Annotated in this window: 50 protein-coding genes (2 of these 50 cut by a window edge); 22 read left to right on the forward strand and 28 right to left on the reverse strand. The window is 66.8% G+C overall.

Features of this window, described 5'->3' with window-relative positions; all coding sequences use genetic code 11:
- A protein-coding gene (locus AC1DN2_RS03670) for a DUF3043 domain-containing protein (RefSeq protein ID WP_223917351.1) crosses the window boundary here: on the forward strand, positions 1–262 show its 3' portion. The gene continues 338 nt to the left of window position 1, outside the view; only the last 262 of its 600 coding nucleotides appear in the window; the start codon falls outside the window, past its left edge; its stop codon occupies positions 260–262.
- Between the two features lie 101 nt (positions 263–363).
- On the opposite strand, the gene AC1DN2_RS03675 is transcribed toward AC1DN2_RS03670, so the two are convergent.
- Positions 364–1437 carry a quinone-dependent dihydroorotate dehydrogenase gene (locus tag AC1DN2_RS03675; RefSeq protein WP_476849258.1) on the reverse strand — a complete coding sequence of 358 codons (1074 nt, stop codon included), beginning with the start codon at positions 1435–1437 and terminating at the stop codon, positions 364–366.
- Positions 1438–1600: 163 nt separating this feature from the next.
- On the opposite strand from AC1DN2_RS03675, the gene AC1DN2_RS03680 reads away from it, so the two are divergent.
- A complete protein-coding gene (locus AC1DN2_RS03680) occupies positions 1601–3295 on the forward strand; it encodes an FAD-binding dehydrogenase (protein WP_476849259.1) in 1695 nt (564 codons plus the stop codon).
- 36 nt (positions 3296–3331) lie between these two features.
- Complete coding sequence (locus AC1DN2_RS03685; protein WP_476849260.1) at positions 3332–4303, forward strand: alpha/beta hydrolase; 972 nt, start codon at positions 3332–3334, stop codon at positions 4301–4303.
- A 6-nt stretch (positions 4304–4309) separates the two neighbouring features.
- Here AC1DN2_RS03685 and AC1DN2_RS03690 read toward each other — a convergent pair whose 3' ends face one another.
- The 3 genes from AC1DN2_RS03690 to leuA form a co-directional block, all read right to left on the reverse strand.
- Entirely contained in the window at positions 4310–5161 is an 852-nt protein-coding gene (locus tag AC1DN2_RS03690) for an isoprenyl transferase (RefSeq protein WP_476849340.1), read from the reverse strand.
- A 20-nt stretch (positions 5162–5181) separates the two neighbouring features.
- On the reverse strand, positions 5182–5934 hold the full coding sequence (gene recO / locus AC1DN2_RS03695) for a DNA repair protein RecO (RefSeq protein WP_079554635.1): 753 nt from the start codon (positions 5932–5934) through the stop codon (positions 5182–5184).
- Between the two features lie 211 nt (positions 5935–6145).
- Complete coding sequence (gene leuA / locus AC1DN2_RS03700) at positions 6146–7885, reverse strand: 2-isopropylmalate synthase (protein WP_028276716.1); 1740 nt, start codon at positions 7883–7885, stop codon at positions 6146–6148.
- A gap of 252 nt (positions 7886–8137) precedes the next feature.
- Here leuA and AC1DN2_RS03705 point away from each other — a divergent pair, with 252 nt between their 5' ends.
- From AC1DN2_RS03705 to AC1DN2_RS03720, 4 genes are all read left to right on the forward strand, one after another.
- On the forward strand, positions 8138–10090 hold the full coding sequence (locus tag AC1DN2_RS03705) for a M13 family metallopeptidase (protein WP_476849261.1): 1953 nt from the start codon (positions 8138–8140) through the stop codon (positions 10088–10090).
- A gap of 89 nt (positions 10091–10179) precedes the next feature.
- Entirely contained in the window at positions 10180–10506 is a 327-nt protein-coding gene (locus tag AC1DN2_RS03710; RefSeq protein ID WP_028276714.1) for an ArsR/SmtB family transcription factor, read from the forward strand.
- Positions 10506–11273 carry a cation diffusion facilitator family transporter gene (locus tag AC1DN2_RS03715; RefSeq protein WP_230008759.1) on the forward strand — a complete coding sequence of 256 codons (768 nt, stop codon included), beginning with the start codon at positions 10506–10508 and terminating at the stop codon, positions 11271–11273. The genes AC1DN2_RS03710 and AC1DN2_RS03715 overlap by 1 nt, the downstream gene beginning before the upstream one ends.
- Positions 11274–11432: 159 nt before the next feature.
- Positions 11433–12014 (forward strand): dihydrofolate reductase family protein, encoded by a 582-nt coding sequence (locus tag AC1DN2_RS03720; RefSeq protein ID WP_476849341.1) that lies wholly within the window; start codon positions 11433–11435, stop codon positions 12012–12014.
- Positions 12015–12141: 127 nt separating this feature from the next.
- Here the strand turns inward: AC1DN2_RS03720 and AC1DN2_RS03725 are convergent, their stop codons facing one another.
- The 6 genes from AC1DN2_RS03725 to AC1DN2_RS03750 form a co-directional block, all read right to left on the reverse strand.
- Positions 12142–13707, reverse strand: a complete 1566-nt coding sequence (locus AC1DN2_RS03725) for an LCP family protein (protein ID WP_476849262.1) — start codon at positions 13705–13707, stop codon at positions 12142–12144.
- A gap of 132 nt (positions 13708–13839) precedes the next feature.
- A complete protein-coding gene (gene era, locus AC1DN2_RS03730; RefSeq protein WP_476849263.1) occupies positions 13840–14799 on the reverse strand; it encodes a GTPase Era in 960 nt (319 codons plus the stop codon).
- Positions 14783–16114 (reverse strand): hemolysin family protein, encoded by a 1332-nt coding sequence (locus AC1DN2_RS03735; RefSeq protein WP_223917363.1) that lies wholly within the window; start codon positions 16112–16114, stop codon positions 14783–14785. The genes era and AC1DN2_RS03735 overlap by 17 nt, the downstream gene beginning before the upstream one ends.
- The gene (gene ybeY / locus AC1DN2_RS03740; RefSeq protein WP_028276709.1) at positions 16111–16584 is read right to left on the reverse strand and encodes an rRNA maturation RNase YbeY; all 474 of its coding nucleotides are present in this window, start codon (positions 16582–16584) and stop codon (positions 16111–16113) included. Before ybeY ends, AC1DN2_RS03735 begins: the two co-directional genes overlap by 4 nt.
- Positions 16581–17669 carry a PhoH family protein gene (locus AC1DN2_RS03745; protein WP_028276708.1) on the reverse strand — a complete coding sequence of 363 codons (1089 nt, stop codon included), beginning with the start codon at positions 17667–17669 and terminating at the stop codon, positions 16581–16583. The genes ybeY and AC1DN2_RS03745 overlap by 4 nt, the downstream gene beginning before the upstream one ends.
- Positions 17670–17974: 305 nt before the next feature.
- Complete coding sequence (locus AC1DN2_RS03750) at positions 17975–18490, reverse strand: flavin reductase family protein (RefSeq protein ID WP_476849264.1); 516 nt, start codon at positions 18488–18490, stop codon at positions 17975–17977.
- A gap of 168 nt (positions 18491–18658) precedes the next feature.
- Between AC1DN2_RS03750 and AC1DN2_RS03755 the strand changes: the two genes are divergently transcribed.
- Positions 18659–19330 carry a class I SAM-dependent DNA methyltransferase gene (locus tag AC1DN2_RS03755; protein WP_476849265.1) on the forward strand — a complete coding sequence of 224 codons (672 nt, stop codon included), beginning with the start codon at positions 18659–18661 and terminating at the stop codon, positions 19328–19330.
- On the opposite strand, the gene AC1DN2_RS03760 is transcribed toward AC1DN2_RS03755, so the two are convergent.
- Complete coding sequence (locus AC1DN2_RS03760; RefSeq protein WP_476849266.1) at positions 19325–20371, reverse strand: NAD-dependent epimerase/dehydratase family protein; 1047 nt, start codon at positions 20369–20371, stop codon at positions 19325–19327. The two genes, AC1DN2_RS03755 and AC1DN2_RS03760, sit on opposite strands and share 6 nt — an antisense overlap.
- 26 nt (positions 20372–20397) lie before the next feature.
- On the reverse strand, positions 20398–20592 hold the full coding sequence (locus AC1DN2_RS03765) for a hypothetical protein (RefSeq protein WP_476849267.1): 195 nt from the start codon (positions 20590–20592) through the stop codon (positions 20398–20400).
- A gap of 111 nt (positions 20593–20703) precedes the next feature.
- Here AC1DN2_RS03765 and AC1DN2_RS03770 point away from each other — a divergent pair, with 111 nt between their 5' ends.
- Together AC1DN2_RS03770 and AC1DN2_RS03775 are read left to right on the forward strand one after the other, a co-directional pair.
- Positions 20704–21147, forward strand: a complete 444-nt coding sequence (locus tag AC1DN2_RS03770; RefSeq protein WP_476849268.1) for a GNAT family N-acetyltransferase — start codon at positions 20704–20706, stop codon at positions 21145–21147.
- Positions 21148–21193: 46 nt separating this feature from the next.
- Positions 21194–21709 (forward strand): GNAT family N-acetyltransferase, encoded by a 516-nt coding sequence (locus AC1DN2_RS03775; protein ID WP_476849269.1) that lies wholly within the window; start codon positions 21194–21196, stop codon positions 21707–21709.
- Positions 21710–21763: 54 nt separating this feature from the next.
- On the opposite strand, the gene AC1DN2_RS03780 is transcribed toward AC1DN2_RS03775, so the two are convergent.
- Both AC1DN2_RS03780 and AC1DN2_RS03785 read right to left on the reverse strand, forming a co-directional pair.
- A complete protein-coding gene (locus tag AC1DN2_RS03780; protein WP_230009229.1) occupies positions 21764–22261 on the reverse strand; it encodes a GNAT family N-acetyltransferase in 498 nt (165 codons plus the stop codon).
- A gap of 88 nt (positions 22262–22349) precedes the next feature.
- Positions 22350–23423 (reverse strand): DNA polymerase IV, encoded by a 1074-nt coding sequence (locus AC1DN2_RS03785; protein WP_476849270.1) that lies wholly within the window; start codon positions 23421–23423, stop codon positions 22350–22352.
- 213 nt (positions 23424–23636) lie between these two features.
- On the opposite strand from AC1DN2_RS03785, the gene AC1DN2_RS03790 reads away from it, so the two are divergent.
- The 3 genes from AC1DN2_RS03790 (at position 23637) to AC1DN2_RS03800 (ending at position 26748) form a co-directional block, all read left to right on the forward strand.
- Positions 23637–24035 (forward strand): NUDIX domain-containing protein, encoded by a 399-nt coding sequence (locus tag AC1DN2_RS03790; protein WP_476849271.1) that lies wholly within the window; start codon positions 23637–23639, stop codon positions 24033–24035.
- Between the two features lie 313 nt (positions 24036–24348).
- Positions 24349–25467, forward strand: coding sequence for a PheS-related mystery ligase SrmL (gene srmL / locus AC1DN2_RS03795; RefSeq protein WP_476849272.1), 1119 nt, complete (start codon positions 24349–24351; stop codon positions 25465–25467).
- Between the two features lie 399 nt (positions 25468–25866).
- Positions 25867–26748: a GerMN domain-containing protein gene (locus AC1DN2_RS03800; protein ID WP_253906772.1), complete on the forward strand. Its 882-nt coding sequence runs from the start codon at positions 25867–25869 to the stop codon at positions 26746–26748.
- A 50-nt stretch (positions 26749–26798) separates the two neighbouring features.
- On the opposite strand, the gene AC1DN2_RS03805 is transcribed toward AC1DN2_RS03800, so the two are convergent.
- The 3 genes from AC1DN2_RS03805 to hrcA form a co-directional block, all read right to left on the reverse strand.
- A complete protein-coding gene (locus tag AC1DN2_RS03805; RefSeq protein ID WP_476849273.1) occupies positions 26799–27587 on the reverse strand; it encodes a 16S rRNA (uracil(1498)-N(3))-methyltransferase in 789 nt (262 codons plus the stop codon).
- Between the two features lie 2 nt (positions 27588–27589).
- Positions 27590–28720: a molecular chaperone DnaJ gene (gene dnaJ, locus AC1DN2_RS03810; RefSeq protein WP_028276700.1), complete on the reverse strand. Its 1131-nt coding sequence runs from the start codon at positions 28718–28720 to the stop codon at positions 27590–27592.
- 78 nt (positions 28721–28798) lie between these two features.
- Positions 28799–29812, reverse strand: a complete 1014-nt coding sequence (hrcA, locus tag AC1DN2_RS03815; RefSeq protein WP_476849274.1) for a heat-inducible transcriptional repressor HrcA — start codon at positions 29810–29812, stop codon at positions 28799–28801.
- A gap of 317 nt (positions 29813–30129) precedes the next feature.
- On the opposite strand from hrcA, the gene AC1DN2_RS03820 reads away from it, so the two are divergent.
- Together AC1DN2_RS03820 and AC1DN2_RS03825 are read left to right on the forward strand one after the other, a co-directional pair.
- Positions 30130–30981, forward strand: coding sequence for a DUF3097 domain-containing protein (locus tag AC1DN2_RS03820; protein WP_476849275.1), 852 nt, complete (start codon positions 30130–30132; stop codon positions 30979–30981).
- Between the two features lie 143 nt (positions 30982–31124).
- Positions 31125–31544: a DUF4870 domain-containing protein gene (locus tag AC1DN2_RS03825; protein ID WP_026537291.1), complete on the forward strand. Its 420-nt coding sequence runs from the start codon at positions 31125–31127 to the stop codon at positions 31542–31544.
- Positions 31545–31669: 125 nt separating this feature from the next.
- On the opposite strand, the gene hemW is transcribed toward AC1DN2_RS03825, so the two are convergent.
- Both hemW and lepA read right to left on the reverse strand, forming a co-directional pair.
- Positions 31670–32908, reverse strand: a complete 1239-nt coding sequence (hemW, locus tag AC1DN2_RS03830; protein WP_476849276.1) for a radical SAM family heme chaperone HemW — start codon at positions 32906–32908, stop codon at positions 31670–31672.
- 45 nt (positions 32909–32953) lie between these two features.
- Entirely contained in the window at positions 32954–34807 is a 1854-nt protein-coding gene (gene lepA, locus AC1DN2_RS03835; RefSeq protein WP_026266375.1) for a translation elongation factor 4, read from the reverse strand.
- 360 nt (positions 34808–35167) lie between these two features.
- On the opposite strand from lepA, the gene AC1DN2_RS03840 reads away from it, so the two are divergent.
- Together AC1DN2_RS03840 and rpsT are read left to right on the forward strand one after the other, a co-directional pair.
- Positions 35168–35773: a type II toxin-antitoxin system PemK/MazF family toxin gene (locus AC1DN2_RS03840; RefSeq protein WP_476849277.1), complete on the forward strand. Its 606-nt coding sequence runs from the start codon at positions 35168–35170 to the stop codon at positions 35771–35773.
- Positions 35774–35976: 203 nt separating this feature from the next.
- Positions 35977–36237 carry a 30S ribosomal protein S20 gene (gene rpsT / locus AC1DN2_RS03845; protein ID WP_018773112.1) on the forward strand — a complete coding sequence of 87 codons (261 nt, stop codon included), beginning with the start codon at positions 35977–35979 and terminating at the stop codon, positions 36235–36237.
- 269 nt (positions 36238–36506) lie between these two features.
- Here rpsT and holA read toward each other — a convergent pair whose 3' ends face one another.
- From holA to AC1DN2_RS03860, 3 genes are read right to left on the reverse strand one after another with little or no spacing between them, the layout of a single operon-like run.
- The gene (gene holA, locus AC1DN2_RS03850; RefSeq protein ID WP_028276695.1) at positions 36507–37523 is read right to left on the reverse strand and encodes a DNA polymerase III subunit delta; all 1017 of its coding nucleotides are present in this window, start codon (positions 37521–37523) and stop codon (positions 36507–36509) included.
- Positions 37457–39505, reverse strand: a complete 2049-nt coding sequence (locus tag AC1DN2_RS03855) for a ComEC/Rec2 family competence protein (RefSeq protein WP_476849278.1) — start codon at positions 39503–39505, stop codon at positions 37457–37459. Before AC1DN2_RS03855 ends, holA begins: the two co-directional genes overlap by 67 nt.
- A gap of 1 nt (position 39506) precedes the next feature.
- Positions 39507–40178, reverse strand: a complete 672-nt coding sequence (locus tag AC1DN2_RS03860) for a ComEA family DNA-binding protein (protein WP_476849279.1) — start codon at positions 40176–40178, stop codon at positions 39507–39509.
- A gap of 886 nt (positions 40179–41064) precedes the next feature.
- On the opposite strand from AC1DN2_RS03860, the gene AC1DN2_RS03865 reads away from it, so the two are divergent.
- On the forward strand, positions 41065–41592 hold the full coding sequence (locus AC1DN2_RS03865) for a hypothetical protein (RefSeq protein ID WP_476849280.1): 528 nt from the start codon (positions 41065–41067) through the stop codon (positions 41590–41592).
- Here AC1DN2_RS03865 and AC1DN2_RS03870 read toward each other — a convergent pair.
- The 3 genes from AC1DN2_RS03870 to leuS all read right to left on the reverse strand — a co-directional run bounded on the left by AC1DN2_RS03870 (position 41576) and on the right by leuS (position 45610).
- On the reverse strand, positions 41576–41755 hold the full coding sequence (locus AC1DN2_RS03870; RefSeq protein ID WP_476849342.1) for a hypothetical protein: 180 nt from the start codon (positions 41753–41755) through the stop codon (positions 41576–41578). The two genes, AC1DN2_RS03865 and AC1DN2_RS03870, sit on opposite strands and share 17 nt — an antisense overlap.
- A gap of 110 nt (positions 41756–41865) precedes the next feature.
- Positions 41866–42942, reverse strand: a complete 1077-nt coding sequence (locus tag AC1DN2_RS03875; RefSeq protein ID WP_476849281.1) for a DegV family protein — start codon at positions 42940–42942, stop codon at positions 41866–41868.
- Positions 42943–43078: 136 nt separating this feature from the next.
- On the reverse strand, positions 43079–45610 hold the full coding sequence (gene leuS / locus AC1DN2_RS03880) for a leucine--tRNA ligase (RefSeq protein ID WP_476849282.1): 2532 nt from the start codon (positions 45608–45610) through the stop codon (positions 43079–43081).
- A gap of 876 nt (positions 45611–46486) precedes the next feature.
- On the opposite strand from leuS, the gene AC1DN2_RS03885 reads away from it, so the two are divergent.
- The 4 genes from AC1DN2_RS03885 to AC1DN2_RS03900 are packed head-to-tail and all read left to right on the forward strand — an operon-like array spanning position 46487 to position 54206.
- Entirely contained in the window at positions 46487–49636 is a 3150-nt protein-coding gene (locus AC1DN2_RS03885) for an efflux RND transporter permease subunit (RefSeq protein WP_476849283.1), read from the forward strand.
- Positions 49633–50091, forward strand: coding sequence for a hypothetical protein (locus tag AC1DN2_RS03890; protein WP_230008548.1), 459 nt, complete (start codon positions 49633–49635; stop codon positions 50089–50091). The genes AC1DN2_RS03885 and AC1DN2_RS03890 overlap by 4 nt, the downstream gene beginning before the upstream one ends.
- A gap of 1 nt (position 50092) precedes the next feature.
- A complete protein-coding gene (locus AC1DN2_RS03895) occupies positions 50093–53239 on the forward strand; it encodes an efflux RND transporter permease subunit (protein WP_476849284.1) in 3147 nt (1048 codons plus the stop codon).
- 31 nt (positions 53240–53270) lie between these two features.
- A complete protein-coding gene (locus AC1DN2_RS03900) occupies positions 53271–54206 on the forward strand; it encodes a hypothetical protein (protein WP_476849285.1) in 936 nt (311 codons plus the stop codon).
- Between the two features lie 120 nt (positions 54207–54326).
- Here the strand turns inward: AC1DN2_RS03900 and glpK are convergent, their stop codons facing one another.
- The 3 genes from glpK to AC1DN2_RS03915 all read right to left on the reverse strand — a co-directional run.
- Entirely contained in the window at positions 54327–55841 is a 1515-nt protein-coding gene (gene glpK, locus AC1DN2_RS03905; protein ID WP_476849286.1) for a glycerol kinase GlpK, read from the reverse strand.
- A 54-nt stretch (positions 55842–55895) separates the two neighbouring features.
- A complete protein-coding gene (locus AC1DN2_RS03910; RefSeq protein WP_476849287.1) occupies positions 55896–56648 on the reverse strand; it encodes an MIP/aquaporin family protein in 753 nt (250 codons plus the stop codon).
- 156 nt (positions 56649–56804) lie between these two features.
- A protein-coding gene (locus tag AC1DN2_RS03915) for a glycerol-3-phosphate dehydrogenase/oxidase (RefSeq protein WP_476849288.1) crosses the window boundary here: on the reverse strand, positions 56805–57671 show its 3' end. Its footprint extends 906 nt past the window's final position; 867 of the gene's 1773 nt are visible here — the last part of the coding sequence; the start codon falls outside the window, past its right edge; it ends in the stop codon at positions 56805–56807.

Raw genomic sequence — 57671 nt, forward strand, 5'->3', positions numbered from 1 at the left:
CGCCCTGCTGTTTGTCATCATCTCCTTGCTCGTGCCGGCCTCCAGCGCACAGATGGTCTACGTCCTGGGCGCCTTCTGGGTCATGTTCCTCGCGGTCTTCGTGGACGTCTTCATCCTCTCCCGCAAGCTCAAGAAACGGCTCGGCGAAAAGTTCGGCGACGTCGAGCGCGGCACGGTCTGGTACGGCTCCATGCGCTCCCTGCAGTTCCGCCGCCTGCGCCTGCCCAAGCCCCAGGTCCGGCGCGGCGAGTTCCCCGCCTGACCTTCCCTTCCACGATTCTTCAACCAAGAAGCCCCCGGCAGTCACCTGCCGGGGGCTTCTTGGTTGCGGCGACCGGTCCGGGCCCGATCGCAGCGTAAGGTCTAGCGCCGGCTCGGGTGGGTGGCCAGCAGCCGGTTGATGCGGGCGGCCCAGAAAGGCCCCTCGTAAAGGAACGCCGTGTAGCCCTGGACGAGGGTGGCGCCGGCGTCCAGCCGTTCCTGCACATCCTGTGCCGTTTCGACGCCGCCCACCGAGACCAGGGTCAGCGCCCCGCCGGTGACGGACTTGAGCCGGGCCAGGACCTCCAGGGACCGTTTCTTCAGGGGCGCCCCGGAAAGACCTCCTGCTCCGCACGCCTCGACGTTGTCGGGGCTGGAGGCGAGCCCGGTGCGGGCGATCGTGGTGTTGGTGGCGATGATGCCGTCCAGCTTCAGGTCAAGCGCCAGGCGCGCGACGTCGTCGATGTCCTCATCACTGAGGTCGGGCGCGATCTTGACCAGGAGCGGAATGTGGCGGCCGGCGGCCTTGTCCGCCTCCTCCCCCACTGCGGCCAGCAGCGGACGCAGGGTCTCCACGTCCTGCAGCAGCCGAAGCCCGGGGGTGTTGGGCGAGCTGACGTTCACCACGAGATAATCCGCTGCGGGGGCCAGGCTGCGCGCGCTGATCAGGTAATCGGACACCGCATCCTCGAGCCCGACCACCTTGCTCTTGCCGATGTTCACCCCGATCACCGGCCGGACGCCGGGGTGCTGGCGCTGCAGGGCGGCGCGGGCGGACTTCAGGCGCGGGGCCACCGCCGCGGCGCCGTCGTTGTTGAACCCCATGCGGTTGATGACGGCCCTGTCCTCCACGAGGCGGAACAGCCGCGGCGCCGGGTTGCCGGGCTGGGCCTGGCCGGTGATGGTGCCGACCTCCACATGGCCGAAGCCGAGCTCCGCCAGCGCCTCGATGCCGTGGCCTTCCTTGTCGAAGCCGGCCGCAAGGCCGAACGGGGACGGAAAGGTCAGGCCGAACGCCTGGGTCTGCAGCGACGCTGCGGGGGCGGTGAACTTCTGCAGCAACCGCCCGGCACCGCAGCTGTGGGCGAGGCGGATGGCCTTGAACCCGATCTTATGGGCGCGTTCGGCGTCCATCCATGAGAAGGCCAGCCGGAAAAATGTGGGATATACGCGCATGCCTCTAGTTTTCCGGTTCGGGCCGCGCAGACCAAACCAGCGCGCGCGCCGGCACGCTTGTGACTGCCGATGTGACTGCCCGTTGTGACTGCGGTTGTGACTGCGGCGCCCCGCGCCCCGGGCCCGGCGGCGGAAGTGCTCCGACGCGAGTTAGCATGAAGCCATGACCAGCAATGAGGGTGTCGGAACGGGCGGCCGTGGGGCTTCGGGTCGCGGGATCGAGGCCGACGTTGTGGTGGTCGGCGCCGGCCTGGCAGGGCTCGTGGCCGCGGCCCAGGCCTATGCCGCCGGCCGCCGGGTGGCGGTGCTCGATCAGGAACCCGAGGCCTCCGTCGGCGGCCAGGCGCACTGGTCCTTCGGCGGCCTCTTCATGGTCAACACTCCGGAACAGCGGCGGCTCGGGGTGCGGGACAGCGAAGAGCTGGCCCTCGCCGACTGGCATGCGTCCGCGGGATTCGACCAGCCGCAGGACGCCCTGGCGAAGGAGTGGGCGGCAGCGTACGTGAACTTCGCCGCCGGTGAGAAGCGAGCCTGGCTCGCCTCGCTGGGCGTCGGGTTGTTTCCCCTGGTGCAGTGGGCCGAACGCGGCGGCTACGGCCCGGACGGCCACGGCAACACTGTCCCGCGCTTCCATGTCGCGTGGGGCACGGGACCTGCGCTGGTGGCCCCCTTCCTTGCCAAACTGCGCGAAGGCGAAGCCGCCGGCCGCGTGTCCTTCCATTTCCGCCACCGCGCCACCGGGCTCGTGAAAACTGCGGGCCGGGTGAGCGGCGTGCGCGGCGAACTGCTCGAAGCCAGTGGCGCAGGCCGGGGTGAAAGCTCTTCCCGACGCCCTGACGGTACTTTCGAGGCTGCGGCCGCGGCCGTGGTGGTGACAAGCGGCGGCATCGGCGGCAACCACGATGTGGTCCGCAAGCAATGGCCGGGCGGCGCGGCGCCGGAGCGGATGTTGAGTGGCGTTCCGGCATCCGTGGACGGGGACTTCCTCCCGGCCGTGGGCCGCGCCGGCGGACACCTCATCAACGGGGACCGGATGTGGCATTACCCGGAGGGTATCCACAACCATGCCCCGGTCTGGCCGCGGCACGGCATCCGGATCCTGCCCGGACCGTCGGCCCTATGGCTGGACGCGACGGGGCGGATGCTCCCGCCTCCCCTGTTTCCGGGTTTCGATTCGCTCGGCGCCCTGCGCCACATCCTGGCCACGGGACATGCCCATTCATGGTTCGTCTTGAACCGCAGCATCGCGCTGAAGGAGTTCGCGCTGTCAGGATCCGAGCAGAACCCGGATCTCACGGGCAAGGACGTCCGTCGGCTGGTCTCACGGCTGAAGCCCGGCAGCGATACACCGCTGCAGCGGTTCCTGGACCGCGGGGTCGACTTCCTGCAGGCAGCGGACCCCGCCGGGCTCGCCGGGCAGATGAACGATCTGACGGGCGGGCAGCTCATCGACCCCGCTGCCCTGGAGCAGCTGATCCGCGACCGGGACCGGCAGTTTGCCAGCGGGATGGGCAAGGATCCGCAGCTGGCGGCGATCCGGGCAGCGCGGCGTTTCGCCACCGACAAGATCATGAGGGTCGCCCCGCCGCACCGGCTTCTGGATCCGCGGCACGGTCCCCTGCTCGCCGTCCGGCTCTCGGTCCTGACGCGCAAGAGCCTTGGCGGGGTGCAGACCGACCTGCAGTCGCGGGTCCTGGATGCCGCCGGGCAGCCCGTGCCCGGGCTGTTCGCGGCCGGTGAAGCCGCAGGGTTTGGCGGCGGCGGAATCCACGGCTATCGGTCCCTCGAGGGAACGTTCCTGGGCGGATGCCTCTTCTCCGGACGTTCCGCGGGCCGGGCCGCTGCGTCCGCGGCCTAGTCCGAGCAGGCACTCAGCAACACAGGAGGAAAGTCGATGCAGTGGCGGACCGACATTCTCGGGGATGATTTCCAGGCGTGCACCTTTGAGGCCGTCAGCCCTGACGGTGTGCTGCGCACTGCCACCCTGGTCCGCCATACCCCGCTCCCGCCGGCACCATCGGCGCTGCCGGCCCGGGCGGTGCTGTTCCTGCACGGCTGGAGTGACTACTTCTTCAATGAGGAGCTCGCGGAATTCTGGGCGGGGCAGGGGTTTGAGTTTTTCGCCCTCGACATGCACAACCATGGCCGCAGCCTGCGTCCGGGCACCCACGGCGGCTACGTCGCGGACCTGGACAACTACGACGCCGAGATCACTGCAGCGCTCGGGATCATCGGCTCGCTCAGGCCGGACGGTGCGGCGCCGCAGGTGACGCTGATGGGACACTCCACCGGCGGCCTGATCGCGGCGCTGTGGGCCGACAGGCATCCGGGGATGGTGTCACAACTGGTCCTGGACAGCCCATGGCTGGAAGTCCACGGCAGCCCCGCCCTGCGCCGCGCCGCGCGGACCATGGTGGAGCCGTTCGCCCGGTTCTGGCCGGAGTCTGTGATCCGGCTGCCCGAGCGGGCCTTCTACTGGCGCAGCATCAGCAGCGCCGCGGAAGGCGAATGGGCCCTGGACGATGCCTACCGTCCGCCGCACGCCTTTCCGGTCCGCGCCGGCTGGCTCAGCGCCGTGCTCGCCGGGCAGTCCAAGGTGGCGCGTGGCCTGAACATCGACGTGCCCATCCTGGTGCTCATCTCGGGCGCCAGCGCCAACGGGATGTTCTGGAAGGAGTCCATGCGCCGCACGGACGCGGTCCTGGACGTGAACACAATCGCCCTCCGCGCGCTCAGCCTGGGCCGCACCGTGACGCTGGAGCGGATTGACGGCGCCCTGCATGACGTCTTCCTCTCCGCCCCGCGGGTCCGCGCGGACGCCTATGCCCGGCTGTCCCGGTGGATCAGGGCGTACGTCTACGACTGACGCGGATCAGCTGACCTGGCCGCCCGCGGCGGGAGCGGCGTCGATGGCCCCACCGTACCGGCGGTCCCGCTGTGCATAGATCTCGACGGCGTCCCACAGCGTCCGCCGGTCCACGTCCGGCCACAGGGTGTCCATGAACACGAACTCGGCATAGGCCGACTGCCAGAGCATGAAGTTGGAGAGCCGCTGTTCCCCGGAACTGCGCAGGAACAGGTCCACGTCCGGCAGGTCCGGCTCGTCGAGGAACTTCTGGATGGTCCGCTCGGTGATGGCCCCCGGCTTCAGCCGGCCCTGGGCCACTTCCTCCGCGATCGCGGAGACGGCGTCGGCGATCTCGGCCCGTCCGCCGTAGTTGACGCACATGTTCAGGGTGCACGTGCTGTTGCCTCGGGTGTAGTCCTCGGCCTCTTCGAGTTCGCGGATCACCGAGCCCCACAGCTTCGGGCGCCGCCCGGACCAGCGGATCCGTACCCCCCATTCATCGAGCTGGTTCCGCTGCCGGCGCAGGACGTCCTTGTTGAAGCCCATCAGGAAGCGCACCTCCTCAGGGGACCGCCGCCAGTTCTCGGTGGAGAAGGCGTACACACTGACGTATTCGATCCCCAGCTCGATCGCGCCGGCCATGACGTCCAGCAGGGCAGGCTCCCCTGCTTTGTGGCCCTCGATCCGGGGCAGGCCGCGCTGGTTCGCCCAGCGCCCGTTGCCGTCCATGACGATCGCCACATGCCGCGGGATGAACTCCGCGGGAATCGCGGGCGGAACAGCGCCGGACGGGTGCGGGTAGGGAGCCACCACCGGGGTGGTGCGCCGCGGACCGTTGGACTGTTTCGTCTGGCTTTTCTCCAGGTTCTTTCCCAGGCTTCTTCCCAATGCCACTTTTACGTTCGCTCCACATGTTTGAGGGATTTCAGGACTCGTTCCAGGTGCCACTGGAGGTAGCTGGCTACCAGGCCTGCCGCTTCCCGGCGGTGGACGGACGCGGAGGCATCCGCCGTCGTCCAGTTTCCGGTGAGCAGGGCACCCATGAGGAGCACTGTCTCCGGGGCTGGCGCGGGCGATCCCGGCGGCCGGCACCCGTGGCAGACCATGCCGCCGAGCGGCGCGGAAAAGGCGGTGTGCGGCCCGGGCGCACCGCACCGGGCGCAGTCGGTGAAGCTGGGCGCCCAGCCGCCGGTCGCGAGGGCGCGGAGCAGGTAGGAATCCAGGATGAGTTCGGGGGCGTGGTCGCCCCGGCTCAGGGAGGCGAGGGCCCCCACCAGCAGGTTGTACTGGGCGGTGCCGGCTTCGCCGTCGACGTCGGTGAGCTTCTCCGCCGTTTCGGTCATGGCGGCCGCCACCGTGTACCGGCCATAGTCCGCGGCGATGTTCCCGCCGTAGGCGCCCTTGGCCACGGCCTGCGTGACGACGTCCAGGGTCCGCCCGGAAATCAGCTGGAGATCGGCCACCATGAACGGTTCCAGCCTGGCGCCGAACCGGCTGCTGGTGCGCCGGACCCCCTTGGCCACCGCCCGCACCTGGCCGTGGTGCTTGGTCAACAGGGTGATGATCCGGTCGGCTTCGCCCAGCTTATGGGTGCGCAGCACGACGGCGTCATCACGGTAGGCACGCGCTGCAAAGGATTGTTGGACCACAGTTAATCTTCGCACTGTCTTTACGGAATCACGGCATGGGCAGCGCCGCCGAGGCAGAACGGTAAAAGACTGAGATAAAAGACTGAGGCAAAATACTGCGCCGCCGGAGTGTTCCGGCGGCGCAGTCATGCATTGGTTCGCCAGTGCCTGCCCGTCCGGGGACGGATCAGGCGCGGACGGATCCGGCAGGGACGAATCAAGCAGCGACGGATCAGGCGCGGGCGTCCCGGATGGCGCGGTTCACGGCCGAGATGACGGCCTTGAGGGCTGACGTGCTCGTGTTGGCATCGATCCCCACGCCCCAGAGCACGCGCTCCCCCACGGCGCATTCGACATACGCGGCGGCCAGGGCACTGCCACCCTCGGAGAGTGCGTGTTCGCTGTAGTCCAGGACCCGGACGTCCACGCCGTCCTCGCGCAGGATGCTCAGCAGGGCCGCGATGGGGCCGTTCCCGGTCCCGGTCCGGCGGACCTGGGTCCCGTCGATCTTCAGGGCGGCGGTCAGCGTCATGTCGCCGTCTTCGTCCGTCTCCGTGCTGATCGAACCGAGGGCGTAGCGGCCCCACTGCGTGTCGGCAGAGCCCGAGGGCAGGTATTCGTCCTGGAAGACCTGCCACAGCTGGGGTCCGCTGACTTCTCCGCCGACCGTGTCGGTCCGTTTCTGGATGACGCCGGAGAACTCGATCTGGGCGCGGCGCGGCAGGTCCAGGCTGTGCTCGTTCTTGAGCAGGTAGGCGACGCCGCCCTTGCCGGACTGCGAGTTGACCCGGATGACCGCCTCGTAGCTCCGGCCGAGGTCCTTCGGGTCCACCGGCAGGTACGGGACCTGCCAGGTGTAGTCGGCCACGTCCTTGCCCGCCGCGGCCGCGTCCTTTTCGAGGGCCTCCAGGCCCTTCTTGATCGCGTCCTGGTGCGAGCCGGAGAACGCCGTGAAGACGAGGTCTCCGCCGTACGGGGACCGCTCGGCCACCGGCAGCTGGTTGCAGTACTCCACCGTGCGGCGGATTTCGTCGATGTCGGAGAAGTCGATCATCGGGTCGATGCCCTGGACGAACATGTTCAGGCCCAGGGTCACCAGGTCCACGTTGCCGGTCCGCTCGCCGTTGCCGAAGAGGCAGCCCTCGATCCGGTCTGCCCCGGCCAGGTAGCCCAGCTCGGCGGCGGCGACGCCGGTGCCGCGGTCGTTATGCGGGTGCAGGGACAGGATGATGCCTTCGCGCGGGTGCAGATTCCGGCTCATCCACTCGATGGAGTCGGCGTAGACATTGGGGGTGGCCATTTCCACCGTGGCAGGCAGGTTGATGATGACCTGACGGTCCGCCGAGGCCTCGAAGACGTCGGCGATCGCGTTGCAGACCCGGATGGCGTACTCCAGCTCGGTGCCGGTGAAGGACTCGGGCGAGTATTCGTAGGTGATGTGCGTATCGGCGAGGGTTTCCTCGTACTTCTTGCACAGCCGAGCACCCTGCAGGGCGATGTCGAGGATGCCGTCCTCGTCCTGGTTGAAGACCACGCGGCGCTGCAGGACGGACGTGGAGTTGTAGAGGTGGACGATTGCCTGCTTCGCCCCGACCAGGGACTCATAGGTCCGCTCGATCAGGTGTTCGCGTGCCTGCGTCAGCACCTGGATCGTGACGTCGTCCGGGATGTGGTTGCCCTCGATCAGCTGCCGGACGAAGTCGAAGTCCGTCTGCGATGCCGAGGGGAACCCGACCTCGATCTCCTTGTAGCCCATCCGGACCAGCAGGTCGAACATCTTCAGCTTGCGGGCCGGGCTCATGGGATCGATGAGGGCCTGATTGCCGTCGCGCAGGTCCACGGCGCACCAGCGCGGGGCCTTGGTGATGACTTTGTCCGGCCAGGTGCGGTCCGGCAGTTCAACGGTGATCTGGTCCTGGAACGGGATGTAGCGGTGGACCGGCATTCCTGAGGGCTTCTGTGCGTTTCGCATTACAATCGGGGCCTTTTCTGTGATTCTTGGTGAAAGGGTGGCCGGGCAACACAAACTCCGCAGCGAGGGTGGGCCTTGCGCTAGATCGCGTCTGAGGCCTCGCCGCGGCAGCTAAGAAGGAGCAGTTCTGCGCGCACCTTTTCACAGTAACACGGGTGCGTAAGATGAAGGAGCCAGACCACCGTAACGTCCACCATGCAGACCGTGCGCCGGCAAACGCTCCGGGCCGGACTGCCTCTCAAAGGAGCATCCGTGCCACTTTCGGGGATCGATCTGTCCACCATCGACGCCAGCGTCCGCCCGCAGGATGACCTGTACCAGCATGTGAATGGCGGCTGGCTCAACACTACGGTCATCCCGGACGACCGGCCGCTGGAGGGCACCTTCACCGCCTTGCGCGACGCGTCGGAGCTCGCGGTGAAGGAGATCATCGAGCAGGCCGCCGCACGCGGTGCGGAGGCTACCGGGATCGAGCGCAAGATCGGGGACCTGTACAACAGCTTCATGGACGAAGCGGCGGTCGAGGCCAAGGGCCTGGACCCGCTCCGGGCGCGGTTGGCGCAGGTGTTCGCGACGACGTCGGTGCCCGAACTCGTGGCGCTGGCCGGACGGCTGTTCCGCGCCGATGTGTCCGGGCTCTTTTATATCTACCCCGCCCCGGATGCCGGAAACCCGGACCGGGTCCTGCTCTACACGGGCCAGGGCGGCCTCGGCCTGCCGGATGAGTCTTATTACCGGGAAGCGAAGTTCGCCCCGATGGTCCAGGCCTACCGTGCACACGTGGGGGCCATGCTGGGCCTCGCGGAGGTTGCCGACCCTGAGGGGGCAGCCGGACGCGTGGTGGCGCTGGAAACTGCGCTGGCTTCGCACCACTGGGACAACGTGACATTGCGGAATCCGCAAAAGACGTACAACTTGAAGTCCGCCGCAGAAGCCGCGGAGCTGTTCCCTCTGCTGGCGGACTGGTTCGACGCGGCCGGCATCGAGCCGGAGAAGCGTGCCGAGCTGGTGGTGAGCACCCCCGACTTCTTCTCCGGCGCGGCCTCGCTGCTGGATTCCGAACCACTGGCGACCTGGCAGGAATGGCTCGCCATGCGCGTGGTCAGCGCGGCCGCCCCGTACCTGTCTTCCGGGTTCGTGGACGCAAACTTCGCGTTCTATGGCACCACCCTGAGCGGTACGCCGCGGATCAAGGACCGCTGGAAGCGCGGCGTCGCGGTGGTCGAGGCGGCCCTGGGTGAGGCGGTCGGGCAGATCTACGTGGCCGAACACTTCCCGGAGGGGCACAAGGCGCGCATGCAGACCCTCGTGGCCAACCTGATCGAGGCGTACCGCGAGTCCATCACCGGGCTGACCTGGATGGGCGAGGCAACCAAGCTCGAGGCCCTGAAGAAACTGGACTCCTTCCGCGCCAAGATCGGCTTCCCGGACAAGTGGATCGACTACTCCGCGGTGGAGATCGGCCCCGCCGATCTGCTGGGGAACGTGGAGCGCGCGCACAGCGCCGACGTCGACCGCCACCTCGACGAGGTCGGCAAGCCCGTGGACCGCGAGAAGTGGCTGATGACGCCCCAGACGGTCAACGCCTACTACCATCCGCTCCTGAACGAGATCGTGTTCCCTGCGGCCATGCTGCAGCCCCCGTTCTTCACTGCCGACGCCGATGACGCCGTCAACTACGGCGGCATCGGTGCCGTGATCGGCCATGAAATCGGCCACGGCTTCGATGACCAGGGCTCGCAGTACGACGGCAGCGGCCTGCTGCGCAACTGGTGGACGGAGGATGACCGCACCGCGTTCGAGGCTCTGGCCGCCCGGCTCGTGGCGCAGTTCGATGCCCTTTCCCCCACGGCAGCCCCCGGCCACACGGTCAACGGCAAGCTGACCTTGGGCGAGAACATCGGCGACCTGGGCGGGCTCACCATCGGCTACAAGGCCTACCTGATCAGCCTCGACGGGCAGGAACCGCCGGTGCTCGATGGCCTGACCGGGGTGCAGCGTTTCTTCGCGTCCTGGGCCGCGGGGTGGCGGCAGGTCATCCGGACCGAAGAGGCCATCCGCCGGCTGGCGACGGATCCGCACTCCCCAAATGAGTTCCGCACGAACGCCATCGCCAAGAACCTCGACGCCTTCCATGCGGCATTCGGCGTCACGGACCAGGACGGCATGTGGATGGCACCGCAGGAGCGCGTCAGCATCTGGTGACCCGGGGGCCCGGCCACTGGCACCGACCCAGCCGGGAGGGCTTTGCTTACACGCTTGCGTGAATACATCGACAGCTGTACTTTCGGTTGATGGAGACTCTTACGCATGCCCCGGTGCTGGCACGGTTCGGTTATGCCGTGTCAGATCCGACACGGGCAGAAATCCTGCTTGCCCTCACGGCTGCGCCGTCCTATCCCTCTGAGCTGGCGGATTCCCTCGGGGTATCCCGGCAGAGCATGTCGAACCACCTGACGTGCCTGCGGGGATGCGGGCTGGTCGTTGCCGTGCCGGAGGGGCGAAGGACCCGCTATGAGCTCGCCGATCAGCGCCTCGGCCATGCCCTGAAAGATCTTCTGGGCGTCGTGCTGGCGGTGGACCCGGCCTGCTGCGCACCCGACGGGACGTGCACGCTGTGATGGCTTCCCTCCAACTGTCGCCGGGCCCGGCCCGCCGCGCCGTCCTCAGCCGCCGGATCCGCTTGTTCGCGGCGGCCACCATCAGCTATAACCTCATCGAGGCCGTTGTGGCTTTGTGGGCCGGGGGTACGGCGGACTCGTCGGCGCTCCTCGGCTTTGGCCTGGATTCCATCATTGAGGTCGCGTCGGCGCTGGCGCTGTCGTGGCAGTTTTCCACCAAGGACCCTGAACGGCGTGAACACCTCACCTTGCGGATTATCGCTGTCTCATTCTTCGCGCTGGCGGCCTTTGTCTCCGCCGAGGCAATCAGGTCACTTCTCGGCGCCGGCGAGGCACAGCACTCGACCCCGGGCATCGTGATTGCCGCACTGAGCCTGGTGATCATGCCGGTCCTGTCCTGGCTCCAGCGCCGGGCCGGCCGGGAGCTCGGATCACGCACGGCGGTGGCTGACTCCAAGCAGACCCTGCTCTGCACGTATTTGTCGGCAGTCCTGCTCGCGGGTTTGGTGCTGAACAGCACCCTTGGCTGGTGGTGGGCCGACGCCGGCGCTGCGCTGGTCATCGCCGCGATCGCCCTCCGGGAGGGCATCAACGCCTGGCGCGGCGACATCTGCTGCACGGTCCCCCACACGGCGGCAGACACCCTTCCGACGGCCACGGAGCCGGCCTGCTGTGACGGATGCGGTGCCGATTCAGCACCTCCAAAGGCGCTCTTCCTACCTGAGGTGGGGGTGGGACAGTCCGCCGCCGATGAGCAGCATGCGTAGTCGGTAGTGCTTCCGGTTGCGGAAGCCGCGGTGTCAGCAGCACTCATCTGGCACAGCGGTTCAAGGAGCTCGTCGCCGCTGCCGGCCGCTTGATTTCTTACTGGAGCGACAGCTCGCGGCACGCTAATGTGGGGGCACCCCAAAGCAGAGGAGTGCCCCGTGGGCAAGGTGGTCATGTACAGCTCGGTGTCGGTGGACGGCTTCATCGCGGACGAGAATGACCAGCCCGGACCGCTGTTCGACTGGTTGTCCAACGGTGACGTCCCGTTGGACGAGAGCGGCGAGGTGAAGGTGTCCCAGGCCTCCTACGACTACACCCGGCCGTACTGGGACCAGATCGGGGCGACCCTCGTCGGCCGCCACGTCTTCGACCTGACGGACGGCTGGGACGGGAAACCCCCGAGCGGGATCGATCACGTGGTCGTCGTGACGCACCGGCCGCAGCCCGAGGGCTGGGACCCCGAGGCGCCGTTTCACTTCGTCGACGGCGTCGAGGCAGCCATGGCCAAGGCGCAAGAGCTTGCGGGTGACCGCATCGTCGAGGTCGCCGCTGGTGATGTCGGTGGCCAGATGCTTGCCGCGGGCCTGGTCGACGAGGTGCGCATGGACGTCGTACCCGTCGTGTTCGGGTCCGGCAAGCGCTACTTCGGGTCGGTCCACGCACAGCACCTGCTGGAGGATCCCGACGTGGTGATTCAGGGCAACCGGGTGCTTCACCTGCGCTATCGGGTGCGCCGTTGAGGTCCACGCCGTGTGCCACGACCCAGCAGGACGTGGAAGAACTTCCAAAGGCCGCCGTCCAACATCCATGACAAAAAGAAGGCCCCCGTTCAGGAAAATCTGAACGGGGGCCTTCCTGGCTGCCGGGTCAGCGGGTGATCAGTGCCGGGTTGGCCTGCTGGCAAACGGTGTCGCCGGCTGTCTGGTTGACGATGTCCTTGGGCAGCTGCGGGGCAGCGGCGGCGGCGGTCGGCGTCCCGTTCGCGAAGTCACTGCCCAGGTAGACCTGGACACCGGCAACTCCGGCGGCCGGGAGCACCCGGTCCGGCGCCACACCGAGCAGGGCCGCGACGTCCCCGGCCACGTCAGCGTAATCCGCACCGTAGTAGACCGCCGTCGCGGCGACGGGCGGAGCAGACCACTGGCCCACCTGGGTGAAGCCGGCGCCCTTGATGGCCTGCATGATCTCCTGGGTCCGGGCCGGAACACCCGAGCCGTTGGCCACAGTGACGGGCTGCAGGGTCTTGTCATAGGCCGGGGCGGTGGGGCTGGGCGTCGGCGTGGCGCTGGCGCTCGGGGAAGCGCTCGGCTTCGCGGTCGGATCCGTCAGGTCCACGTCGTTGCGCATGGCGGCGAACAGCTGGGATGCCGCGGGCTCGGCCAGCTGCAGCCGGTTGATGTCCGTTTCGGCCGGGACTGTCGGCGTGGCCACGAAGGCTACCTTGCCGACGTCGATGTTCTTGAGCCGGTTGCCCACGGTCAGCAGCGTCGGCACCGAGGCCAGGCCGTCGTCGATGGTCAGGTTCTTGGTGATCGCGTCCGCGATGCCGAGCATCCGGGCCGGGTTGGTGAGGGTGCCGTCGTCCTTGATTTTCCGGGTCAGCGCGGACAGGAAGCCCTGCTGGGCCTTGATCCGGCCGAGGTCGCCGCCGTCGCCGAAGGCGTGCCGGGTGCGCACGAACGACAATGCCTGCTCGCCCTGGACAGTGGAGGTGCCCTTGGGCAGGCGCAGCTTAGAGTCGGGGTCATACACGGCGTCGCTGACACACACTGACACGCCGCCCACGGCGTTGGAGAGTTCCTTGACGGCGTTGAAGTCGGCCATCATGAAGTGGTCGATCTCCAGGCCAGTGAGCTTGTTGACGGTGTCCACGGCGCAGCCGATGCCGGCCTCGGACATCGCCGAGTTAATCATGACGCCGGTCTGGGCCGGGTACTCCTTGTTGGTTTTCGGGTCCTTGCACTTGGGGATGTCGACCAGCAGGTCGCGGGGGAAGCTGACGACGTTGACCCGCTTGTTGTCCGCGGAGATGTCCATCAGCATCATCACGTCCGAGTGCCCATATCCGGTCGCGTCATCGCTGGTGCCGTACTGCGAGTTCTTCCCGTCGCGCGTGTCCGAGCCGAGGATCAGGATCTGCATCCGGTCCGTCGAATCGTTCACGGCACCCTCGGTCTTGATGCTGCCGGCGCTCAGTGGGGCCTTGGTGAGGTTGCCCTGGAGCCGGATGGTCCAGTAGGCGCCAAAAGCGATCACGCCGACCAAGAGCACGGCCACCACCCCCGTGAAGACTTTCAGCCAGGTGGGGGTCCGGCGGGCGGAGCCGAGGTGGCGGCCCGGACCAACGGCGGGATCGGCCGTGTGCCGGGCAGCGGCTGTTGACCGGGCCGGCGGGGCGGATCCGTCGGCACGGTTGTCACGGGGTCGAACCACTTGTTGAGCCTTCCTAAACGAACGGGGAGTCAGCCCATTTTAGAGTCCGAATCTGAGAAAACGCCGATGGCCCTCTCTTGGGAGCGGCGGGAACGGCCAACGGTCAAAATAGCGGCCTAAGAACAGCGCGTCTCAGAAGCCCAGTTTGACGAGCTGCTTCGGGTCGCGCTGCCAGTCCTTAGCGACCTTGACGTGCAGGTCAAGGTAGATCCGGGCACCGAGCAGCGCCTCGATCGCCTTGCGCGCGTTGGTGCCGACCTCGCGGAGCCGGGCGCCGCCCTTGCCGATGATGATGGCCTTCTGGGAAGGCCGCTCGACGTACAGGTTGACGCGGACGTCCAGGAACGGGCGGTCCTCGGGCCGGCCTTCCCGCGGAACGATCTCATCGACGACGACGGCCAGGGAGTGCGGCAATTCGTCGCGGACGCCTTCGAGGGCCGCTTCCCGGATGAGTTCGGCGATCATCACCGCTTCCGGCTCGTCCGTCAGGTGACCGTCCGGATACAGCGGCGGCGACGCCGGCATGTGACCGATCAGGACGTCGGCAAGGGTGTCGACCTGGAAACCGTCCGTGGCGGAGACCGGGACGATGTCCTTCCAGCCGTCCTCGCCAAGGACCTCGCGGCCCAGGGAGGCGACGGCGAGCAACTGCTCGGTGAGGGCCTGCCGGTCGACGGTGTCGGCCTTGGTCACGATCGCGATGATGGGCTTGTTGGGGATGGCGGCGAGCTGGGCGGCAATGAACTTGTCCCCCGGGCCGATTTTCTCGTTGGCCGGCAGGCAGAAGCCGATCGCGTCGACCTCGGCGAGGGTATCGGCGACCAGTTCGTTCAGCCGCTTCCCCAGCAGCGTGCGCGGGCGGTGCAGGCCCGGGGTGTCAACGAGGATCAACTGGGCGTCGTCCCGGTGCACGATGCCACGGATTGTGTGGCGCGTGGTCTGGGGCTTGGCCGAGGTGATCGCGACTTTTTGGCCGACCAGGGCGTTGGTGAGGGTGGACTTGCCCGCATTGGGCCGTCCGACCAGCACCGAGAAACCGGCGCGGTAGCCGCCGTAGGCTGCGTCGCCGTCGGACTTATTCTGCTTGCTCACGTGAGACTCCCTGTTGGATTGGTGCGGCCTCGTCGAGAAGGTCTTCAAGGTCAGTTTGTTCTTTTGCTACGGCGGCCGCAATGATGTGGCTGACGCGGTTCCGCCGGCCCTCCAGCCTGTCGGCGCGGAGGGACAGTCCGTGGACCTGGACGGTGCTGCCGACAATCGGCACCCGCCCGAGGGCCTTGGCCAGCAGGCCGCCCACGGTGTCTACTTCGTCGTCGTCGAGCTCGAGGTCGAAGAGTTCGCCGAGGTCATCGATGCTCATGCGGGCGCTGACCCGGTAGCTTCCGTCCCCCAGTGCCACGGCCTCGGCGCTTTCGGTGTCGTATTCGTCCACGATTTCGCCGACGATCTCCTCGATGAGGTCCTCGAGCGTGACCAGCCCCGCCGTTCCGCCATATTCGTCGATGACGATCGCAACGTGCGTGGATTCCTTCTGGAGTTCGCGGAGCAGGTCGCTGACGAGCTTCGAGTCCGGCACGTAGCGCACCTCGCGGGCCACCTCGTCCACCACCGGCGGTTCCTCGTGCGGGCCGAGGTTGTGGAGCGAGGCGGCGACGTCCTTCAGGTACACAATGCCCAGGATCTGGTCCGTGTTTTCGCCGATGACCGGAATCCGCGAGTACCCGGAGCGCAGGAACAGCGACATCGCCCGGTGCAGGCTGGATCCGGAGTCGATCGTGAGGATGTCGGTCCTGGGCACCATAACGGAGCGGACCAGGGTGTCCCCGAAGTCGAAGACCGACTGGATCAGCTCGGCCTCGTTGTCCTCGATCACGTCGGACTCGGTGGCCCGGTCCACGAGTTCGCGGAATTCTTCCTCGCTGAAGAACGCCTCGCTGTCGGCCGGCGCGCCGGGAGCTACGACGCTGCCGAGCCGCACCAGCCAGCCCGGAATCGGGCCGAGCACGGCGTAGAGGGACCGGACGAGCGGGGCGCTGAACCGGACCAGGGCGGCGGAGTGGACCCGGCCGAGCTGCCGCGGGGACACCCCCACGATCACGAAGCCGAGCAGCGCCATGATGCCGGTGGCCGCCAGCCCGGCCAGCCAGACGTTGTCCAGCATGCTGTAAAGGAGCACGGTCACGGCGACGGCGGCGGCCATCTCGAACCAGACCCGCCAGAACCGCAGGGCGCGCATGTGCCCCACGGGCTGGGCCAGGATGCGTTTGAGTGAGGTGCCTCTGCTGTTCAGGACCGCCTGCTCGGCGTCGTGCCGGGGCAGGAAGTTGAACGCGGACTCGGCAGCGGTCAGCACTGCGGCAAAGCTAAGGAACACCAGCGCCATGCCGGCAAGGATCAGTGGGGTCACTGAACCGTCTCGGACGGGGCCGCTTTGCCGGTGAAGGCGGTCAGGAGTTCGCGCTGCAGCCCGAACATCTCTTCCTTCTCTTCCGGCTCGGCGTGGTCATAACCCAGCAGGTGCAGGATGCCGTGCGTGGTCAGCAGCAGCATCTCGTCCTGGGTGGAGTGGCCGGCGTTGCGGGCCTGGACCTCGGCCACCTGGGGGCAGATGGCGATGTCGCCGAGCATGCCCTGCGGCGTCGGCTTGTCCGGCGTGCCCGGGGTCAGCTCGTCCATGGGGACGGAGAGGACGTCGGTGGAGCCTGGCTCGTCCATCAGTTCGAGGTGCAGCTTTTCCATGGCCGGTTCGTCCACGAGCAGGATGGACAGCTCCGCCTGCGGGTGGATGTAAAGGCTTTCGAAGATGAAACGCGACAGCGCCACGAGCCCGGCCTCGTCCACGACGACGCCGGATTCGTTGTTGACCTCAATGCTCATGCGTGTTCTCCCCGCGTTTCCCGGGCAACGGAGTGCTTGACCCGGTTCCTTTGGACTTCGTCCCAGATGCTGTAGGCGTTGACGATATCCCCCACCAGGCGGTGCCGGACGACGTCGGAGGCATCCAGGATCGAGAAGTTGACGTCCTCGATCCCCTGCAGGATCTCCTCGACAATCCTGAGCCCCGAGCGGGTGCCGAAGGGCAGGTCCACCTGGGTGATGTCACCGGTGACCACCATCTTGGAGCCGAAGCCCAGACGGGTCAGGAACATCTTCATCTGTTCCGGCGTGGTGTTCTGCGCCTCATCGAGGATGATGAAGGCATCGTTAAGCGTACGGCCCCGCATGTAGGCCAGCGGGGCGACCTCGATGGTGCCGGCGGCCATGAGGCGGGGAATGGATTCGGGGTCCATCATGTCGTGCAGGGCGTCGTACAGGGGCCGCAGATAGGGGTCGATCTTGTCGCTCAGGGTGCCCGGCAGGAAGCCGAGCCGCTCCCCCGCCTCGACAGCAGGACGGGTCAGGATGATGCGGCTGACTTCCTTCTGCTGCAGGGCCTGGACGGCCTTGGCCATTGCCAGGTAGGTCTTGCCGGTACCGGCCGGACCGATCCCGAAGATCACGGTGTTGGCGTCGATCGCGTCCACATAGTTCTTCTGGTTCAGCGTCTTGGGTCGGATGGTCTTCCCGCGGGTGGAGAGGATGTTGGTGGTCAGCACTTCCACGGGGTTCTGCAGCGACTGGCTGCGCAGCAGGGAGACGAGCTGCTGCAGCACGGCCGGGGTGATGACGGTGCCTCGGGCCACCAGCCCGCGCACCTCGTTGAGCAGCCGCATGATGCGCGGCACGTCGGCGGCAGGACCGCTGATCGCGAGCTCGTTGCCCCGGACGTGGAAATCGACGGCGGGGAACTGGTTTTCGATGAACCTTAAGGCTTCGTCATGGCTGCCCAGCGACTGGACCATCTGCTCTGAGTCGTCGAACAAGACCACCTCCGTCCGCAGCCCTGGTAGGGAGTGGGGAAATTCCCCTGCGGTGCGTTCTCGGGCGCTGAACCGGGCCTTGCCGTTCGCTGCTTCAGTCATGGTGTTGGCCCGCGGGCCTCTGGTCCCCTCCAGTATGAATATGGTCTGTCGCCGTGATCCGTGCCGACGGCGGTTCGCACCGCCCGCGGCCAGGGTCTACGGGTGCTTCCATCTTACGCCAGCGCGGCGCGGCCGACGCCGGAGGGCAGCCGGCGCCGGCTGTTACGGGTAGGCGTTTCCGAAGACGACCCACCCCTCCAGCCAGTGGGCGCCTGTTGCCGGGCACGGCTGTTCCGCTTTGCCGGGTTCCCGCTCCGGCTTCGGCTCCCGCTCCGGCTTCGGTTCCGCCTTCGGTTCCGACACGGTCAGGCCGCGCTCTCCAGCGCGCCGGCGCGGGACCCGACGCCGGCGTAGCGTCCCTTGTAGAAGAGCAGGGGCTCAGCGTCGGGGCGGGCGCCCAGGGCGCGGACGGCGCCGACGACGATCGTGTGGTCGCCGCCGTCGTACTCCTGGTGGAGTTCGCAATCCACCCAGGCCAGGGCGTTATCCAGGACGGGGTTGCCCAGCGGCGAGGGCGAATGGCCGACGCCGGCGAACTTGTCCGTCCCCGAGCGCGCGAACTGCCCCGCCAGATGCTGGTGCTCTGCGGCCAGGATGTTCACGGTAAACCGTCCCGCCGCACGCAGCAGCGGCCAGGTGCTCGATGTCCGTGCGGGGCTGAAAGTGACCAGGGCCGGCTCCAGGGACAGGGAGGCGAAGGACTGGCATGTGAAACCGGCCGGCCCGTGCTGGGTTGCTGCGGTGATCACCGTCAGGCCGGTGGCGAAGTGTCCGAGAATGTGGCGGAGTGCCTTCGGGCTGGGGTCAGAATGTTCCGTCATGGCGGGTCCTTTCGAGCGCTGGTAGCCCCAATCAACCACCGTAGACGCGGGTTCCCAAGCCCGGCCGCAACGCACAGTCGCGCAACGACACAACGCGTCACGGACCCGTTGCATGACGTAAGAATTCGGCACCGGGAGTTCCCCGGCCATGGCCGTTAGGCTCGGTTGATGGCAAACCAGGAAAATTTGATGGACGTCAGATCCGCGTACGACACAGTGGCCGAGACCTATTCAGCGGTTATCCCGGATACCAGTTTCGAGGCCCCGCTGGATATGGCCATGATGGACCACTTCATCGCCCACATGCGCGGCACGGCGGACCGGACGGTGATCGACGTCGGATGCGGTGCCGGACGAATGAGCAGTTATCTCGGCCAGGCGGGGCTGAACGTCAGCGGAGTCGACCTGTCGCCCGAAATGGTCCGGATCGCGCAACAACTGCATCCCGGGCTGTCGTTCGAGTTGGGAGAGCTGACGGACCTGCCCCAAGCGGACGCAGCTGCGGACGGCGTCCTCGCCTGGTATTCGATCATCCACTCTCCCCCGACGGCGCTGCCGGCGATCGCGCGCGAGTTCTGGAGGGCGCTCCGCCCTGGCGGTTCGGCGCTCGTCGCCTTCCACGCCGGCAGCGGCCACCGCACGATTGACCGTGCCTACGGACACGACGTCCAGCTCCGGGCGGAACTGCACGCACCCGAAGAGGTGGCGCTCCGGTTCACCGAACAAGGCTTTGTGATGCGCGCCCAGTTGGTGCGTTCACCGAGGGCCAAGGAAAAACATCCACAGGCCGCCATCCTCGTCGACAAACCCTTCGTGTCTTCAACACTTAGTCCCTCATAGCGGACGTTGGCGTGTTCGCAGGGTCGAACCAGCGGTGAACTGCTCTTCACGGGAGTAGTCGAGATAGTGCTTGAGGGACGGATCGCCGGTTCCCGGCATGGCTCCGGCCGCTGCCGCCTTCACCAGCCAGTCCACCTGATGCGGGATGGTCTGAGCGTATGTCCCAACAGGTTCATAGGCGAGGTCAAGGGAGGCCTTGGTGCTCAGTACCAGCGGAGGCCGGAAATCCCACGGATGGTCACCGAGGCCCGTGGGTGCGCTGTCATCCAGAAGCACCTCTTCCCAGTGGTGGCCCAGGTAGCGGGCAATTGCTGCGGCGATCTGCCGGGCATTCGGCGCATCTGGATCGGCGCTGTTGAGGATTCGTGCCGCGGGCACGGCGGCAACCCGTTCCACGAGGGCCGCCGTGTTCACCGCTGCCGTCGTGTGGTCCGCGCCCTGCCCAGCATGGGCCAGGAACACGGCCCGGCGCCGGTCGAGCACCCGTTTGACGAACATCCATTCCCGGGGCAGGGCCGCGCCCTCACCATGTACCTTGGACGCCCGGATCACCGTCACGGGATGGCCGCTGCCCAGGAGGGTGTTCTCTGCAGCCACCTTGTTGGCGCCATAGCCTTCCCGGGATTGGTAGTCCCCGGTTCCCGGCCGCATGGTCGGATTGTTCTCGAGGATCGGCGCATCAAAGCGGGGCGCTACCTCGGAATTGACGTGGTTGCCGGCGGCGTCAACGTACACAGCCTTGCTCGAGAGCATGACGGCAGAGGTCACCGCGGCCAGGTGCGGCAGGAGTTGCCGGGCGTCGGCCTCGGTGTAGCACACCGCGTCCACGAGGAGATCGGCACCACCGGCCATCACCCCGGCCAGTGCGGCGTCGTCACGACGTTCGGCGGCGATAAATCGGGCACCGGCGGCAGCCAGGTCAGCCGGCATCTTGGTCCGGTCCCGGCCCGTCACGTCCACGGCCCAGCCGGCACGGAACAGCCGCCACGCAATCGCGCGGCCGAGAACGCCAGTGCCTCCAAGGATCACAGCCCGTTTCATTTGTCCGACTCTAACGGACGGGTGCGTCAGGCGAAGGCGATGCCGGGACCAAGAAGCCTCGGGTATTTCCACTCCTTGGAGAGCGCGGGAACCGCGGCGGCCGTGCGGGGAAGCCGGACGACGAGCCGGTCACCGAGCGTGAGCATGACGTTGTCCGTCCCGCTGGATGACACCGGCTTCAGACGGAGCCCGGCCCACCCCGGAAACTGATCCGCGATCATGAGGCCGACCTGGTTTGTGTCGATGTCAGGCTCAGCGTCGTGCCGCTTCTTCGAGGTCGCCCTGCGGACCTTCAGTGGGAGGCGGGCGCCCCGCCAAAGTAGGGTACTTCCATGTTCATCATTCGCGAAGGGCGCCCAGACGATGTGCCCAGCCTTGCGACGCTAAGGGCCACGTGGGCGGCGGAACAGGACCCCGCGCCCATGGACGATCCCACCTTCGACGCCGTCTTCATGGAGTGGATGAATGCCAGTCCCCGAAAGTTCTTTGTGGCCGACTACGGCGGCGAACTCGTCGGGATGCTCAACCTGATGATTTTCGAGCGGATGCCCAAACCCGGAACGGAATCGTCCCGGTGGGTCTATCTGGGCAACGCCTACGTGCTCCCGGAGTTTCGGAACGCCGGAATCGGAGGCCGGCTCGTGGAGGCATCGATCCAGTTCGCGCAAGGCATCAAGGCCGTACGGATGGTGCTTTCCCCCTCCGATGCATCACGCGGCTTTTATGCACGGCTTGGTTTCGAACCGGCCGCGGAATTGAACATTCTCAGGTTTTGACCCACGGCCCGCCAGGCCGCTGCGCCGGCTCCGGCATGATGGACACATGGAATTGCAGACTGATCGTCTCCTGCTGCGCGAGTACACCCTGGATGATTTCGCTGCGGTACATTCATTCGCTTCCGACTTGAGGATCGCCGAATACGTGGACTGGGGACCGAATACAACCGGCGAAACGCTGGAATTCCTTAAAATGTGCTCGGCGGCGCAACGCGGTTCGAACCGGACGAACTTCACTCTTGCTGTCACTTTTCCCAGGGGCGAACCCTTTGGTTCTGTCGGACTCGGCATTGATCGTGGCCGGGGCGAGCTGGGGTACGTGATTGATGCTGACCACTGGGGGCACGGATATGCCACTGAGGCCGCAGCCGCCCTCCTCAGGTTCGGCCAGGAAACCCTCAGGCTGCGGGACATTACCGCAACCTGCAGACCTGAAAACACCGCTTCGGCAAAAGTGCTGGAAAAGATCGGAATGGTCCAGATCGGGTCGCGGAGGGCGGACAAACTCATTCGTGGACAGTGGCGTGATTCTCTCGTCTTTTCAGCGGTCGGCACCAGCTGATAACGCACGAACGGCGAGTGACCTCCGCCGGTGTTCAGCGTGGCCCCTGCCCGGCTAAATGTCGGAGCGGACCATCCGTATTTCAGGTAGTTCCTCCCACTCGGGTGAAAGCAACTTACGCGTCCCATCGGGCTGAAAACCGTTCTTGACGTAAAAGGCCTGAGCGCGCACGTTGGCCTCAAGGACCCACAGGTAGGCGGGTAAATCGCCGAGGGCGGCCTTCAACAGGGCGACACCGAGCCCAGTGCCATGGGTGCGCCTCAGAGTGTAAATGGAGTAAAGCTCAAGTTCGCCGGGCAGGTCATCGTCACGCCCCGTGCCTGCGTCGGCAAATCCAACTATTTCATTGCTCTCGTCCATGGCGATGATTCGCGGCTGGGCGCTGTCCAGATACGGCCGGCGTTTTTCCACGCGCAGCGGCATGCTGGCACGGCGCGCATCGAAGAACGCCGGGGACAAAAGGTGCCCGTAGCATTCCTCATGGGCCAGGGTGTGCATCCTAACCACGGCATCAGCGTCCTCGACCGCGGCCTGGCGGATCTGATATTCCATCGTCCCAGCCTAACTTTGACTTGAGGGCTTCCCAGGGTCATTTTGCAGCCGGCCGGCGGAACGCCGCACCGGGGAGGAAGCGACGCCGTCACCAGCCGCCGCGTGTCGGCGTATGTCCCTTTCGGGCATCGTCGGGCATTGCCATTTCGGCCCGCAGGCCCAGGAGCCGGATCGGACGGTCTGCTTCGATTCCGGCTGCGAGGTCCAACGCCTCCGCGAGGATTTCGTCCCGGTCGAATGTCTCGGGAAGCTTCCTCGCGTGGGTCTTGGTGACGAACGGCGCGTACCGGACCTTGAGGGTCAGCCCAACCACGGGCCGACCTTCGGCCACAACATCCTCCAGGACGCGCGCTGTCAGCTCCCTCACGGCGTCGTCGACCTGGGCGGGTTCGGTCAGGTCGCGCTGGAAGGTGGTCTCCCGGCTATGCCCGCGGGCAACCCACGGGGTATCGTCCACAACGCTGGCGCCGTCCCCGCGTCCGAGCTCCGCGTACCAAGGTCCCATCCTGGGGCCGAACTCCGGGACCAGGTCCCGGGGGTCGGACGCGGCTAGCTCGGCCACTGTGTTGATGCCGAGTTTGGCCAGCCTGCCCGACACCTTGGTTCCGACGCCCCAGAGCTCCTTGGTGGGCCGACTGCCCATGACGTCGAGCCAGTTCGCGGCAGTGAGACGGAAGACGCCGGCCGGCTTGCCGAAACCGGTGGCGACCTTGGCTCGTACCAGGGTGTCGCCGATGCCCACGCTGCAGTGAAGCTGCGTTCGCTCCAGGACAGCGGCCTGCACCTGCCGGGCGTAGGCTTCCGGATTCTCTGTCTCGGTGCCTACAAAAGCTTCATCCCACCCCAGCACCTGCACTGTGGCGCCGGGCTGCGCGCGCAGGGTAGCCATGACCGTTTCGGACGCCGCGAGGTAAGCCTCCTGATCGACGGGCAGGATCACAGCATCGGGCACTTTCCGGGCCGCAATGCGTAAGGGCATTCCGGAACCCACGCCGAATGCCCTCGCTTCGTAGGATGCCGTCGACACCACGGCGCGTTCCGTGGGGTCGCCCCGACCGCCGACAATGATCGGCTTGCCAGCAAGCTCCGGCCGCCGGAGCACTTCAACCGCCGCGATGAACTGGTCGAGATCGACGTGCAGCACCCATGGGATTCCGCTCACGCCACCAGTGTGCCCTAAACATCCCTTGCAAGCATCGGCCCTCCACCAAGCCTGGCCGGACTCGCCGTCGTCGACGCGCCCTCCCGTGACGAAGCATTGGAGCGGGCCGCCAAGATCGCCGCCGCTTGCCGCTGTGCGCGGGAGGTCCGCGGGTTCGTGCCTGACCCCACGGGATAATTTGTGTGCTGGATGCCCCCGTGATCGACTGATGCGATGACCCACCGCATTGCCGTCGGCGTACTCTTCGGGCCACGAGGCGTTCTGATGTACCGCCGGGTCCCGACATCGAAATGGTACCCGGGTATGTGGGACTTCCCGGGCGGCCACATCGAGGACGGCGAATCAGCCGGCGAGGCGCTGGCCAGGGAGCTCCTCGAAGAAATCGCAGTCAACGTCGTCCCGCCTACGAACGCTCCCACGTTTAGGGTCCAGGACAACGAGGGCTCACCTGAGGGGTTGGCGCTCTCGGGGTGGGTCCTGGAAATGTGGACCGGCGATCCTGCCAACTTGGCCAGGGATGAGCACTCCGAAATACGCTGGTTCAGCCCTAACGATGCCCTCGGACTGGACCTCGCGCACGCCCATTACACCGAAGTACTTCAACACCTTTGAAGTTTAAGAAACGGCGGCGCCTGAAGAGGACAGACTTACACGCATTCTGATAAAGGCCGGCCCGCGGATGGGTTCTGATAGGTGTCGGCCTTCGGAGCACCTTGGCATATGGAACCAGACCGTCCGGCTCGAGGAAACGCGTGCCGGGTGCGCATCGGGGGTATAGTCGGCGCATGCAACTTTCGCGTCGATTTATATGCCCCCGGCCGGTCCCCGGCCGCGAGGGCTCTGAGGCGCGCGCCTAGGTCCTGGCGCCGGGTTTGAGTCGGGGGAAGTCAACCCACCACTCGAAATCCGAAAACAAGGACCGGCAATGCCCTCATATCTCAGTCCCTCCGAGCTCCACGACGCTTTGACCATCCGCGATCTTTCAGATCCGGACGGCGGGCCCCATGCAATGCAGCCGCTGTTGCAGGGCATCCTCGACGCGCTCAGCCGCGAATGGAGAGTGCCACAACGAATCGTCCGCCACAGCCCGCTGGTGAGCGTGGCCGACAATTACGACCGCTTGGGGTTCAAGGAATCAGATGTGACGCGGGATCAAAGGTATTCCCGCTATCTAAGCCCGACGGTCATGCTCCGAAGCCACACGTCGGCTTCCATCCCGCAGCTGCTGCGTGCACTGCACGCGGACCAATCCATGGACGAGCTCTGGGCGGTCCCAGGTCTGGTCTACCGGCGCGATTGCATCGACCGCACCCATGTGGGAACTCCCCACCAGGTCGACCTATGGCGCGTCAGCTCACGGGGGCAACTCGACGCCGGCAACCTGCAGGAAATGGTCGGATCGCTGGTGCAGGCGGTGCTTCCAGGAGCACCCTGGCGCGCAGTTCCGGCAGATCACCCCTACACCGAAGAAGGCTTGCAGGTCGATGTCCTCGCGGACGGGGAGTGGCTCGAACTCGCCGAGTGCGGGCTCATCGCGCCGCATCTGTTCTCCGGGGCCGGCCTGGATCCCACCAAGTGGTCGGGACTGGCTCTGGGCATGGGATTGGACCGCGCCCTCATGCTCCGCAAGGGCATCCCCGACATCAGGCTGCTTCGGTCCACAGACCAGAAGATGGACCAGCAGATGCTGGACCTGTCCCGGTGGAATCCAGTTTCCCAGATGCCCTCCATCCGCCGGGACATCTCCATCGTCATTCCCGCTGACCTGGATACCGAAGTGCTTGGAGACCGGGTGCGAACAGCGTTGGGCGCAAAGGCCGACGATCTGGAAAGTGTCGAACTCCTGGCCCTGACGCCCTGCGCTGACCTCCCCGCAGCGGCGAGGAAACGACTCCGCCTCAGCGATGGGCAGGCCAATGCACTGATACGCCTGGTGCTGCGTCCCCTCGCCCGGACCATGACAGACCCGGAGGCGAATCGGATCCGGGACGACGTCTACCTGGCCCTGCACGAGGGGCCCGTCAAGGAACTCATCGCAGGATAGTGCCTGCCGTGCCAGTTCACCATCGGGCTGCTGGCACGGCAGGCATGGAGACGCGGCCGGACCATGTCAGTGCCAGGAACCACAAGCGGACGCCATTAGGTATCAACTTTGTATCGGCCTCATATCGTTCCCGTTGCAGTTCCGGCGCCAAGGCCCAAACCCGGCTGCCGCGCCGCGCCCGTGTGCCATGCTGGAATCCGGCTGTCCCGGGATCGCCGGGCCGGTCTCCGGCCGGTGAGGGATGGGGCGGCCGTCGACGGCCGACGACGGCTACAAACGGATCATCACCGCGGAACGCGGGGCGTACGACGAAGGGACAGCGGCATCAGGAAGCGTGGAGTTCAGCAGCCATCGGCGGGGCGCGTCCGCCGCGTCGCGCTGGCGTTGGCGCTGCCTGCCGTGCTCGTCCTGTCCGGCTGCGTGGCGACGCCGCAGAGCGGCATCACGAATTCCAGCAGCCCATCAGAGCTCATTCCCGCCCCGGCGTCGGGCGCCCCCACCACGAGCGCACCGCTGGAGACTGCCCAGACGTCGAACAAGGCTCCGGTGTATTGGATCGGCCGTGGCAATGACAACGCGTTTCTCTACCGCGAGTTCCGCGACGTTCCGGATCAGGACAATCCCGTCACCCGCGCCCTGCGGGTCATGATGTCGCAGAAGCCACTGGACCCGGATTTTTTCACGCCCTGGCAAAATCCGAAGAAGCTGGCGACGTCGATTTCCGGCAAGAACGTCATCACGGTGGATGTCTCCGCTGATGCCTTCAACAGCAACGTGGATGCGGCCATGGCCGAGCGCGCCATCCAGCAGCTCGTCTACACGGCGACAGCTGCCGCGGCCAGCGCCGGCCTCATCGATGCCGGACAGCAGGTCCAGGTGGTTGTGCTGGTGGACGGTCACACCGACTACGTCGCCTTCAACCATGTCCGCCTGGGCGAGCCGACCTCCCGCAGCGCCGGGATGGTGGCACCAGTGTGGATCATTGATCCGCAGGAGGGCACGTCCGTGGCCGACGGTTCGGTCAAGATCAGCGGCCGCAGCACCGTCCAGGGCGGGAAGCTCCGCTGGGCGATCCTCAAGGTCGACGGCGACGGCGACAACGCCAAGACCGCGTATCTCAACGGCAGCGCCACCGCCTCCGCCGATGCAGCCCGGCCCGGGCTGTTCACCTTGTCCGTGAACCTCGGCCCGGGCAATTACGAGGTCCGGGTGTCCCAGGTGGACGCATCCGACAGCGCCAAGGAAGTATTCCAGGACACCCGCGGGTTCACGGTCAAGTAGCCGTCACCTCAACAAGGCATCACGTCACCTGCGGCGGCGGCTGCCGCAGGTCACCAGCGGCCGAGGATGTCACTGGCCAGCACAGTGGCGGCGGGCCCGGCCGTGGACGAACGCAGCACATGGTGCCCCAAAAGGGCCGTAACTGCGCCGGCGTCGCAAAGCCGGGTCACCTCCCGCGGGCTGATGCCGCCTTCCGGACCCACGATCAGCAGGACCTCACGGGATCCGGCATCATCTGCCACAACATCGCCGGGCCCGACACTTTCCAGCCAGGCCTCGAGTACCTGCCGCAGCGGGCGCACGGCGTCTTCGTGCAGGATGACGGCGAGGTCTGCCGCCGTTACGGCCGCCTGCAACCCGGCGCCGTCGACGGCGGCCCGGACCTCGGGAATCCATGCCCGGCGCGCCTGTTTGGCGGCTGCCGTCACCACCGACTGCCACTTGGCATGCGCCTTCGCGGCCCGCTCAGCCTTCCACCGCACAATGGACCGCTCGGCCTGCCAGGGAATGACGGCGTCGATGCCCAACTCGGTCGCGGTCTCGGCCGCCAGTTCATCGCGGTCGCCCTTCGCCAGGGCCTGGACCAGGACCAGCCGTGTTCCTGGCCGTGGTTCCTCAGCCAGGTCCACGCATTCGACGCTCAGCTCCCCGGCAGCGACGGCTGTCACGGTGCCGGTCAGGCGCTTGCCTGCGCCGTCCGCGATGTCGACGGCTTCGCCGACGCCGATCCGTTTGACGGTGACGGCGTGGCGGGCCTCGGTTCCCTCGAGGACGAAGGCCGAGCCGGGGACCTGCTGGTCCAGGGTGCCTGGGGCGGTGAAGAAGACCGGGTTACTCACCGCTACAGGTTACCGAGCCGGTCCCGCAGTTTGGCGAAGACGCCGCCGCTGGCCGCAAGCTTTCCTTCCGTGAGGTGCTCGCCACGGTGCTTGGCCAGCTGGCGGAGAAGTTCCTCCTGGACGTGATCGAGCTTGACCGGTGTTTCCACCTGCAGGTGCACCTTCAGATCGCCGCGGCCGTGGCCGCGCAGGTGCGTGACGCCAAGACCGCGAAGGGTGATGATCTCGCCGGACTGGGTGCCGGCCTTGACGTCGATCTCCTGCTGTCCGTCGAAGGTGTCGAGGGATATTTCGGTGCCGAGGGCGGCCGCCGTCATGGGAATGTTGAGGCTCGCGTGCAGGTCATCGCCCTCGCGCACGTAAGTGGCGTCGTTGTTGACCCTGATCTCCACGTACAGGTCCCCGGCGGGGCCGCCGGCAGGGCCGGCCTCGCCCTGGCCGGACAGCTGGATGCGGGTGCCGGTGGCCACGCCGGCCGGGACCTTGACGGTCAGCGAGCGGCGGCTGCGGATCCGGCCCTGGCCGCTGCATTCGTTGCACGGGTCCTTGATGACGGTGCCGAAGCCCTCGCAAGACCCGCAGGGGGCGGACGTCATGACCTGGCCCAGGATGGACCGCACGGCGCGCTGGACCTGACCGCTGCCGCCACAGATGTCGCAGCGGACCGGGTGGGTGCCCTCCCGGCAGCAGGATCCCTCGCAGGTGGGGCAGATGACGGCCGTGTCGACCTCGAGCTTTTTGTTCACGCCGAACACCGCATCGCGGAGGTCGATCCGGACGCTGATCAGCGCGTCCTGGCCGCGGCGGACCCGGGACGCCGGGCCGCCCTGGCCGCCACCGGCGCCGAAGAAGGTCTCGAAGATGTCCTGGAAGGCGAAGCCCTGGCCCGAGTAGCTGCCGCCGCCGAACCCGTTGTCGGTGCCGTTCTCGTTGCCGGTGGTGTCATAGACCCGGCGCTTCTGCGGATCGGAGAGGACCTCGTAGGCGTGCGTGACGGCCTTGAACCTGTCCGAGGCGTCCTCCCCGGGGTTCACGTCCGGGTGCAGGGTCCGGGCCAGTTTCCGGTAGGCCTTCTTGATCTCCTCCCCCGATGCGTCGCGGGAGACTCCAAGAACGTCGTAGTGGCTGCTCAAAGTGTGTATCTCTTCCTTGTTGTACTGCCTGTGGGGCACTGCCTGTGGGGCAAGAAGTCGTTTTCGGTCCCGGGCCTGTCAGGGCCCCAGGATCCTCGAAAGGTAGCGGGCCACCGCTCGGACGGCGGCCATGGTGGTGGGATAGTCCATCCGGGTGGGCCCAAGCACTCCGACCTTGGCCGTGGCGTCCGGCCCGTAGGCGGTGGCCACGACCGAGGCCTCGGCGAGACCGTCGTAGGGGTTTTCCCGGCCGATGCTGACGGTCACGCCGCGCGGGTCTTCGGCCATTTCGCTGAGCAGGCGGAGCATGACCACCTGTTCCTCGAGGGCCTCCAGCACGGGGCCGATGCTGAGCGGGAAGTCCACATTGGAGCGGGCCAGGTTGGCGGTGCCGGCCATGACCATGCGCTCTTCACGGCTGCTCGTGGCCAGGGCCTCAAGACCGCGGGCCAGCGCCTGGGCTGCTCCGCGCCGCGCGGGCGGGCCACCGGCAACGACGGCGGGCAGCAGCTGCGGCATCAGGCTCAGCGGCGTACCGGAGAGGCTGGCCAGAAAACTGCTCCGCAATTCCGACAGCGCGTCGTCGGGAATGTCCTGCCCGACGTCGATCACGCGCTGCTCCACCTTGCCCGTGTCAGCGATCAGAACAGCCAGCACTTTCCTGGGCGCCAGCAGCACGAACTCAATGTGCCGCACCCGGGCGCGGCTGAGCAGCGGATACTGCACGACGGCGACCTGGTTGGTCAGGTGCGAGAGGAGCCTCACGGTCCGGTCAAGGATGTCGTCGAGGTCCTCGGATCCTTCCAGCAGCGCCTGGATGGCCCGGCGCTCGGCCTGGGACAACGGCTTCACCGCTGAGATCTGGTCGACGAACAACCGGTAGCCCTTGTCAGTGGGGATCCGGCCTGCACTCGTGTGCGGTGCCGTGATCAGGCCCTCGTCTTCCAGCGCCGCCATGTCATTTCGGATCGTGGCGCTCGAGACGCCGAGATGGTGCCGTTCAACGAGCGCTTTGGAACCAACGGGCTCACGCGAATGGACGTAGTCCTCCACGATGGCGCGCAGCACTTCGAGTTTGCGCGGTTCGCTCACGCTCCACCTCCAATCGACTGTCCCGCAGCCGGTGCCACCCCCGCGTCCGGTCCGGGTCCACCAGTGGTGCACGGACGGCCCGCCACAGGACAAGGGTTAGCACTCGACATGCCTAAGTGCTAACCAGTCTAATATGAGTCGCCGCGTTGTTAGCATTGGATTCGCTCCAGGCGTGGCCCGCGGGAACGCGATTCCCGTCACGCCGGCGCCGAGACCGTGGCAGATGCTGCCGTTGCCGCGCCGTCGCGGTCCGGTTCCGGCCCCCGGAGAGTTCCACCGACCGCCGTACATTCCGAGTGCAAAGTAAGCGTGAAGAGATGTCGTACCAGAACTGGGGACCCCAGGACCTGTCCGCCCCCGCCAAGACCCAGTTGCCGGAAGTCCCGGTGGAACGCGGGATGGTCCTCGAGGAGGTCCAGTCCGGCTGGGTGGGCGCCGTAACCCGGGTGGAGAAGTCCGGCGGCATGCACGTGGTGGCGCTGGAGGACCGGCGGGGCAAGTCGCGGTCCTTCCGCCTCGGCTTCGGCTTCCTCTTGGACGGCCAGCCCATCCGCCTGATGCCGCCGGCCCCGAAAAAGACGGCACCGGCCGCCGGTGCCGGCCGCACGGCGTCGGGCTCGGTGCGGGTGGCCGGGCAGCGCGCACAGGTGGCCAAGGCCAGCCGCATCTGGGTGGAAGGAAAGCACGACGCCGAGCTGGTGGAGAAGGTCTGGGGCGATGACCTCCGGGTGGAGGGCATCGTCGTCGAGCCCCTGCACGGCATTGACGACCTCGCGGCCGCCGTGGCGGACTTCCGCCCGGGCCCTGGCCGGCGCCTCGGCGTGCTCGTAGACCACTTGGTGGCCGACTCCAAGGAGTCGCGGATCGCCGACGCCGTCATGGCCTCACCGGGCGCCGCAGGCAACGTCCTGATTGTGGGGCACCCCTACGTGGACGTGTGGCAGGCCATCCGGCCCTCGGTCCTGGGGATCGAGCAGTGGCCCGTGATCCCCCGCGGCACGGACTGGAAGACCGGGATCCTGATGGCTTTCGGGTGGCCCCACTCCACGAAGGAGGACATCGGCCTCGGCTGGCAGAAACTCCTGGGGGCTGTCCGCAGCTACGCTGATCTGGAGGCGTCGCTGCTTGGCCGCGTGGAAGAGGTCATTGACTTCCTCACCGTGCCCTAGTCCGCCGCGGCGGCCGCCCCTGATCTCCATTTCCTTGCCCGAGCAAGTATTCTTGAAACGGCGGCCGCGCTTCCAGCGCGGTCCCGGCTATTTCAGGCACAACCCAGGCAGCAACGCATCACCGCAATCCGAAGGGCTACACCGTGGCAGATAACGCACGCGAACACACGGGCAATCAGGCTGGCCATGGCCAGCCCCCGTACCATGGCGTTCCGGCAAACGCGCTGCCGCTGACGGCCAGCGAGGACCGCCAGTGGGCCACGCTCGCGCACTTCGGCGGCATCCTGGGCTGCGTGCCGTCGCTGCTGATCTACCTCATCTTCAAGGACCGCGGCCCGTTCACGGCACAGGAATCCAAGGAAGCCCTCAATTTCACGCTGCCGCCGACCCTGGCCGCGGTGCTGGCCAATCTGCTGGTCTTCATCCCGGTGGTGGGCAACCTCTTCGCCGTGCTCGCCACGGTGATCTGGATCGCCGTGACGTGCTTCTCGGTGGCCGCAGGCATCCACGTCAACCGCGGCCAGCCGCACCGCTACGAGTTCAACCTGCGCTGGATCAAATAGCCGGCCCGGACCCAAGCAAGAGAGCCGGCCGCCGCCCGTCAGGGCAACGGCCGGCTCTCTTTTGTGCGGCAGGGTGTTGTGGCCGCTGATGCGGGCAGCCAAGTCGTGGAAGTTTTGCCGGCAGACTAGTCCGGCAGGATCCTGCGGACGACGGCGTCGGCCAGCAGCCGGCCCTTAAGGGTGAGAATGAGCCTGCCTTTGAAAGCCGCCGCGGGGTCCACGAGGCCGTCCGCGATCAGCCCCGCCACAGCGTGCCTGCCGGTGTCCCCCAGGCCGCCGAGGCTTGGGATGTCGAGCCCGGAATTGAGCCGGGCCTCGAGCATGACCCGTTCCACGTTACGGGTTTCAGAGTTCAGCGTTTCGCGTCCGGCGGCGGGTGAGGCGCCGGCGCCGAGGCGGTTGGCGTAGGCGGTGGGGTGCTTGACGTTCCACCAGCGGACGCCGCCCACGTGCGAGTGCGCCCCCGGCCCGATGCCCCACCAGTCGTCCCCGCGCCAGTAAGCGAGGTTGTGCCGGCAGGCCTGTTCGGGGGTGCGGGACCAGTTGCTGACCTCGTACCAGTTGAGCCCGGCGGCGGAAATCAGTTCGTCGGCGAGTTCGTATTTGGCGGCGTGGTCGTCGTCGTCGATTTCCGGCACTTCGCCACGGCGGATCTGCGCGGCAAGCTTGGTGCCGTCTTCAACGATCAGGGCATAGGCGCTGATGTGGTCGGGGGCGTAGGACAGTGCGGTCTCGAGCGAGTAGCGCCAGTCAGCCAAGGATTCCCCCGGCGTGCCGTAGATCAGGTCAAGGCTGACCGCGAGTCCCGCCTGCCGTGCCCACTGCACCACCTCGGGCACCCGGCTGGGCGTGTGGGTGCGGTCCAGGACCTTCAGGACGTGCGGCACGGCCGACTGCATGCCGAACGAAACGCGGGTGAACCCGGCGTCGGCCAGCAGCTGCAGGGATGCGGGCGTGACGGAATCGGGGTTCGCCTCGGTGGTCACCTCGGCGCCGGGCTGCAGTCCCCAAGCGTCGATCGCGGCGCTGAGTATGCGCGCCAGGTCCTCCGCCGGCAGCAGGGTGGGAGTGCCGCCGCCGAAGAAGACCGTACTGAGGGGGCGGTCGGGCAGGCCGCTGCCCTTCAGGGCCGCGGCGGCGAACTCCACTTCCGCGATCGCGGTGGAGGCGTAGGCGTCCTGGGAGGCCCCGCCGCCCAGCTCCGTGGCGGTGTAGGTGTTGAAATCGCAGTACCCGCAGCGGACCGCGCAGAACGGGATGTGCACGTACAGCCCGAATGCGCGCTGATCGGCGCCCACGCCCGCCTGGGCGGGCAGCAGCCCGTCCGCCGGCGCCGGGTCGCCGAGGGGAAGAACGCTAGGCACGGGCCCGGCCTGCCGATACTGCAGCAACAATCATTACCTGCACCGTTACTTCTTGGCCTTGTCCTTGGACTCGTCCGTTGTCAGCGCGGCGATGAAAGCCTCCTGCGGCACCTCGACGCGGCCCACCATCTTCATGCGCTTCTTGCCTTCCTTCTGCTTTTCCAGCAGCTTGCGCTTTCGGGTGATGTCACCGCCGTAGCACTTGGCAAGGACGTCCTTGCGGATGGCGCGGATGCTTTCGCGGGCGATGATCCTGGAGCCGATGGCGGCCTGGATGGGCACCTCGAACTGCTGGCGCGGGATGAGTTCGCGCAGCTTGCCGGTCATCATCACGCCGTAGGCGTAGGCCTTGTCGCGGTGGGTGATGGCGGAGAACGCATCAACCTGTTCGCCCTGGAGCATGATGTCCACCTTGACCAGGTCGGCCACCTGCTCGCCGTCGGCCTTCCAGTCCAGTGACCCGTAGCCGCGGGTCTTGGATTTGAGGATGTCGAAGAAATCGAAGACGATTTCGGCCAGCGGCAGGCGGTAGCGGATTTCCACCCGGTCCTCGGAGAGGTAGTCCATGCCGCCCATGACGCCGCGCCGGCTCTGGCACAGCTCCATGATGGCGCCGACAAACTCGTTCGGCGCAAGGATGGTGGCGGACACCATCGGCTCACGGACCTCAGCGATCTTGCCGGTGGGGTATTCGCTGGGGTTCGTGACGTGGACGACCTTCTTGTCCTCCAGCGTGACCTCGTATTCCACGTTGGGCGCGGTGGAAATGAGGTCCAGGTTGTATTCGCGTTCGAGCCGCTCGCGGGTGATTTCCAGGTGCAGCAGGCCCAGGAATCCCACCCGGAAGCCGAAGCCCAGCGCGGCGGACGTTTCGGGCTCGTACACCAGTGCGGCGTCGTTGAGCATCAGCTTCTCCAGCGCATCGCGGAGCACCGGATAGTCCGTGCCATCGAGCGGATACAGGCCGGAGAAGACCATCGGCTTGGCGTCAGCGTAGCCGGGGAGGGACTCCGTGGCAGGCTTGGCCAGGTTGGTGACGGTGTCGCCCACCTTGGACAGGCGGACGTCCTTCACACCGGTGATGAGGTAGCCGACCTCGCCGACGCCAAGGCCCTTGGAGGGGGTGGGTTCCGGGGAGCTCACACCAATCTCAAGGAGCTCGTGCGTGGCACGGGTGGACATCATCTGGATGCGTTCACGCGGGTGCAGCATGCCGTCGACGACGCGGACGTAGGTGACCACACCGCGGTAGGTGTCGTAGACCGAGTCGAAGATCATGGCCCGGGCGGGGGCGTTCGGGTCGCCCACCGGTGCCGGCAGGTCGCGGACGATCTTGTCCAGCAGGACCTCGACGCCCATGCCGGTCTTGCCGGAGACGCGGAGCACGTCGTCGGGGTCGCCGCCGATCAGGTTGGCGAGTTCCGCCGCGTATTTCTCGGGCTGGGCTGCCGGGAGGTCGATCTTGTTCAGGACCGGAATGATGGTGAGGTTGTTTTCCATCGCCAGGTAGAGGTTGGCGAGAGTCTGGGCCTCGATGCCCTGGGCCGCGTCCACCAGCAGGATCGCGCCTTCGCAGGCCGCGAGCGAGCGGGAGACCTCGTACGTGAAGTCGACGTGCCCGGGGGTGTCGATCATGTTCAGCGCGTAGCTGGTGCCGTCGAGTTCCCAGGGCATGCGGACGGCCTGGGATTTGATGGTGATGCCGCGTTCGCGCTCAATGTCCATGCGGTCCAGGTACTGGGCCTTCATGTCACGGGACTGGACAACACCGGTGAACTGGAGCATCCGGTCGGCCAGTGTGGATTTGCCGTGGTCAATGTGCGCAATGATGCAGAAGTTCCGGATGATGGCCGGATCTGTTGCGGCGGGCACCGGGGCGGTGCGGGCCATGGGAGACACGCAGGGTCCTTACTGTTGGCATTACGGTTGGCTTTTCCACGGCTCGGTGCGGATGCTCGTATGCCATCCTGCGACGTGGCGCATTTCTGTCCCTATAGTCTCCCACGTCCGGGCCAGTGGCAGTGCATCCCTGCGTTGCGTTGCGGACTCTCCTGGGTCCGGTGGACTCTCGGAGGGATTCCGCCCGCGGATCTGGCCTCGGCTCGGCTGCGGTTGGCCCCCGGATCTGGCTGCGTGCTGCGCCGTGCCTGGGTCCGCCCCTGCCTGGCCGCCAGCCGACTGCGGCCACCCTCTGCCCCACCTCTCCCCCGCTCTTTCCTTGCCCCGGTTCTCTGCAGGGGTTGCCGGTATGGTTTCCCCATGGCTTGGAACTTACGATCGATCAGCGGCGCGGTCCGCGATGCCCTGCGCTTCCTGGATAAACTTGGCGGGTCCGCACCGGGAACCACCCCTGGTCCTGCGGCAAAACCCGCCCGAAAGCCTGCGGCGAAGCGGCGTCCGGGCCAGGCGCGTCCCGGCACCCCGGCCCGCTCCACAGGGGGCACCCCCGCCGCCGGACTGACCGGGACATATCCCGGCGACTTCCAGGGCCGGGCCGCCGTCCGCTATGCCCCCGCACCCAACGGCCTGCCCGAGCCCGGCGAAATCGTCTGGACCTGGGTGCCCTACGAAGAGGACTACTCCCAGGGCAAGGACCGTCCGGTGCTGCTGGTGGGCACCAGCGGCCGGTATTTGTTGGGCCTGATGCTGACGAGCAAGGACCACGACGGCGACTCCCGCCGGTCGGATGACTATGTGGACATCGGCACGGGACCCTGGGACCGCCAGTGGCGGCCCAGCGAAGCGAAGCTGGACCGGGTTCTGCAGATCAACGCGAAGGACATCCGGCGCGAAGGAGCGATCCTGGACGCAGGCCGCTTCAACCACATCGCGGCCGCGCTGCGGCAGCGGCACGGCTGGAGCTGACCCGGCGGACACCGCGCGCGGCGGCGGATCGCCACCCGCACTCGTGCCTGCACGTTGATCTCTGCTATTATTTACAGCTGTGTGTCCGTGCAGGTCGACGGCCACAGATGGTTGGTCGCCATAGGTATCCCCACGCCGCTCAGTCAATGGCCAATCTGAAAGCCCTCTAGACCATTTTCCGCATTGAAAAAGAGAGTTCACACGTGGCTAATATCAAGTCCCAGAAGAAGCGCATCCTGACCAACGAAAAGGCTCGCCTGCGCAACAACGCAGTCAAGTCTGAGCTGAAGACGGCCATCCGCGCCGTCAACACCGCCGTTGAGTCCACCGACAAGGATGCTGCGGCTGTTGCACTGCTTTCTGCCAGCCGCAAGCTGGACAAGGCCGTCAGCAAGGGTGTTCTCCACAAGAACAACGCTGCAAACCGCAAGTCGGCCATCTCCAAGAAGGTCAACGCGCTCTAAGGTTTCCAGTTCACTTGAACTGATGATTGTGGCCGGCACCCCCTGGGGTGCCGGCCACATCCAGTTAAACCGGTTCCGCAAGGGGGCCGACTCCGCACCCGTTCTCGTACGACTCCGGTACGCCGCCGGCTGCCCGCTGCCGCGTCCGCGCCAGCAGGGCCGACACCGCCGCACCTGGTCCGGCCGGACTCGCAGGGCCAACACGCCGGGCCCAGGTCCGGCCGGACCCGCAGGGCCAACACGCCGGGCCCTGGGTTCGAACGCGGGTGTCAGGAACTCCTGGCCGAGGTGGCAATCACCGTTACCGCATGTTCCACGGCATAGACAGGATCCCGGGAGAGGCCCTTGACCTGGGCGTCGGCCTCGGCGGTGACCTGGATCGAGCGGACCAGCCCCTCGGGCGTCCAGCGCCGGACTTCCCGCTGGGCCTGTTCGACGAGCCAGGGCTGCATACCCAGTTGCTTGGCGATCTGCGACGACGACCCCTGCGCGCCGGCCACCTTGGCCAGGGAACGCAACTTCGACGCCAGGGCAGCCACGATCGGCACCGGGTCCGCGCCGGTGGCCAGGGCGTGGCGAAGTGTGGAGAGGGCCAGCGGGCCGTTGCCGGCCATCGCGGCGTCGGCGACCTTGAAACCCGTTGCCTCGACCCGGCCGCCGTAGTACTTGTCCACCATGGCCGCGTCCACGCCGGTGGTGGCGTCAGCGATCAGCTGGCTGCAGGCGGCGGCGAGCTCCGCGAGCTGCGCGCCAACCGCATTGACCAGGGCGTGCACGGCGTCGGGGTCGATACGCCGGGAGGCCGCCCGGAACTCCGCCGTGACGAAGGCGATCTTCTCGGCGTCTTTCTTGAGCGGCTGGCAGTCGACAACGGGCCAGCCCGCGGCCTTGATGGCGTCCAGCAGCTTCTTGCCGCGGACTCCCCCGCCGTGGCGGAGCACCAGGAAGGCCTCCGGTTCGGGCTGGACCACATACTTCAGGGCATCGGCGAGGAAGGCATCGTTCATCGCCTCGAGCCCGTCGACCTCGATGAGCTTTTGTTCGCCGAACAGTGAAGGGCTGACGTTCATGGCCAGGGACCCGGCCGTGTAGCTGCCGGCATTGAGCCGCGTAATTTCGACGTCGGGCGCCACCGCGCGGACCTGCGCGCGGATACGGTCCATGGCCCGGGCACCTATGTAGTCTTCCGGACCGCCCACCAGGACGACGGCAGCAGGTGTCACATCGCGCCAGGTGGCGGTGTTCGACGCCGAGGTCCTGGGCCGTTGGGTCTGGGCAGCAGCCACTCTCGATTCCTCCCGGAAGTTGGTTTGCGGACTCTAAGCGTCCCACGCCCGGACCGGTGCTCCAAGCCGCGGCTGACGGCCCGCCGGACGGCTGACCGTGCCGCCGCATGCGAGGGTCCGTCGAGGACGGCGACCACCCGTGCGTGTGCCGCGAGGACGCCACGGGCGGCCGCGGCAGGGTGCAGGGCGAGCCACGCCGCCGCCAGCACAGCCGCGGAAAAGATTCCCATGGTGGCTGCACCGAAGACTCCTTCCGGCCACGGCAGGGCGGCGCCCGGGAGTGCCGCGAAGAACCGGGCGACCCCCGCCACCGCACCTGCGAAGGCAGCAGCGGCGGCCATGAGGAGGCCCGCTGCGGCCGGGAGAGCGGGCAGGAGCACCACGGCGGCCGTGCCGAGGAGTGTAACTGGCGCCACGACCGCTGCGGCGGCCACATTCGCGGGCAGGGTGTAGGCGCCGAACTGCGGCTGCAACAACACGATCGCCGGGGCGCAGAAGAGCTGGGCGGACAGGGGTACGGCGACGCCGGCTGCCGCCCAGCGCGGCACCGAAGGCGGCAGCCAGTCCATGATGCGGCGTCCGGCGACCACGATTCCCAGCGTGGCCAGGACCGAGAGCAGGAATCCGAAGCTGGCAGCCAGGACCGGCTGCGCCAGCAGCAGGCCGATGACGGCAACACAGAGCAGGCTGAGTCCGCGCCCCGCCCGGCCAAGAGCTACGGACGCGAGGCCGATGCTGCCCATGAGTGCGGCCCGCAGCACACTCGGATCCGGTCCCACCATGAGGACGAACAGCGCCAGCCCCGCGAGGCTGGCCGCGGCAGCGGCCGCGCGCGGAAGGCGGAACGTGCGGGCGGCGAGCAGCAGCGTCCCGAGGATCAGGCTGCAGTTGGCCCCGCTGACGGCGGTCAGGTGCGTCATCCCGACGGTCTTCATGGCGGCTTCCAACTCGGGGTCCAGGGCGCTGGTGTCGCCGGTGACCATGCCGGGCAGCAGCCCGCCGGCGTCGCCCCCGAACCTTGCCGCCGCGGCGGTGAAGGCGCGGCGAAGCTCCCCGGGACCCTGCTGCCAGGGCCCGGGTCCCCGCAGCAGGGTTGGCGCAGACGTCGCTGCCAGGAGTCCGGCCTCCGGCTCCCCTGGCGCGGCGGGACGGAGTTTGCCTGTGGCGCGCAGGAGCTGGCCCGGAACGGCGTCTCCCCAGGTGGCCCCGCCCATGACCACGATCCGTGCGTCTCCGGCGACCCTGTGGCCGCCGAAGGTCATCGCCGTCAGGATCACGGGAACTGCCCAGCGGTCCGGCAGGCCACCGGCACCGGGAATCCTGAGCGGCCGTGGGGCGCCTGCAATTTCCAGTTCCGCGACGACGGCCGCGCGGGCGGCCACAGCTTCTGCGATGGCGCCGTCGTGCCGCCGGGAGACCTCGACGGCGGCGTGTGAGCCTGCCGCGGAGGACAACAGCAGCGCCGCTGCCACTGTGGCGCGAATGCTGCGCGGAACCGCCTGCCCGGCGCTGCGGCCGCGCCCGTGGCCACCCCGCCCAATCCTGGCGCCCCGCTCCCTCGCCGGGCGGAGCCCAGAACGGCCGAGGATGACGCGACCGGCCAGGAAGAGCATGCCTCCGGCCGCCGCCAGCGCCGTGCAGAGACCGGCCAGCCCTGCAGGGGACAGCCAGTTTCCGGCAACGGCGGTCCCCCAGACAAGAAGTGCCGGGAGCACCAGACGAAGGTCCGTCCGTCGTGTCCGTTCGATCGGGCGCCGACGCGCGGCGGTGTCTCGCGCGGGTTTGCCGGATCCGCGGATCCGGCCGGAGGCCACCGGATCCTCGTGCTCCGCACGCGCCGGGGAATCGACGGCCGCATCGACGTAGCGCTGCCAGCGACTCTGCGGGACCGCCACAGAACCCAGCGGGCCGGTCCGGTCCACGCCACGCCGTGCAGTGCCAGGCTGTGCAGTGTCCGGCTTTTCCATCTCAGGATTTGCCACGTCAGATACCCACCAACGGGAGCAGGGCCTCGAGCAACTTCGGACCGATCCCGTCGACGGCGTCGAGCTCCTGCACTGTCTTGAACCGCCCGTGCTGCTGGCGCCAATCCACGATCCGCTGCGCCAGCACCGGCCCGACGCGCGGGAGGGTCCCGAGTTCCTCAAGGCCGGCGGTGTTGAGGTTGACCTTCCCGCCCCCGCCGACTGGCCCCGTGCCGCCCGGACCGGAACCGGGCGCAGGTGAGCCGTCCGTGGGCGTATCGGCCTGACCGGGTTCGCCGCGGATGGGCACCAGGACCTTCTGCCCATCCTCAAGCACGGCGGCCAGGTTGAGCCGGTCCGGATCCCCGAGAACCGTGGGCCCGCCCGCCGCTGCAATCGCCTCATGCAGCCGGCTTCCTGCCGGCAGTTGAACCACCCCCGGGCTGGCCACGGCACCGGCAACATGGACCTCGATCCTTTCGGGCGCCGCGGTGGCCTCATCTCCCGGCGGCGCGGTTGACCCGTCATCCGCCGGATCGGGTGCTTCCTCGGCGGCGGGGGCGGAGTCGCTGAGAGCCACCACCTGCGCGCCGCCGGTTCCGGCCTGCCACCAGAAGCAGCCGCCCAGCACCACGGCAAGGACGCCCAGCAGGGCAGCGGCCTTAACCCCTGTCCTGGCCCGAAATCGCATAGCCAGCGTCGGCCTTCTTCCCCGGCGGTACCCGCGGGTTTCATCCGCATGGTGTGAAGGGTCGCCACCGACGCATCGTCCAGCAGCGAGGACGCCATCAGCCCGGACCGGGACAGGGCTGCCGGGCGCCGGAACCTGCAACTCCAACAGCCCCGCTGAGTCGCCCGGTTCCCGGCCCGGAGCCGGGGATTCGCCCGGCTCCGCAGTATCTTCCGCACCCCGGGCAGCCCAGCGCGTCGCTGCCAGGCGATCACGGGCAACCCTGACGCCTGTGGCGGATTCAGTTCCCTGGTTGCGCCGTGGCATGGAACGACTCTAGGCAGCCCTCACCCCCGCTGATACCGGGGACCGGGCGTATGTGGATATACCTGAGTAATACGCGTAGATCCGCGGCATCAGGCAAGTATTCCCTACGCTGGTGCCCGCCCGGACCCGGTGGTAACGTCTGCATCCAATCGAGAAGACTTTGCCGGCTGGGGGCAACCCTGATCGCCTGGAGGTAAATTTCAGGCGTCGAAAGCTGGTGTGCAATGAAGTGGTTGTTTGGGCCCGCGGCGGTGCTGGCGCTTGGCGGCACCATGCTGCCAGCCCCGCCGGTCGTGGCAGACACAACGCAAGCCGCCTCAACCCAGGTGGTCAATTTTTCTCTGGAAAGCAGTTTCTGCCCCCAGTACGGTCTGTACGGCATAGCGCATGTTTCGGTCGACGGCACGGCCGGAATGACTGCCGACCAGAATTTCATCTGGACCACCCAAACAGCCGCCACCTCGATCCATGCAGTTCCGCCGCAGGGCGCCGTCGCCAATGTCACGATTGTCTACCACTGCAACGTACAGGTGCTCTGGTGGCTGGAGCCCGGAAGTGCCCGCCGGGTGCAGGCCGCCCTGTGGGTCAACGGCTCAGGCCAGCAGCCCAGCTACACTATCGGGCCGAATCAGCCAGCCCCCGGGCCAACCCCGCCGCCAACGACTCCGCCTCCCACAGCCCCGCCGGCCTCCCTAACGCCAACGACTCCACCAACGTCAGTGTCGGTACCCGCGCCCACGACGCCAACCGTCATACCGACCACCGAGCCAACGTCCGCGCCAGTCACCGTGCCGACGGTCCCGGAAACACCCGCCGCACCAACGTCCGAGCCGGCCGCGCCACCGACGGTCCCGGAAACGACCACCGAGCCAACGTCCGCGCCGGCCGCCCCACCAACGGTCCCGGAAACGCCCGCCCCGCCAACGTCCGAGCCGGCCGCCCCACCAACCACCGCCCCACCAACCACCGTGTCAGCTACAACGCCAGAGACAGCGCCAACGGAACCAGCCACACCCGCGCGTACAGCATCGCCCACGCCCGGACGGACATCGCCCGTGCCTACCCCCTGAAACGCAGCTACAGTCGGGGGTTCACTTCTGATAGGTGATGTATGCCTCGTACTGCACGCGCCATTTATCCGCAGCCTTGGGATCCGGGACCGTGGTGGTGAGGAATTGAACGCTGGTCACTTGGCCTTTGAGGTATTTCAGCCACTTGGTCACCTCTTCGGCAACGTCGCGATCGAACTGGACTACGTGGTGCACCTGCATTGCCATGGCGGCCTCCGGATTCGCTGGTTCGCTGGGTTCGGTGGAGTGACTTTACCGCCGCCGCCCGTTCACGGCCAGAGTCCGGCGTCCGAGCGGATGGACCCGCCGCGCTAGTCGCCGGTTTCCGTCGCTTCGGCCGCAGCCCTGCCAGGGTGCGCTTCCCCGCTGTCCGGGCTGGCGATGTCCCCGGGGAAGGCATCGGGTTTCGCTGCAGCAGGGGTGCTGCCCTCCCCCACGATCACGGCGAGCACACCGAGCCCGGCGTGGGCCGCCAGGACTGCCGGGAGAGCGCTGATCTGGGCCGGCGGACATGCCGGTAATGCCACGGCCAGGCGCCGGGCAAGGTCTTCAGCCTCGGCCTGGTTGCCAAAGTGGTGCACAGCCAGCCGCGCCTGCCCGGCAGGGCGGCCGGAGGCGTCCGCGGCCACGATTTCTTCCAGGCGTGCGATGGCCTTCGCCGCTGACCGGACTTTTTCCAGCGGGATGATCCGGCCGTCTTCCACCGCCAGGATGGGTTTGATGGAGAACATGGTCCCCCAGAGCGAGGCCGCCGCCCCGATCCGGCCGCCCCGGCGCAACTGTTCCAGGGTCGGGACATAGAAGTACACTTTGGTGCGGTCCAGCCGGTCCTGCGCGAAGGCCAACACGTCGGCCGCGCTCCTGCCGTCGGCGGCCGCGACCACCGCGCCCTGCACGCCCATCCCCTGGGCCATTCCGACCGTCCGGGAGTCGAGGACCTCTACGGGTATGCCGACCCGTTGGGCTGCCAGGCGGGCGGCGTCGGCTGTCCCGGACAGCCCCGCCGAGATGTGAATGGAGACCACCGACTGGAAGCCACGCTCGCTGGCCTCCCGGTAGGCGTGTTCAAACTGCCCCGGTGACGGACGCGAGGTCTTGACGGGCTTGCCGCTGGCCAGGGCCACGGCGATGGTCTCCGCAATGTCGTCCTCACCCTCGCCGTAGATTTCGGCGCCGATCATCACGGGCATCGGGACCACGGTGAGCCGGCCGTCAGCAGCGAAAGCCCGTACCCAGTCCGCGGGCAGCGCGGCGGCAGAGTCTGTGACCACCGCAACCTGCACGACGGCGGCGGGAGCCGCTTCGGGGATGCTGTCCCGGGACCCCTGCCGCAGGCGAACAAGCCGCTCGCGCAGCCATGGCCAGCCTGACGGCTCGCGGTGTGGCACGAAGGACCTCCTGCTGTGGGGACGCGTGGACTTGCTTCTCCGGCGGGGGCACTTGTGCCCGTCCCATTGTCTGCGCTGGTTGTCTGCACTGGCCGCCGGGATCAGCCGGCGGCCAGTGTCAAGCTGGTACGTCCGGCTAGGCCGGGACGATGTTGACCAGTTTAGGCGCCCGTACGATCACCGTGCGCAGGGCACGGCCATCGAGGGCGCGCTGGACATTTTCCGATGCCAGCGCCAGTTCGCGCAGGTCCTCCTCGGAGATGTCCGGGGAAACCTCCAGCCGGTCCCGCACCTTGCCCTGCACCTGGACGACGGCGGTGACCGTGTCCTCCACGAGCAGTGCGTCGTCGTGCGTGGGCCAGCCGGCGTTGGCGACCGATGCCGGGTGCCCCAGGACGTTCCACAGATCCTCGGCGGTATACGGTGCAAACAGGCTCAGGATGACGGCTACGGCCTCGACGGCCTCGCGGACTGCTGGGTCCGCACCGCCGGCACCGCTGGCTGCATCTATGGTCTTGCGGGTCGCGTTGACCAGTTCCATCAGCTTTGCGACAACCACGTTGAACTTGTTGTTGTCCAGCAGGGCCTGCGCATCGGCGATCGTGCGGTGGGTGACGGTGCGCAGGGCACGGTCACCGGTGGCGGCATCGACGCCGGGTGCGCTTGTGACGTCCTGGCCGAGGCGCCAGGCCCGGGCCAGGAACTTCGCGGAGCCCGACGGCGATACGTCCGCCCAGTCGACGTCGTCCTCCGGCGGGGAGGCGAAGATCATGGTCAGGCGGACAGCGTCCACACCGAACTTGTCCAACTGCTCGCCGAGGTCGACGCCGTTGCCCAGGGACTTGCTCATGGCCTTGCCGCCGTTGAGCACCTGCCCCTGGTTCAGCAGTGCGCTGAACGGCTCGTCCGCCTCAATCATGCCGAGGTCGTGGATGACCTTGGTGAAGAACCGCGCATAGAGCAGGTGCAGGATGGCGTGCTCCACGCCGCCCACGTACTGTCCGACCGGCATCCAGTCGTTGATCTTCTCCGGATCGAACGGACCGCCGGTGTACTGCGGAGAGACGAAGCGCAGGAAGTACCAGGAGGAATCCACGAAGGTGTCCATCGTGTCCGTGTCCCGCTTGGCCGGTCCCTGGCAGTTGGGGCACTCGACATTGACCCAGCTTTCGACCGCAGCGAGCGGTGACGTGCCCTTCGGGGACAGGTCCTCGCCGCGCAGGTCCGCCGGCAGGGTCACGGGCAGCTGATCATCCGGGACCGGGACCTCCCCGCAGGCCGGGCAGTGGATGATGGGGATCGGTGTGCCCCAGAACCGCTGCCGGCTGAGCAGCCAGTCACGCAGCCGGAAGTTAACGAACTTCTCGCCGGTGCCCAACTCGCGCAGGATTTCGATGGCCGCCGGGATGGCCTCGGCCTTGGGCAGCCCGTCGAGGCCGCCGGAGTTGATCAGGGTCCCCTCGCCGGTGGTGGCGATGCCCGTGGCAGCCGGGTCTTCCTCGCCCGTGTCCAGGACTGCCCGGACGGGCAGGTCAAAGGTCTTGGCGAAGTCGAGGTCGCGCTGGTCGTGGGCCGGGACGGCCATGATGGCGCCTGTGCCATAGTCGGCCAGGACATAGTCGGCGGCCCAGACGGGCAGCTTTTCGCCGTTGAGCGGGTTGGTCGCGTATCGCCCGGTGAAGACGCCGGTCTTTTCGCGCTCGGTGGACTGGCGCTCGATTTCGGAGAGCGCCTTGACCTGTTCCCGGTAGGCGTCCAGGGCGGCGGCGTGCTCGTCGGTGACGAGTTCGACGGCGAGCGGCGCGTCGGCGGCGACGACGAAGAACGTGGCGCCGTAGAGGGTGTCCGGGCGCGTCGTGAAGACGGTGACGTCCTTGGCGGCTTTGCCGCCGTCGGCCTCGATCACGAAGTTGACGTGGGCGCCCTCGGAACGGCCGATCCAGTTTTTCTGCATCGCGAGGACGCGTTCGGGCCAGTGCCCGCGCAGTTCGTCCATGTCATCGAGCAGGCGGTCGGCGTAGTCGGTGATCTTGAAGTACCACTGGTTCAGGGACTTCTTGGTCACGGGAGTGCCGCACCGCTCGCAGGCGCCGTTGACCACCTGCTCGTTGGCCAGCACGGTCTGGTCCTTGGGGCACCAGTTGACCGGCGAATTCTTGCGGTAGGCCAGTCCACGTTCGTAGAAACGCGTGAACAGCCACTGGGTCCAGCGGTAGTACTCCGGGTCCGAGGTGTGCAGCCGGCGGGACCAGTCCGCGGAGATTGCGTAGCGCTTGAACGACGCCGCCTGGGTGTCGATGTTGGCGTACGTCCACTCACTGGGGTGCGCGTTGCGTTTGATCGCCGCGTTTTCCGCGGGCAGGCCGAAGGAGTCCCAGCCGATCGGGTGCAGCACGTCGTAGCCCTGCTGGCGCAGGTAGCGCGCCACAACGTCGCCCATCGCGAACGCCTCGGCGTGGCCCATGTGAAGGTCACCGGACGGATACGGGAACATGTCCAGCACGTAGCGGCGTTCCTTTGAGCCGTCGTCGAGGGGCGTGAAGACCTTCAGGTCTTCCCAGACCTGCGGCCATTTGGCTTCCATTGCCGCGAAGCTGTAGGCACCTTCCTCAGGCCCCTCCGCCGCGGCTGCTGGCGATCCGGTCTGTGTTTCCGGCTGAACGCTCACTGCTGGCCTCTTCTGTTCTGTGCGGCCTGTTACCCAGGCCTGTCTACCTTCAGGCCTGCCTGCCGCCAGGCCTGTTCACCATCAAGTCTGCACTGTCACGGCCGGCTGCCCGGTCCTGACTCCATACTGTCCGTACGTGGTACTCCTGCTGTAACTTCGTGCGTTGCGGACCGGAATTTACCCCGGACACACAAAAGCCCCTCGACATGGAGGGGCCGCCGCTCGGCAATCCGGGGACTCTTCGGAAACGAGGTCTCGCCGGGATGCCGGGCGGCTAGCTAAGCAGGAGCACGGCGCGCATAGGACCACTTTAGCCCCTCGGGCTGGTTCGTGCTGAACCGACGGGCCGGTTGCGGCCCGGTAGTCGCAGTCGACTCGCGCTCCGGCGGCCTGTGCGGGCTGCTATGTCCGCAATTGTTACAAACGACATACCTATGGAATAGCGGTACTTACTGCCAATTGCCCGACGTATCGGGCAAGTAACTACGACAGAAATTCGGGTAGCTCGGCGCGGAAAACAAGTAGAAAAACAACGAACACCCGGGTGGCCGGCCACGGGCGCCCGGGCCCTTCCGCGAAGTTTCTTCGGAGAGCGCATTGTGAGCCTCCAGGCTGGGAGAAACCCGTGAAAAACCGTGAAGCAGGCCTAAAATTTTGATCTTGCCAAACGATTCAAATGGGAACACTATTCGATAAAGATCAGCAAGAAATGGGATCTCTCGGGGGGATTCGCAAATGGTCTCGGGTTGAGGAGCCTGTCATGTATCAATTGCGCAATTCTTCCGTGCATTTGCCGAAATCCCCCGCCGGCCGCACCTGCGACGCCGGCTCCCTGGAACAGGGCTAGCCATGTTCGGCTGGATCACCCGTTTCAGTATGCAGTTCCGCATCCTGGTTCTCGCCATGGCGGCCGGACTCATTGCCTTCGGGGTAGTGAACGTCCCCCACGTCGCCATCGACAGCATGCCCGAGTTCGCCCCGGCCCACGTCGAGATCCAGACCGAGGCCCTGGGCCTCTCAGCTGCCGAAGTTGAACAGCTCATCACTGCCCCGATGGAAGCCGACCTCCTTAACGGGGTGGCGTGGCTCGATGAAATCCGGTCCAAATCAGTTCCCGGCCTGTCCTCGATCGAGCTCGTGTTCGAGCCGGGCACCGACCTTCTGCGCGCGCGCCAGCTCGTGGCCGAACGCATGACCCAGGCCCACGCGCTGCCGAACGTCTCGGCGCCGCCGCTGATCATGCAGCCGTTGTCGTCCACCAGCCGCGTCCTTATGGTCCGGATGAGCTCCAAAGAGCTTTCCGGGATCGAAATGTCGGTCCTGGCCCGGTGGAAGATCAAGCCGCGGCTGATCGGCATTCCCGGGGTCGCCAACGTTTCCATTTGGGGACAGCGCGAACAGCAGCTCCAAGTAGAGGTGACCCCCACGCAGCTGCGTGACAAGGGCATCACACTCGAACAGGTCATCAAGACCACCGGCAACGCAGTCTGGGTGTCGCCGCTGAGCTTCCTTGAGGCGTCCACCCCCGGCACGGGCGGGTTCGTGGAGTCGCCGAGCCAACGCCTGGGCATCCAGCACGTGCTGCCCATCCGAACACCGGAGGACCTGGCCAAGGTCAGTGTCGAAGACGCCGGATCTCCCATGCTCCTGGGTGACATTGCCCAGGTGAAGGAGGACCACCAGCCGCTGATCGGCGATGCCGTCGTCGGCCAGGATGCGGGCCTCCTGCTGGTCGTGGAGAAGTTCCCCGGAGCCAGCACGCTGCAGGTCACCAAGGACCTCGAGGCTGCGCTGAACGACATGCAGCCCGGGCTTTCCGGAATCCAGATGGATACGTCCGTCTTCCGGCCCGCCTCCTTCCTGCAGGATGCCGTGGACGGACTCGGCCTGGCGCTGCTCGTGAGCCTCCTGATCGCCGTGCTGCTCTTCTGGGCCCTGTTCCGCTCCTGGCGGGTGGCCGTGATCGCCCTCGTGGCGATCAGCACCACCGTCATGGCGGCGGGAGTGGTGCTCTACTTGCTCGACTCCACACTGAATATCTCGATCCTCGCCGGCATCTTGCTGGGCGTCTCTGTGATTGTCGGAGACATCGTGGAGGATGTGCAGGCGCAGCGGCGCCGGCCGTTGCGGACCACCGGGACCGAGACAGATGCCACCATCAGGTTCCGCATGGTCCAGCTTGTCCGCAGCGTCCGCACACCGCTGTTCCACGGGTCGCTCATCATGGCCCTCGCGCTCGTACCGACGCTGTTCGTCACGGGAGTCGGCGGTGCGTTCTTCCAGCCCCTCTTCTGGTCCCTGGCGTTGGCGCTTGCCGTGTCAATGCTGGTGGGTTTGTCCGTGACACCGGTCCTGGCATTTCTCCTGCTTCCCGGTGAGAAAGCCCGGCGGGCGGACTCGCCCGGTGTTGTCCGGGCCAGGTCCACGTACGACAGGGCACTCGAGGGGGCACGTTCCCGCCGTGCCCTCGGCATTGTCGCTGTCGCCGTCGTTGGACTGCTGGGGCTCGCCGCGGCATCGCAGCTGGTCGGGAACCGGGCGGTCGTGCCGACGATTCCGGACCGGACACTCCTGGTGCAGTGGGACTCGATGGCAGGCACGTCCAACGACGAGGTGCGTCGGGTGGCGTCCAAGGCGTCCGACGAACTGCGGACCCTGCCTGGTGTCTCGGGAGTTGGCGGCCACATCGGCCGCGCCATTTCCTCCGACCAGGTTGTCGGGAACAGTTCCGCGGAACTCTGGGTGTCCATCACACCGGATGCCGACTTCAGCGAAACGGAGCAGGCGGTCCGTGACGTCGTCCAGGGCTACCCCGGCATCGCCCACAACGTGGTGAACTACTCCCAGCAGCAGATCGGCCAGGAGCGCAGCAGCATGGATCCCGGATTCGCTGTCCGCGTCTACGGAACAGACTTGCCCGTCTTGCGAGAGAAGGCAGAAGAGGTCCGCAAGGCCATCGAAAAGGTCGACGGCGTGAAGAACCCGACGATCAACGCCAGCGCCATGACGCCCATCGTCGAAGTCGAGGTCAACCTCGAGGCGGCGCAGAAGGTCGGCATCAAACCCGGCGACGCACGCCGCGCCGCCGCCGCCCTGATGCAAGGCATCGTCGTCGGCAACCTCTTCGAACAGCAGAAGGTCTTTGAAGTGGTGGTGCGCGGCGCGGTGGACGTCCGGGATGACCTGACCAGCATCCGTGAGCTCCTGCTGGACACGCCAAGCGGCGGCCAGGTCCAGCTGGGCCAAATCGCCGACATCCGGCTCGTTCCCAATGAAGTCGTGATTCTGCACGATGACACCTCACGCCGGATCGATGTGGTGGCCGAGGTCAGCGGACGTCCGCTCGCGGATATCCAGCGCGACATCAACGCGGCGATCGAGCAGATCCAGTTCCCGCTGGAATACCACGCCGAAATCCCCACGAAGTACAGTGAACAGCTCGCCGGGGACGCCATGGTTCTGTGGATCGGCGCGGCTGCCCTCCTGGGAATCCTGCTCCTTCTCCAGACAGCGGTGCGGAGCTGGAAGCTGGCGCTTGCCATCTTCCTGTCCCTGCCGGCCGCGCTGGCCGGGGCCGCCGTGGCAGCGTGGATCGCGGGAGGCGCCATCACTGTGCTGGCGCTCACGGCCTTTGCCGCGGTGCTGGCCGTTGCCGCCCGCAACGCGGCGCTGCTCTCCGCCCGGACGGATGAGCTGTGGCGGGCCGCCCCGCACGAATCCCCTGACAAGGTCATCATGATGGCGGCCCGGGACCGGGTCTCGCCCATTCTGAAGGCAGCCCTGATCACGGTGGCGATCCTGATCCCGCCGGGACTCTTCGGCGGCGCCGTCGGCGGGTCCTTCTTGGGCCCGATGGCCCTGATCATCGTCTGCGGACTCATCACGACAACTCTCATCGGGATCTTCGTACTCCCCCTGCTCGCACTCTGGTTCGGGCCCGGTTCCGCCCCGGAAGAGTGGGCCGAAGTGTACGAGGCCGAAGTTCCCGTCCAGCCCGTTACGCAGGAAAAGGTGGAAGCAAAATGACCAGCCAACAGCCCTCGCGGCGCCTGCCCCTGGCGGCCGCTGTATGCGCAGCACTTCTGTTCGCGTTGCCCGCATGTGCCCAGACGACGGCGGCGGCCCCCGCCGCCGTCTCGGCCAACGAACCCGCCAAGGTGGAGAAGAATGCCGCAACAGGCATCGCGAAACTGACGTTGACGGAGAAGGGAATCGAACGCCTCGACCTGAAGACCGACACCGTCAAGGCCGGAAAGGGCAAGGACGTCGTCGTGCCCTACTCAGCCCTGCTCTACGACGCCAGCGGAAAAACCTGGGTGTACACCAACCCGGCCCCGCGGGTCTACCAGCGGCAGTCGGTCACGGTAGCCAAGGTGGAGGACGGAGTGGTCACGGCCTCGGCCGGCCCCGCGGTCGGCACCGCAATCGTAACCGTCGGCGCGGCTGAACTCTTCGGCGCTGAATTCGATACGGCGCACTGACATGCGCCGGATTGTCGCTGCAAGCCTGAGGTTCCGGTCGATCATCATTGCGATGGCGGCCGCCCTCATGATCGTGGGCGGCGCGCAACTCAGCAGCGCTTCGGTGGATGTTTTCCCGGAGTTCGCACCGCCCCGCGTCGAGGTTCAGACGGCATGTCTGGGTCTCACTGCCTCCGAAGTCGAGGAACTCGTAACGGTTCCGATGGAGCAGGCCTTCAACGGCATAGACGGCCTGGACCAGATGCGGTCGAAGTCTGTGTCGCAGCTGTCCGCCATCGTGATGGAGTTCAAACCCGGGACCGATCTGCTCACCGCCCGGCAGCTGGTGTCGGAGCGGATGGCAACGGTCATACCGACTCTGCCGACCTGGGCCGCGCCGCCAATAATGCTCCAGCCGCTGTCCTCCACCAGCCGTGTCATGAAGATCGGGCTCTCCTCCGAGACCCGCTCCCTGATCGAAATGTCCATGGTTTCCTACTGGAACATCCGGGCACACCTGCTGCGGGTGCCCGGCGTGGCGAACGTTGCGATCTGGGGCGAACGGCTTCAGATGCTCCAGGTCCAGGTTGATCCGACCAAGCTGGCAGCCAACAACGTGACGCTGGAAAACGTCATGAACTCCACGTCCGACGCCTTGGACGCCGGCCTGCTCAAGTACTCCCCCGGTGCCTTGATCGGCACCGGAGGGGCGCTGGAAACACCCAGCCAGAGCATGTCCATCAGGCACGTACAACCCATCACGTCTCCGGCGGACCTTGCCCAGGTGCCACTGGAGGAACGCGAGGGACTGCCTCCCCTGAAGCTCGCCGACGTGGCAACCGTCGTGGAGGACCACCAGCAACTGATCGGTGACGCGGTTATCAATGGCGGCCCCGGACTGATGCTGATCGTCGAAAAGCTGCCGTGGGGCAACACCCTCGAAGTCACCCGCGGGGTCGAGGAAGCGCTCAAGGAACTGCAGCCCGGCCTGACCGGAATCGCAGTCGACACCACCCTGTTCCGGCCCGCCTCGTTCATCGAGGAGTCGCTCGGCAACCTGAGCCTCGCGCTGCTGCTGGGCTGCTTCCTGGTCGTCCTGGTGCTGAGCGTCTTCCTGTTCCAATGGCGGACAGCCCTGGTGAGCGTGACGGCGATCCCGTTGTCGCTGATGGCAGCGGCCCTGGTGCTGTATTGGACCGGAGGCACGATTAATACGATGGTGCTTGCGGGGCTGGTGATTGCCGTCGGGGTCGTGGTGGACGATGCCATCATCGACGTCGAGAACATCGTCAGGCGGCTCCGGCACCACCGCGCCAGCGGCGGGACCGAAAGCACCGCCCGCGTGGTCGTCAACGCCTCCCTGGAAGTCCGCGGCCCCATCGTCTACGCCACCCTGATTATCGTTGCCGCCACGGTGCCGATCTTCTTCCTGGACGGCCTGACGGGGGCCTTCTTCCGGCCCCTGGCGACTGCCTACACCCTGGCGGTTTTGGCGTCCATGCTGGTGGCCCTCACGGTCACGCCGGCCATGGCGTACATCTTCCTGCGCAATGCCAAGCTGGAAGACCGCGATCCGCCGGTGGTCCGGGTCCTCAAGCGCTGGTACGGCGCCGCCCTGCGTCCCATTGTGAAACGCCCGCTCCCGGGCTACCTCGCGGTGGGGGCACTCGGCGTCGTCGGAATCATAGCGGCCCCGCTCCTGGGCCAGTCACTGTTGCCCTCGTTCAAGGAACGTGACTTCCTCATGCACTGGGTCACGCAACCCGGCACCTCGAACGCCGAGGAAGTGCGCGTCAGCCAACTGGCCTGCCAGGAGCTGATGACCATTCCAGGCGTCAACAACTGCGGGTCCCACATCGGTCAGGCCTTCGCCGCCGATGAGGTGGTGGGGGTCAACTTTGGCGAGAACTGGATCAGCGTTGACCCCTCGGTCGACTACGACAAGACCCTGGCCTCCATCCAGCAGGTCGTGGACGGGTATCCCGGCATCCACCGGGACGTCCAGACCTACCTCAAGGAACGTGTCCGCGAGGTGCTCACCGGTACGGGCTACTCGATCGTGGTCCGCGTGTACGGCGATGACCTGGACACGCTGAAGAAGCAGGCGGACAAGGTCAAGACTGCCCTGGCCGGCATCGAGGGTGCCATCGGAGCCAAAGTCGCACTCCAGGTCAACGTTCCGCAGGTGGACGTCGAGGTGAACCTGGACGCCGCCAACCGCTACGGCCTGAAGCCCGGTGACGTCCGCCGTGCCGCAGCCACCCTGGTATCCGGCGAAGAGGTCGGCGACGTCTACCGGGACGGCAAGGCCTATGACGTCCAGGTCTGGAGTCCTCCGGCGATCCGGACCAGCGTCACAAGCATCGAGAACCTCCCGCTGGACACTCCCAGCGGGCAGAAGATCCGGGTGGCCGATGTCGCCAAGATCACGGTAAAGCCCACTCCCAACGTCATTGAGCGTTCGGAAGGGTCCCGCCGCCTCGATGTCAGCGCCAACGTCAAGGAAGGCGATCTGGCCAAGGTCGTCGAGAAGCTCGAATCCGATCTCAAGTCCGTGGAGTTCCCCACCGGGTACAGCGCCGAGATCCTGGGCGAATACGCGGAGCGGCAGGCCGCCTCGCAGCGGCTTCTCCTCTTCGCGATGGGCGCCCTGGTTGTGGTATTCCTCCTGCTCCAGGCGGCATTCCGGAGCTGGCGGCTTGCCGTTCTGGGCATCCTGACGCTGCCGGTGGCACTGGTGGGCGGGGTGATCGCCGCGCACATGAGCGGCGGAATCCTGTCCCTCGGGTCGCTGGTCGGGTTCCTGACAGTGATGGGCATCGCCGCCCGCAACGGCATCCTGCTCATCAACCACTGCCAGCACCTGGAGCAGTTCGAAGGCGTGCCGTTCGGCCGGGACCTGGTCCTGCGGGGCGCAGCCGAACGCCTGTCACCCATCCTGATGACCACGCTCGCCACCGCACTCGCCCTGGTCCCGCTGGTGGTGATGGGCAACCGCCCCGGCCATGAGATCGAGCACCCCATGGCCGTGGTGATCCTGGGTGGGCTGGTGACATCGACACTGGTCAACCTGTTCATCGTTCCATCGCTCTACCTGCGGTTCGCCAAGAAGGGTCCGGCACGTCATGACCGTCAGCCCCGAGAGCCGGAACCTGTATCAGCCGTCTAGCAACAACTACCAACAATGAGAGGCCAGTCAGATGACTCCACTATCTAAGAGATTTACCGCTTACGGCTCCGCGGTCTTGCTGGTGGTGGCGTCGCTGACGGCGGCGACGGCGGCCGCGGCGACGGCAGCCACCGTGCCGGCGGCCACCAGTTCCCAGGATCTGTGCGGCCCCGGCTCGGCGCTGTCGTTCAACCGTTCCGCGTTCCCGGCAAAGCCTCTGATCAACAACCAGTGGCTCACGCTTAAACCCGGCATGAAGTTCACCACCACCGGCAAGGTAGTCTCCCCGGACGGGACGACCAGCCGCACAGTGGTCAGCATCGTCACGGGGCTGACCAAGGTGATCGACGGGGTCAAGACGATCGCGATTTGGGACCGGGACTACTCTGACGGTGAACTCGTGGAGTCCGAGCTCGCCTTCTTCGCCCAGACGACGAAGGGGGCGGTGTGGCTCTTCGGCGAATATCCGGAGGAGTACGAGAACGGCAAGCTTGTCGGCGCGCCCAGCACGTTCATCAGCGGCATCGACAAGGCCCGCGCCGGCATCGCCATGCAGGCCGAGCCGCACCGGAACACACCCGCCTACATCCAGGCCTATGCCCCCACCGTGGACTTCCTGGACTGCGGTGACGTCAAGTACAAGCACCTGCACGTCTGCGTCCCCACGGGGTGCTACAACGACGTCATGGTGATCGATGAGTTCAACCCGTTGGATGGGCCAAGTGCGGGCCACCAGCGCAAGTTCTACTCAGCCGGGACCGGGCTCATCAAAGTGACAGCCGTCGGCGGTGAAGACCAGGAATTCATGGACCTGGTCAAGATCAAGAAACTCTCCAGCACGGAGCTGGCCAGCGTCAATGCGCAAGCTTTGGCGATTGACCGCAGGGGCTACACGGTCAGCAAGGACGTCTACGCCAAGACGCCGCGTGCTGTCGTGTCGACCCCGTCAGCGCATCCCGTGTCCTGAGGACAAAGCGGACGCGGAACAACGAAGAGCTCCGGCCAGGTTCCCCTGGCCGGAGCTCTTCGTTGTCCACCGAAACCGTACCCGCCGGGGCGGTTCCCGGCCGGGGCTCCTTGTGCGCGCTTACTTCACGTCGTCGTCAACCCAGTCCATGGACTTGGTGACGGCCTTCTTCCAGAGACGCATCTGGCGTTCCCGCTCGCCCTGGTCCATTTGCGGCTCCCACCGCTTGTCCTCGGCCCAGTTGGCCGAGCACTCGCCCAGGTCCTTCCAGAACCCGACCGCCAGGCCGGCCGCGTAGGCTGCGCCCAGCGCCGTCGTCTCGACCACCTTCGGACGGATGACCGGCACGCCGAGGATATCCGCCTGGAACTGCATCAGGGCGTCGTTGGCGACCATGCCGCCGTCGACCTTCAGCTCCGTCAGCGGTACGCCGGAGTCGGCGTTGACGGCGTCCAGCACCTCACGGGTCTGGAAGGCGGTGGCCTCCAGCGCTGCGCGGGCGATATGGGCTTTGGTAACAAACCGGGTCAGGCCCACAATGGCGCCACGGGCGTCCGAGCGCCAGTACGGCGCGAAGAGGCCGGAGAACGCCGGCACAATGTACACGCCGCCGTTGTCCTCCACCGAGGCCGCGAGGGTCTCGACCTCCGGGGCGCTGCTGATCATGCCGAGGTTGTCCCGCAACCACTGGATCAAGGAACCCGTGACGGCAATGGAGCCCTCCAGCGCGTAGTGCGGCGCCGCGTCGCCGAGCTTGTAGCCGACGGTGGTCAGCAGCCCGTTCTTAGAGTGGATAATCTCCTCGGCCGTGTTGAAGATCAGGAAACAGCCCGTGCCGTAGGTGTTCTTGGCTTCCCCGGCATCGAACGCCGCCTGCCCGAACGTGGCCGCCTGCTGGTCGCCCAGGATGCCGGCCACAGGAACCTCGCGCAGCAGCTGCGAGGTGTGGACTGTGCCGTAGACCTCGGAGGAGGACTTGATGGTCGGCATCATGGAGGCCGGGACGTCGAACGCGTCCAGAATCTCCTGGTCCCACGACAGCGTCTCAAGGTCCATGAACATGGTCCGTGAGGCGTTGGTCACGTCGGTGACGTGCACTCCGCCGTCGGTCCCGCCGGTCAGGTTCCAGAGCACCCAGCAGTCGGTGTTGCCGAAGACGAGGTCGCCGGCCTCCGCCTTGGCCCGGGCGCCCTCGACGTTGTCCAGGATCCACTTGATCTTGGTGCCCGAGAAGTAGGTCGCCAGCGGCAGGCCCACCTTCTGCTTGAAACGTTCTACCCCGCCGTCCTTGGCGAGTTCGTCCACGATCGGCTGGGTACGGGTGTCCTGCCACACGATGGCGTTGTAGATCGCCTCGCCGGTGGTCTTGTCCCACACCACCGCTGTTTCGCGCTGGTTGGTGATGCCGACGGCGGCGATGTCGTGCCGGGTCAGGTTCGCCTTGGACAGGGCCGAGCCGATCACTTCGCGGGTGTTGTTCCAGATTTCAGCGGGGTTGTGCTCCACCCAGCCGGGCTGGGGGAAGATCTGCTCATGCTCCATCTGGCCGGAGGAGACGATGCTGCCGCTGTGGTCAAACACGATGGCTCGGGTGCTCGTGGTGCCCTGGTCGATTGCAACTACGTACTGGTTCATAGTGACGTCCTTGTCTGTTTGGCGTGGCAGTTGTACTGACGGTTGAACGGGCGGTTAGTGAGGGATGACGGGGATGATGATCGGCACGACCGCGGCCACGATGCCGCCGAGGCCCCCACCGATGAGGGGTCCGACGACAGGGATCCAGGAGTAGCTCCAGTCGGAGGACCCCTTGCCCTTGATGGGGAGGAGGGCGTGCGCGATGCGCGGGCCGAGGTCACGGGCCGGGTTGATGGCGTAGCCGGTGGGACCGCCGAGGGAAACACCGATGCCGACAACCAGCAGGGCGACCGCAAGCGGGCCGAGTCCGGAAGGTGTCCCGCCGAAGGTCAGGATGACGAAGACGAGGACAAAGGTGCCGATGATTTCGGTGACCAGGTTCCACACGTTTGAGCGGATGGCCGGGCCGGTGGAGAAGACGGCCAGCTGGCTGGCGGGCTCGGGTTCGGCGTCAAAGTGCTGCTTGTAGGCCAGCCACATCACGACTGCACCCAGGAAGGCGCCGGTCAGTTCACCGCCGAAGTAGGTCAGGGTTGAGGCGAAGTCGACCGGGACGCCGGGAGCGTACAGCTTCTTGCCGTTGAGCAGGAACCCAAAAGTCACGGCGGGGTTCAGGTGCGCACCTGAGATGGCGGCAACATAGACACCGGAGAAGACGGCAATGCCCCATCCCCAGGTCACCATCAGGAACCCGCCGTTGTTGCCCTTGGTGCCTTTGAGCGCAACGTTGGCCACCACGCCGCAACCCAGCAGGGTCAGCATGGCGGTACCGAATAATTCGGATAGGAAAACTATTCCAAGAGACATCTTTGACTCCTCTATTTTCTGTTGTCGGCGTCCGCGAGTTTGGAAGCCGTGGGGCCGGCAGCATGTTAGTGCTGCCGGCCAGCCACTGCGCCGGCCGCCGGGGCGGACCGCGCAGTGCTTGCACCCGGGCTTCCCTGCCCGGGCACGCAAGTAATATCAGGCGACCAGGCTGTGGACCCGGACACCGTGGAACCGCTGTAGCACCTCCTGTGCGTGGCTGATCTCTGAGGCCCGGCGTGCCGCGTCCCAGCCGAGCGGTCCGGAAAGGATGTCCGCGACTTCGTTGAGCAGTTCCCCTGTCACCAGGCCGCGAAAGGCCAGGGACGTGCGGCGGATGAGGACGTCCACGAGGTGCCCGATCTGCTCATGGGCGGCCATGAACTCCAGTTCCCGGGAGCTCAGCTCGCGGGTTGAATGCAGCAGCCGGTCCGGCTCGCCGGCCCCGTCCAGGAAGCGGATGACTTCTTCGGCGCGGGTCCCGTAGCGGGTCAGCAGCCCGGTGACGCGGGCGGCGCCGCGGCCGGCCGACATGTGGGCCTTGATCCAGCGCTGGACGCCGTCCTCGCTGTCCGGGAAGCCGGCGCCGCCGCCGATGGCGAGCTTCGCCGTCGAAACCTTCCGTTGCATACCGAGTTCGGCCAGGACGTCGTTGCTCAGGTGCTCGGCGAGGGCCCGGAACGTGGTCCATTTGCCGCCGACGAGGCTGAGGACGGCGCCGCCCGCTGCCGCACGGCGTTCGATCCGGTAGTCCCTGCTGACGAAGCCGGGCTGGGTCGCGTCGTGCTTCGGAAGCGGGCGAACACCGGAGAACGAGTAGACAATCTGGTCCCGGCCCACCGGGATGTCCGGGAACACGTGGCCGATCAGGTCAAAGAAGTAGTTGATTTCCGCGTCGGTGCACACAGCGTCCTGGGCCATGTCGGCGTCGACGTCGGTGGTGCCGACCAGGACGCGGTCCCCCATCGGGTAGATCAGCACGATCCGGCCGTCGGTGTGCTCGAAGAAGATTTCGCGGCCGTTGCA

This window comes from Arthrobacter sp. 01L42 (assembly GCF_056400005.1).

Coding starts and splice junctions, on each gene's coding strand:
- AC1DN2_RS03675 (WP_476849258.1), bottom strand. CDS start 1,437: ATGCGCGTATATCCCACATTTTTCCGGCTGGCCTTCTCATGGATGGAC.
- AC1DN2_RS03680 (WP_476849259.1), top strand. CDS start 1,601: ATGACCAGCAATGAGGGTGTCGGAACGGGCGGCCGTGGGGCTTCGGGT.
- AC1DN2_RS03685 (WP_476849260.1), top strand. CDS start 3,332: ATGCAGTGGCGGACCGACATTCTCGGGGATGATTTCCAGGCGTGCACC.
- leuA (WP_028276716.1), bottom strand. CDS start 7,885: ATGCGAAACGCACAGAAGCCCTCAGGAATGCCGGTCCACCGCTACATC.
- AC1DN2_RS03710 (WP_028276714.1), top strand. CDS start 10,180: ATGGAGACTCTTACGCATGCCCCGGTGCTGGCACGGTTCGGTTATGCC.
- AC1DN2_RS03715 (WP_230008759.1), top strand. CDS start 10,506: ATGGCTTCCCTCCAACTGTCGCCGGGCCCGGCCCGCCGCGCCGTCCTC.
- ybeY (WP_028276709.1), bottom strand. CDS start 16,584: ATGAGCATTGAGGTCAACAACGAATCCGGCGTCGTCGTGGACGAGGCC.
- AC1DN2_RS03745 (WP_028276708.1), bottom strand. CDS start 17,669: ATGACTGAAGCAGCGAACGGCAAGGCCCGGTTCAGCGCCCGAGAACGC.
- AC1DN2_RS03750 (WP_476849264.1), bottom strand. CDS start 18,490: ATGACGGAACATTCTGACCCCAGCCCGAAGGCACTCCGCCACATTCTC.
- AC1DN2_RS03755 (WP_476849265.1), top strand. CDS start 18,659: ATGGCAAACCAGGAAAATTTGATGGACGTCAGATCCGCGTACGACACA.
- AC1DN2_RS03760 (WP_476849266.1), bottom strand. CDS start 20,371: ATGAAACGGGCTGTGATCCTTGGAGGCACTGGCGTTCTCGGCCGCGCG.
- AC1DN2_RS03765 (WP_476849267.1), bottom strand. CDS start 20,592: ATGATCGCGGATCAGTTTCCGGGGTGGGCCGGGCTCCGTCTGAAGCCG.
- AC1DN2_RS03770 (WP_476849268.1), top strand. CDS start 20,704: ATGTTCATCATTCGCGAAGGGCGCCCAGACGATGTGCCCAGCCTTGCG.
- AC1DN2_RS03775 (WP_476849269.1), top strand. CDS start 21,194: ATGGAATTGCAGACTGATCGTCTCCTGCTGCGCGAGTACACCCTGGAT.
- AC1DN2_RS03780 (WP_230009229.1), bottom strand. CDS start 22,261: ATGGAATATCAGATCCGCCAGGCCGCGGTCGAGGACGCTGATGCCGTG.
- AC1DN2_RS03790 (WP_476849271.1), top strand. CDS start 23,637: ATGACCCACCGCATTGCCGTCGGCGTACTCTTCGGGCCACGAGGCGTT.
- srmL (WP_476849272.1), top strand. CDS start 24,349: ATGCCCTCATATCTCAGTCCCTCCGAGCTCCACGACGCTTTGACCATC.
- AC1DN2_RS03820 (WP_476849275.1), top strand. CDS start 30,130: ATGTCGTACCAGAACTGGGGACCCCAGGACCTGTCCGCCCCCGCCAAG.
- AC1DN2_RS03840 (WP_476849277.1), top strand. CDS start 35,168: ATGGCTTGGAACTTACGATCGATCAGCGGCGCGGTCCGCGATGCCCTG.
- AC1DN2_RS03860 (WP_476849279.1), bottom strand. CDS start 40,178: ATGCGATTTCGGGCCAGGACAGGGGTTAAGGCCGCTGCCCTGCTGGGC.
- AC1DN2_RS03870 (WP_476849342.1), bottom strand. CDS start 41,755: ATGCAGGTGCACCACGTAGTCCAGTTCGATCGCGACGTTGCCGAAGAG.
- AC1DN2_RS03885 (WP_476849283.1), top strand. CDS start 46,487: ATGCAGTTCCGCATCCTGGTTCTCGCCATGGCGGCCGGACTCATTGCC.
- AC1DN2_RS03890 (WP_230008548.1), top strand. CDS start 49,633: ATGACCAGCCAACAGCCCTCGCGGCGCCTGCCCCTGGCGGCCGCTGTA.
- AC1DN2_RS03895 (WP_476849284.1), top strand. CDS start 50,093: ATGCGCCGGATTGTCGCTGCAAGCCTGAGGTTCCGGTCGATCATCATT.
- AC1DN2_RS03900 (WP_476849285.1), top strand. CDS start 53,271: ATGACTCCACTATCTAAGAGATTTACCGCTTACGGCTCCGCGGTCTTG.
- glpK (WP_476849286.1), bottom strand. CDS start 55,841: ATGAACCAGTACGTAGTTGCAATCGACCAGGGCACCACGAGCACCCGA.
- AC1DN2_RS03910 (WP_476849287.1), bottom strand. CDS start 56,648: ATGTCTCTTGGAATAGTTTTCCTATCCGAATTATTCGGTACCGCCATG.